Source organism: Streptomyces sp. NPDC005784 (assembly GCF_042871525.1).
Lineage (GTDB): Bacteria > Actinomycetota > Actinomycetes > Streptomycetales > Streptomycetaceae > Streptomyces.
On the sequence record NZ_JBIAIQ010000005.1, the window covers coordinates 172,030 to 228,502 of the forward strand.

A 56,473-nucleotide genomic window follows, 5' to 3' on the forward strand; every position below is an offset into this window, starting at 1 on the left:
GCCGTCCTCGTTGTGACCGAGACGCCAGTAGCCGGAGATGGACAGGTCGTCGCGCGAAATCCCGCGCTCGACCCGCAGCAGCCCCCGCAGCTCCTTCACGAAGCCCGCCTCGCCGTGCACGAACGCGTGCACCCGGCCCTCCGGGAACTCCAGCGCTCGTACGGCCTCCACCAGGGCCGCGCCGACGGGCCGGTCACCGCGGTGCAGCCAGACGACCTCCGCGTCGGAGTCGATCTTCTGCTCCTCCTCGGGTCCGGAGACCTCGACGAAGGCGCGCACGACGGCGGCGTCGGGCAGCGACTCCAGGGCGGCGGCGATCGCGGGCAGCGCGCTCTCGTCACCGGCGAGCAGATGCCAGTCGGCGCTCGTGTCGGGCGCGTAGGCGCCACCGGGACCATTGAACCGGACGACCTCGCCCGGTTGCACGCGAAGGGCCCACGGCCCGGCGAGCCCCTCGTCCCCGTGCACCACGAAGTCCAGTGTCAGCTCGCGCACTTCGGGGTCCCAGGCGCGCACGGTGTACGTCCGTGTCACCGGCCACTGCTCGCGCGGGAACTCCTCGCGGATGCGCTCCAGGTCGAAAGGCTCGGGATAGGTGACGCCCGCGGGGCCGAACAGCAGTTTCACATAGTGGTCGGTGCTCGTGCCCGCGGCGAAGTCCACCAGGGTGTCGCCTCCCAGCACCACCCGTTGCATGTGGGGGGTCAGCCGCTCGGTCCGCACGACCTTCGCGGAGTGGGGCTTCCGGGGCTTGCGTTCCGGGCGCTCTGCCATGACTGCCTCCTGATTCGCATGCTTAGGCTTACCTAAGTTAGCACCCCTTCCTTTGTGGCACCTAGGCCTGAAGTGATATCCGTCGCGTCAGGAGCGTTCGGCTATGCCTGCAGCGTCGTGAGCAAGCGGTGCAACGAGCCGCCCAGGCCCCAGCGTGCGGCCAGTTCGTCGAGCGCGGCGGGGTGGCGCGGCGCGTGCGGCAGCGCCGTGTCCACCTCGGGCAGCGGCACGTCCCCGGCCACCTTGACGACAGTCGGCGCCACGGCGAGGTACGGCCGGGACTCGTCGAGTCGCTTGCGCTGAGAGGGCGTCAGCCTGGCCTCGGGGTCGTCGACGGCGGCCATGATCCCGGCCAGGTCGCCGAACTCGGCGAGCAGTTTGGCGGCCGTCTTCTCCCCGATGCCGGGCACTCCGGGCAGCCCGTCGCTCGGGTCGCCGCGCAGCAGTGCCAGATCCGCGTACCCCGGACCGTCCACGCCGTACTTCTCGCGCAGCCATGCCTCGTCGGTGAGCTGGAGCGTTCCGACACCCTTGAGGGGATACAGCACGCGCACCCCCCGCTTGTCGTCGACGAGTTGATACAGGTCACGGTCTCCGGTGACGATGTCGACCGGGCCCGTGGCGCGTCCGGTGAACGTGCCGATCACGTCGTCGGCCTCGTACCGCTCGACCCCTACGCGAGCGATGCCCAGCGCGTCCAGGACGTCCTCGATGACGGGCACCTGCGGGGAGAGCGTGTCCGGCACCTCCTCCTCGTCCGGGCCGGTCTCGGTCTCCACCGCGACCCGGTGCGCCTTGTACGACGGGATCAGATCGACCCGCCACTGCGGGCGCCAGTCCGCGTCCATGCAGGCCACCAGATCGTCCGGGCGGTGGTCCTTGACCAGGCGGTCGATGAACTCCAGCAGCCCGCGCACGGCGTTCACCGGTGTGCCGTCCGGGGCCTTCACGGATTCCGGCACGCCGAAATAGGCGCGGAAGTACAGCGAGGCGGTGTCGAGAAGCATGAGTCGTCGCGTCTGCAGAGTCACGCTCCGCATCATGCCGTACGCCACTGACAGTGACCTGGACCACTCCCGTGTTTGCTCCGTGTAAGCGAGGGCAGGCGCCGCCTCTGAACGGACCCGGTTGTGCATTCAACCGTCACCAGCCGTCGGGAACGTCGAAAGTATTTGTTCAACCCGTTCCCCGCGTCAGAACGAGAGGCACACGTGTCATCCAGGCTTGAGGCCGACCATCTGTACAAGGTGTTCGGAAGACGATCGGAAGCGGCCGTGGAGCGGCTCCGTCAGGGGGCCGACCGTGAGGAACTGCGCGCCGACGGCACCACCGCCGCCGTGATCGACGCGTCCTTCACCGTGGAACCAGGGCAGACCTTCGTCGTCATGGGCCTGTCCGGATCCGGCAAGTCCACGCTGCTGCGCATGCTCAACGGACTGCTGGAGCCCACCGCGGGACACGTGCGCTTCGACGGACAGGACCTCACCGCGCTCAGCGCGCGCGAACTGCGCGAGGTCCGCTCCCGGAAGATCAGCATGGTCTTCCAGCACTTCGCGCTGTTCCCGCACCGCAGCGTGCTGGAGAACGCCGGCTACGGCCTGGAGGTCCAGGGCGTACCGGCCGCCGAACGCAGGGAACGGGCGGCCACGGCCCTGGAACTCGCCGGACTCGCCGGCTGGGAGAAGTCCTGGCCCGACGAACTGTCCGGCGGAATGCAGCAGCGTGTGGGGCTCGCCCGCGCGCTCGCCACCGACGCCGATCTGCTGCTCATGGACGAGTCGTTCAGCGCGCTCGACCCGCTGATCCGCCGCGACATGCAGGACCAGCTGATCGAGCTCCAGAAGAAGCTCAAGAAGACCATCGTCTTCATCACGCACGACCTCAACGAGGCGATGCGCCTCGGCGACCGGATCGCCGTCATGCGCGACGGCCGCATCGTCCAGATCGGCACCGCCGAGGACATCCTCGTCCGGCCCGCCGACGACTACGTCGCCTCCTTCACCCAGGACGTCGACCGCTCGCGGGTGCTGACCGCGGGCGCCGTCATGGACACGGACCTGCGCGGCGACGAGGCCGACTGCTCCTGCGAGACCGCCACTCCCGACACCCCGTTCGTGGACCTCTGCGCGATCAGCGCCCGGCTCTCCCACCCGGTCGCCGTGCTCGACGAGGACCGCGCACTCGTCGGAGTCGTCCCGCGACAGCGGCTCGTCGGCTTCCTCGGGGACGAGAGGGGCACGCCCGAGCGGTGTCCCAGCACGCGGAACGAGGAGGTGAAGGCCGGTGCCTAGGATCCCCTTCGGCGACTGGGTCAACAGCGCGGTCGACTGGCTGCTGAACCACATGGCGTGGCTCTTCGACTTCCTCAAGACCGTCTTCTCGGGCACCTACGACGGCATCGACGCCGTCCTCCAGGCGCCGCAACCGCTTCTCCTCGCCGGTATCTTCGCGGTCGTCGCCTTCTGGCTGCGCGGCACCTCCGCCGGTGTCCTCACCTTCGCCGGATTCGCCTTCATCGACTCCCTCGAACTGTGGGAGGACGCGATGGTGACCCTGTCCCTGGTCCTCGTCGCGACGCTCATCGCGCTCGTCGTCTCCGTGCCCGTGGGCATCTGGGCGGCCCGCTCCGACCGGGTCAGCGGCATCGTCCGGCCGGTCCTCGACTTCATGCAGACGCTGCCCGCGATGATCTACCTCATCCCGGCGATCCTGTTCTTCGGCACCGGTGCCCCCGCCGGCATCGTCGCCACCCTGATCTTCGCGCTGGCCCCCGGTGTCCGCATGACCGAGCTGGGCATCCGCCAGGTCGACAAGGAACTGGTCGAGGCCGCCGACGCGTTCGGCACCACCCCGCGCGACACCCTGCTGCGCATCCAGCTCCCGCTCGCACTGCCCACCGTCATGGCGGGCGTCAACCAGGTCATCATGCTGGGCCTGTCCATGGCGGCCATCGCGGGCATGGTCGGCACCGGCGGTCTCGGCGGCGATGTCAACGAGGCCATCGGCCAGTTGAACGTCGGCCTCGGCTCCGAAGCCGGCGTCGCCATCGTCATCCTCGCGATCTACCTCGACCGCATGACCGGCGCGCTGGGCACCCAGGTCTCCCCGCTCGGCCGCCGCGCCGCAGCCAAGGCGCGCGCCGCGCAGGGCCTGCGGATCTGGTCGTACCGCCCCCGTCCCGTAGTCGCCATGGCGGGCGTCGTCGTGCTCGCCCTGGTCGCGGGCGGCATGGGAATCCTCGGCGGTACCGGCTCGGCCTCCACCGCGCCCGACGGCGAGAACGTCGGCCAGGGCAAGAAGGTCACCATCGGCTACATCCCCTGGGACGAGGGCGTCGCCTCCACCTTCCTCTGGCAGGAGATCCTGGAGCGGCGCGGCTTCCAAGTGGAGACCAAGCAGTTCGACGCGGGCCCGCTGTACACCTCGCTGGCCCAGGGCGACGTCGACTTCGAGACCGACTCCTGGCTGCCGACCACGCACGCGCAGTACTGGAAGAAGTACGGCAAGCAGCTCGACGACCTGGGTTCCTGGTACGGCCCGACGTCCCTGGAACTGTCCGTGCCCGCCTACATGAAGGGCATCGACTCTCTCGACGACCTCAAGGGCAAGTCCGGCACCTTCGGGGGCAAGATCACCGGTATCGAGTCCAGCGCCGGAATGATGGGCCTGCTCAAGAGCAAGGTGCTCAAGGCGTACGGGCTTGACAAGGAGTACAAGGTCGTCGACAGCTCCACGCCCGCGATGCTGGCCGAGCTGAAGCGCGCGTACGCCAGGAAGGCGCCGATCGTCGCCACCCTGTGGTCGCCGCACTGGGCCTACAGCGAGTACGAGCTGAAGAAGCTCAAGGACCCGAAGGGCGCCTGGGGCAAGGGCGACGGCGTGCACACCCTCTCCCGCAAGGGTTTCGCCCAGGACAACCCGGTCGTCGGCCAGTGGCTGAAGAACTTCAGGATGACCGAGAAGCAGCTCACCGGTCTCGAAGCCCGGATCAACAAGGCCGGCAAGGGCAAGCAGCAGGACGCGGTGCGCGGCTGGCTGAAGAAGAATCCCGGAGTCGTCGACAAGCTCGCGCCGGTCAAGGGCTCCGCGTCCGCCGCCCCGGCCGAGGCGAAGCGCCCGCTGGACGTCGCCTGGTTCCCCTGGGACGAGGACGTCGCCGTCACCTACCTCTGGAAGAACGTCCTGGCCCGGCGCGGCTACACGCTGAACCTCAAGCAGATGGACGTCGGCCCGGTCTACACCGGACTGGCATCCGGCGACCTCGACCTCAACTTCGACGCGTGGCTGCCGTACGCCCAGTCCAACTACTGGGAGCAGCACAAGAACGACCTGAGGGATCTCGGCACGTGGTACGAACCGACCTCCCTGGAGATCGCCGTCCCCTCGTACGTGAAGGACGTCAAGTCCCTCGCCGACCTCAAGGGCAGGAGCAAGACCTTCGGCGGCAGGATCATCGGCATCGAGCCGGGCACCGGTGAGATGAACCTCCTCAAGAAGAAGGTGCTTCCGGGTTACGGCCTCGACAAGGAGTACAAGGTCGTCGACGGTTCGACGCCCGCGATGCTGGCCGAGCTGAAGCGCGCGTACGCCAAGAAGGAGCCGGTCGCGGTCGCCCTGTGGTCGCCGCACTGGGCGTACAGCGAGTACAAGCTCACCAAGCTCGCCGACGACAAGAAGCTGTTCGGCGAGGGCAACACGATCCGGACCATCGCCGGCAAGAAGTTCCCCGGCCAGTACCCGAAGCTCACCGAGTGGATCAGGAAGTTCAGGCTGAGCGAGGCCGAACTCGGCAGCCTGGAGAGCGAGATCAAGCGGCGCGGGCAGGGGCACGAGGAGGACGCCGTCGCCGGGTGGCTCAAGGAGCACCCGGACATGGTGGAGCGGATGACTCCGCAGTAGGAGGCGACCCGTTCACCTCGAGGCATGGTGATCGGTTCACTCCGACGTGTGGTCAGGAGTGATCGGTTCACTCCGAGTGTGGTGAGCGGTTCACTCCGAGGGGTGGTCCTCGTCGTACGGGTTCTCTTGACCCCGTGCGGCGCGGGCCACCCCTCGCGGCGTTCCCGGGGCCCGCGGATCCCTCCCCGTCCGGGCGGATGCCGGTCCGCACACGCGGGCGACGACGCGGCGTGGTCCCGTACTGGCGTACGGGAGAGATCCGGACAACCGTTACGCGGTGCGCGACCGCACCCTCTCGCCGCGTTTTCGGCCCAGGGCGTCGACCGCGCGTCCGAGGCGCCGGCCGCCCTCGCGCACCGCTCCGAGGCCCGCCGCACATCAGCTCCGTGCGCGGCGGTGGGGCCGAACCCGCCGGCCACCGTGGGCCGCGGTGCGACGCGGACCGCCAACTGGGCACTGGGAGAACGGAATTCGCGATCCGATCCCACGGCGGACGGGTCCGGACGGGTATCCCGCCCTGGTGATCGGCCCTTTCGCCTCGCGCGAGTAGGCCGCGGCGCCGGGCGCGCGACGGCTCGCGCGGTGGCGCGAACTGTAACCCTCACACTCCCTCGATGTGACAGCGATGTGACGGGTGCATGAAACGGTTTGCCGAACATGCGTAGGGTGCAAACAACTCATCAGAAGCGGCGGACCGGAAATCCGGACGGTTCGCGGACCGACGACGCGAGGGAGGGAGCCGGAGCGATGGGCGACCACAAAGAACAGCCCCTTCGGGTGGGCGCGGCCGTACGGCGACGGCGTCGGGCACTGCGGCTCACCCTTGCCGTCGTGGCCGAGCGCAGTGGCCTGTCGGTGCCCTTTCTCAGCCAGGTGGAGAACGAGCGGGCCCGGCCCAGCAGAAGTTCCCTGGAGCGAGTCGCCGACGCCCTCGGCACCACCGCCGTCGAACTGCTCGCCGCCGCCGACCCGGCGTGCAGTGTCGACGTCGTGCGCGCCGACGCCGGCGCCGAGTTCACTTCCGAGGCCCGCATGCGCCCTCTGGTGCGCGGTCACCACCAGCTGCACGCCACCGAGTTCACCGGTGATCACGAAGAGGGACGCGAACTCCAGCACCGCAACGACAAGTTGATGTACGTCGCCGACGGTGCCGTCGAGGTCGAGGCGGAGGGGCGTGCCCATCGACTGGGGCGCGGGGACACCCTCCATCTGACGGGCGGGGTGCGGCACCGCTGGCGCGCCACTGTGCCGGACACCCGGGTGGTCGTCGTCGAGGTCGCCGACCACATCGACGCGGTGGAGGACCGGCACAACCTCGGCAGGCGCTGAGCGGCGCGGCCGAGGGCGGTGCGGGAGAAGACGGGGCGAGTTGGAGCGAGGCGGGAGCAGACGGCGCGGGAGAGGATGGCGGGAGAACGGACGGCGCGGGAGAGGCGGACGGGTATGCGGGTGGTGTCCGGTATCCGGGTGGTGTCCCTCGTGCCCTCGCTCACGGAGGCCGTCGCCGTGTCCGTGCCCGCCGCCCTGGTCGGCGCGACCGACTGGTGCAGCCACCCCCCGGACCTCGACGTCGTACGGATCGGGGGCACCAAGAACCCCGACGTCGACGCCGTCGTACGGCTCGCGCCCGACCTCGTCGTCGCCAACGAGGAGGAGAACCGGGAGCCCGATCTGGCCGCCCTGCGCGAGGCGGGCATCGAGGTACTGGTCACCGAGGTGCGGGACGTGCCCGGGGCCCTTCGTGAACTGGACCGGGTGCTCGGCGCGTGCGGCGCGCGCAGTCGCCCGCGCTGGCTGGACGCGGCGGAGGCCGCGTGGACGGAACCGGCGGCTCCCGACCGCCGTACGACCGCGATCGTGCCGATCTGGCGGCGGCCCTGGATGGTGCTGGGCCGCGACACCTTCGCCGGAGACGTCCTCGCCAGGCTCGGCGTCGACAACGTGTACGCGCACCACGAGGACCGCTACCCGCGCATTCCGCTCGCCGAGCTGACCGCGGCGGCCCCGGATCTCGTGGTGCTGCCGGACGAGCCGTACCGCTTCACCGCCGACGACGGCCCCGAGGCCTTCCCGGGGCTGCCCCACGCCCTCGTCGACGGCCGCCTGCTGACCTGGTACGGACCGTCACTCGCCGAGGCACCCGCACGGCTCGGCGAGGCGCTGCGACCCGTCGGCTGCTGACCGGGCCGCCGGACCGTGGTCCCCGATCGGGAGTTCCGGTCCGGCAGCGGGGTTCGTCAGTCCTCGGGCCGCTCGGGCGCCAGCAGTTCCCGGAGTTCGTCCATCGCCTCCCGGAGCCGGTCGGCGAATGTCCCCATCTGCGCGGCGACCGCCAACGGCGTGCTCAGGTAGAGGTTGAACCGCTCGGGAAGCAGCACATAGGCGACACCGATGCACTGGCTGCTGGTCGAACCGAAGCCGAAGTACTGGATATTGACGGACGGCGCGGAGCTCGTGCTCAGGTAGTCGTCCCGCATGGTCGACCAGCCCGGCGTCCGGTACAGCGCGGGCTGCTCGGTCACCCCGAGCTCGGCCCCCCGCCGGCGCTGGATCAGCTCCAGCTCCCACAGGTGCTGCTCCGGCACCTGCCCGGCCTGGCACGCCTTCGCGCGCGCCACATGGGCCTCCGTCGCGGCCCGGAACGCGGCGCGCCGGGCGTCCGCGTCCGCTGCCGGGTCCTCCAGCGCCGCCACGAAAGCCACCATCTCGGTGGTGACGACGCGCATCGCCTCGGTCCGGCCGTGCCGGTACTGCCGGGTGGCGATCGACTCGTACGTGGCGCCCAGGAGCCCCTTGGCGCGCTGGTGGGCGAGCTGGTAGGCGGCCTGGACGAACGCGTCCGGCGAGACCCCCAGCACCTTGGCCGCGCTGCTGCCGAAGTCCGTGAACGACAACGTGCTGGTCGCGGTGTTCTCCCCGTACGCCGCGAACGCGTCGGCGGCGGAGCGCGCCTGCTCCCGCAGCGCGTCGTCCAGTTCGAACGTGATCGGCTCGAGCGCCGGCAGCCCCTGGGAGCGGGCTCCGGACTGCCGGGACTGCTCCTCGGCCGGGGTGTTGAGCAGGGCGTCGGTGAAGGTGAGGATCGTGGTCCCGTCCAACTCGCAGTGCTCGACGTTGATGCCCGCCCGCCCGTCGGCGAAGACGACGAAGGACACGGCCTTGTCGAACCAGCGGTTGCCGCGGTCGCCGTACAGCAACTGGTCACAGGCGTCCTGGACGTCCGCGGGGGCGAAGTCCTCCAGAGCGACGCAGAACAGTGCGGTCTCGACATCGTCAAGGGCGTCGGCGTTGCGGGGGTGGCAGGCGAGAAGGGACTCCCGGGCGGCCGCCCACTCCGCGCGGGCCATGGTCGTGAGGTGGCCCACCGAGGTGTCCGCGCCGGCCGGGTCGGCCTTCATCACGGCGCGCAGCCCCGCCTCGATGTCGTCCAGGCTGTGCGGGACACCGTCCGGACCCAGCACGTCCAGCCGGAACATGCCGCCCCGGAAGAACACCACGACGTGCCGGGCCTCGGACGGGCCCGGCCACTCCTCGGTGTAGGGGGCGCGGACGGTGTCCTGCGGGACGCCGGGGATACGCGTGCTGGAGAACAGGAACTTGTTCTGCACCATCGACTGAGGTGCTCCGCGCTGCACCACCGGTGGAACCAGCCCCTGATCGAGCTGCCGCTTGTAGTTGAGGGCCCCGGCGACGAGCCCGGCCGCCCGCTCCACCTGCGCCTGGTCGGAGTCCTTGAACAGGAAGAAGAAGTTGGCGTTGAGGGCGATCCGGTCCCGGCGGCCCAGGTATCGGTACGGCCAGAAGGTGTCGAGCCAGCTGTGCACGCCCTCCGTGGCGTCGTATTCCTCCAGCGCGGCATGCAGCACCCGGCCGGGGCCACCGGGCCGGAGGAAGGCGGCGACCTCCGCCTCGGTCGCCGACCGCTCGTCGGCGGTCAGCAGCGGCGTGCACCAGGCGAGAAACCTCTCGCAGCTCGCGTCCAGCGTGGGCAGCGGCACGCGCGGGAGGCCGTCCTCCTGGGCGAAGGTCGCGTTGCCTGACGCATCCTGACTGGTATTCAACTCTGTTCTCGATTCGGATCGTCGGTACCTGTGATGTCGTACGGCCGGGAAAGGTGGAGCTGTGCGTACAGCCAGCCTTCCGCCTCCAGGCCCCGTGGATCCACCCCCGCGGCCGACATGCTGTCGAGCACGAGCGCCTGCTCCTGCGGGGAGGCGAACCGCCGCTGTCTGAACACCTCGTCGACGCGGACGGTCCGGTAGCCCAGACTCGCCAAGGCGCGCTCGACGGGGTCGAACGGGAACATCCGCAGCACGAAGTGCGCCATCCAGGGCCGGCGGGTGCCCTGCGCCCGGACGACGCGCGTGAGCGTCCGCTCGGTGACGTAGCCGACGCAGCCCGTCGAGATCACCAGGTCCGTACCCGAGAGCCCGGCGCGCTGTCGCGGTGTGGGCTCGTGCTCCTCCAGGTCGGCGTGCACCGCGTCGTCGAGGAACCCGGCCTCAAGCGCGTAGGACAGAGCGCTGCCGGAGGTGTCGAGGCCGACGAAGCGGATCGCCTGCGGGGGTCGGCGTGACCGGGCCAGCTCCCGGTCGCGGGCCAGCAGAGCCTCGCGGCTCTCACCCGCACGCTCCTCGCCGCCGTAGCGCGCGTACAGTTCGTCCATGGTCGCGTCGTACTTCAGCAGGGCGGCGTTGATTCCGTACGAGCAGCCGATGTCCAGCACCTTCGGTACCGCTACGTGCTGGGACTCCCGGTACTCCGTGATGATCTTCGCGAAGTAGGGCTTGGCCTGCTGCGGAACGCCGTAGTCGAGCGGGCGCAGCGCCCTGAAATAGGTTCGCGGATCGGGCTGGTCGTAGATGTGGTCGAGTGAGACTTTTCCGGTCACGTCGAAACGCACAGGGCTTACTCCTACGTGGGATCGCACAGGGGGAAACGGCCTACGGCGACTACGCGTTCTCGCCGCCCGACAGGTCCTAGTCCAGGAGCCGGTCGCCGCGGACCGCCCGGCCCTCGGCCGCCAGGTGCTCGGGCAGCACCCGGCCGAAGAGCTGCCGGGTCCGTTCCACGCTCCCGATGACGCCGGGGCGCTCGCTGTAGGCGAATATCGCGGAGTGGCGCGCGACCTCGCCGCGCACCGGGCTCACTCGGTGCAGCGAATAGCGCCCTTTGAACAACTGCAGGTCACCCGGTTGCAGGGGCAGGCGCCGGGTCAACCGCTCGCCCCGGCCGTCCACCACGTCCCGGACGTCGTCGAAATTCTCGTCCTGCGCGGTCCGGATGTTCGGGCAGTACTCGAAGACGCCGCCGGCCTGCGCCTGCTGGGTGAGCATGCTCACGGTGAACTCGTTGGTGTCGAAGTGCCAGGGGTGCTCCATGCCCGGCGCGACGACGTTGAGAACCAGCCCGGAGAGCGGGTCCGCCAGCTCGTGCAGCTCCGGCAGTTCGAAGCAGCGGGCGATGAAGTGCCGGCACACCGTGTCGGAGTAGAGCCGGCTGATGAGGGAGTCCGCGGGGATGCGGTCCCGCGCGACGAAGGCGTTGCCCCGCTCGAAGGTCTTCCGGCCCGGATGGTCCTCCGGCAGCGCCGAGTCCACCGCGATGTTGTAGACGTTCACCGTCTCGACGTCGTGGTGCGCCCGGGGGGCGATGGCCGAGCACTCCTTCCGCAGCACATCGCGCAGCGACGGGCGGACGAAGTCCGGCAGCACGGTACAGCCGTCAGTCAACAGGTCGCGCCGGGCACGGGAAACCACGGCCTGTCCCTGGGCGCCCGCAAGATCCGACAGGGGATAGCGAGCCGTGTCGACCACCTGATCAAGCGTCAGGGCTTCCAAAGAGCGCATTCGATCCTCTCCACATGCGGGCCGCCCCTCTCGTCGGTTCCCTCGCAGGCCCGCGGTTCCATCTCTTACGCACACGGGACGAGCGACGCGCTCCGTGCGGTCGGCCGGACCTCACTCTCGGCATATCAGTAACTCGGCTGGTAGGAAGGGAACTTGAAGTTCCCACAGCGGTGCCGTGTTGTCTGTGACGCGTCACACTGCCTCACTGTGAGCAGGTCCTGGTCACAGACGTCTACGTTCCACCCGGACCGGCGTGGTACGGCGCGACGGCATCCGGTCGGAACTCGGACGAGTGCGTCGATGCCCCAACGTGGAAACCCTGCCCTTCGGATCCTCACGATCCGAAGGGCAGGGTGTCGTCCAAAGGCACGGCGAGTCAGCCGCAGGAGGCTACGTCCGCGAAGGCGCCGCGAGCAGCTTGCCGGTGATCAGGCCGTGCGCGGTGCGGACGGCGGCCACCGACCAGGCGGCCACCAGCAGGGCGTACAGGGCGACGGCGAGCGCGTCGAAGGCGGCCAGGCCGGTGTGCCGGGCCAGGCCCTCCGCACCGGTCACACAGGTCCCCACCGGGAAGGTGAACGCCCACCAGGTCATCGCGAAACCCATGCCCTGGCGGCGTGCCCGTACGACCATCGCGACGGCCAGCGCGAGCCACAGCAGCGCGAAACCCAGCACGGGGACGCCGTAGAGGACCGCGAGGAGCGCGAAGCCCTGGCCGTACGGGGCGGGCACCACACCGGGCGCGGCGTCCGCGAACTTGCCCACCGCGGTGGTCGACTGGCCCAGCGGGCCGAGCACGAGGAACAGCGTCGGGGTGAGCGCGAGCGGCAGCGGACCCGCGGTGACGAGCCGGGCGAAGATCGTCGGCAGCATCACGAGGGTGGCCAGCAGGCTCATCCCGAACATCGCGACACAGGCGAGGAGCAGCGTCTCCCGGGGCTGTCCGGCCGGCAGGTGGGGAACGAGGAGGGGGCCGACGGCGGCCGACACCATCGGGGCGACGATCGGCAGCAGCCACACGGGTGACGCCTGTCCGGGCTCGATCCGGTGCCGTACGACCATGAGGTACGGGACGGCCACGGCGGCGGCGAGCCCGATCAGCGTCCCGGCGACGAACAGGACGGTGTCCACGGCGACCGCCGCCTGTATCCCGATCCAGTCCCGGCCGACGAGCAGGGTGCCGCCGCCCACGGCGAGCAGGGCCATCGAGAGGCAGCCGTAGAAGGGGGCCATGGCCGGGTCGAGGAGGTGGGCGCGGGCCTGGTCGCGGTGGTACGTCCAGTGCAGCGCGCGGGCGGCGAGCAAGGACACCAGCAGGGTGAGCGCGAGGGCCCACACGACGGTGCAGGCGGTACGCAGGCCCGGCACGTTTCCGGGCAGTCCGGCTCCCGCCGTCGCCACGATCGCGGTGCCCATCACGGAGGCGTACCAGTTCGGGCCGAGATGCCGGACTGCGGCGATGCCGCGGTTCCCCAGGACACGGGGGGGCTTCGTGTCGGGGACGGTTCCCGCCTGATGGGCGGACAGGGGCTGGGCTGCGGTGACCATGGCACCACGGTCGCGCTCCCGTCGGCTCCCCACCAGGGAGCACGGGCCTATGAGGGCATAAGCTGGCTTTATGAGCAGCAGTGCTGAGGATCGCCATGAGTAGCGGTGCTGAGGACCGGCCCGGCGTCGGCATCGCGCACCGGGTGCCGGATCTCGGCGCGCTCGAACTGCTGCTGGCGGTGGCGCGCCTCGGCAGTCTCGGGCGCGCCGCACGCGAGGTGGGGATCACCCAGCCGGCGGCCAGCAGCCGTATCCGTTCCATGGAGCGGCTGCTCGGGGTCGCGCTGGTCGACCGTTCGCCGCGCGGATCCCGGCTCACCCGTGAGGGAGCGCTCGTCACGGACTGGGCGCGGCGGGTGGTGGACGCGGCCGAGGCGTTCGACGCGGGGGCGCAGGCGCTGCGGGACCGGCGCGACTCGCGGCTTCGGGTGGCCGCGAGCATGACCATCGCCGAGTATCTGCTGCCGGGCTGGCTCATCGCGCTGCGCGCGCAGCGCCCCGACACGGCCGTGTCGCTGCTCGCCGGGAACTCCGCAGGCGTCGCGGAGCGGCTCCTCTCCGGCGAGGCCGACCTCGGCTTCGTCGAGGGGCTCTCGGTGCCGTCCGGTCTCGACGCGACCGTCATCGCGCACGACCGGCTGATCGTGGTGACGGCGCCCGGACATCCCTGGGCGCGTCGCCGCGCGCCTCTCGCCGCGGCGGAACTGGCCGCCACGCCGCTCATCCTGCGGGAGGAGGGGTCCGGCACGCGTCAGGTCCTCGACACCGCGCTCGGCGGGCTCGCCCGCCCGCTGATCGAGCTGTCCTCGACGACGGCGGTCAAGGCCTCCGCCGTCAGCGGCGCCGGACCCGCCGTCCTGAGTGAACTCGCCCTCGGGGAGGAGCTTTCCGCGCACCGTCTGGTGAGCATCCCGCTCGCCGACGTCCGGCTCGCCCGCGCCCTGCGGGCCGTCTGGCCGACTGGCCATCGCCCCACGGGCCCGGCCCGCGACCTGCTCTCCCTGACGCGGGGGGCCGTCTGACCGCACGGGGGCGGGGCCGCCCGACCGCGCAGGGACACGGGGCCTGGCCGCGCAGGGGCACCGGGGCTGCCCGACCGCACAGGCGTTGTTCGCCCCCTCCGCCCCCAAGGTCTCGGCTTCGCTCGACCAGGGGGGACCCCCATCGTCCCCAGGGGTGCCGCCCCCGGACCCCCGCTCCTCAAACGCCGGAGGGGCTGAAATCTGGCTACGGTCCGCTCAGGACGCCGCCGCGACCAGGCCCCGCATCACCCGCAGGTCGTCGCCCATCTCCGGGTGCCACTGGACCCCCAACACCCAGGCGGGGCCGGGGAGTTCGATCGCCTCCACGGTGCCGTCCGCAGCGTGCGCGCAGACCGTGAGACCGTCACCGAGGCGGTCCACCGCCTGATGGTGGTACGTCGGCACCTCGCACGGCTCCGGTGCGAGAGCGGCGTACCGCGTCCCGGGTACGGGCGTCACCTCGTGGTGTCCGACGACGCCGGTGTCCTTCACATGGCCGTCGAGGTGCTGGACGAGCGTGCCGCCCAGCACCACGTTCAGGAGCTGGTGGCCCCGACAGATGCCCAGGAGCGGGGTACCGGAGTCCAACGCGGCCCGGATCAGGGCGAGTTCCCAGTCGTCGCGCTCGGGAGCGGGCGGGCCCGTACGCGGGGAGCGCTCGGCTCCGTAGCGGAGGGGGTCGACGTCGGGGCCGCCCGCGACGACCACCGCGTCGAGCCGGGCGACGGTCTCGGGCGCCAGGCCCGAATCGTCCGGCGGCAGCATGACGGCGAGTCCGCCCGCCCGCTGCACGAGCCGCGGATAGCCGGCCGGCAGCAGCGCGGCCTCCAGCTCCCACACGCCCCAGCGCGCCCCGACCTCCAGATACGTACTCACGCCGATCAGCGGCCTGCCCACGCGCTTCTCCCTCGGATCCGGGTCGCCACGGCGCCCATGGAACGTCAATGGAAAGGTCTCATACCTTTGGGTGATGAGGGGCGGAAACGCCACGCGCCCCTCACGCCCCGTCCGCTCACGCCAGGAACCCGCGCAGCAGCGCCGCCGTGCCCGCGCAGTGCTCCCGCATCATCTCCCGAGCCCCGTCCGCGTCCCCGTCGAGGACCGCCTCGACGAGGGCGGTGTGCTGGCGCTGCGAGTGCTCCAGATTGCGGACGAGGAGCGGGATGCAGTCGAGCAGGTCGTTGACGGAGGCGCGGACGGCCGCGTACCGCGCGGTGAGGGAAGGGGAGCCGCACAGCTCCGCGAGGGTGAGATGGAGCATGGTGTCCAGCCGTCGGTAGTCGGCCAGCGGGGCGTCGTTCGTCCGGTCGAGCGCCTCGCGCAGCCGTACGGCCTGCTCCGCGTCGAGCCCGTGCGTCGCGCACAGTCCGGCCGCGCCCACCTCCAGGACCTCGCGGAAACGCAGCACGTCCTCGATGTCGACGGCGGCGACCCGGCGGCGCAGCTCGTGCTCGCCCGGCGTGGCGGTGCGCGCCAGCACGAACGTGCCGCCGTACCGGCCGCGCCGCGACTCGACCAGACCCTGGTCCTGCAGCACCTTCAGGACCTCGCGCAGCGTCACCCGGCTGATGCCCAGCCGCTCCGCCAACTCCCGCTCCGCGGGCAGTCGTTCACCGCCCGGAACCAGGCCGAGCCGGACGATCTGGAGGATCTGCTCCAGCGCCTCCTCGAAACCGTTGCCCGCCCGCACCGGCCGCAGCACCGGCGTCAGCCGGTCGTCCGTCCCACGGTCGGGTTCCTCCGTCGTCATCCGGTCGCGCCCCCTTCCCAAGCAATGGTTCTCCGCAATACCTTATGGCTCTCGGCTGACCCAAGGAGGCTTTTCCGGTGGCAGACCGCACACCCCCGCTCACCGTCGAAGAACTGCGCCGTCTCGTCGAGGCCGGGGACATCGACACGGTCGTCCTGGCCTTCCCCGACATGCAGGGGCGGCTCCAGGGCAAGCGGTTCGCCGCGGCCTTCTTCCTCGACGAGGTCCTGGAACACGGCACGGAAGGCTGCAACTACCTCCTCGCCGTCGACACCGACATGAACACCGTCGACGGATACGCCATGTCCTCCTGGGACCGGGGCTACGGCGACTTCGCCATGCACCCCGACCTCGGCACCCTGCGGCGCATCCCGTGGAACGAGGGCACCGCCCTGCTCATCGCCGACCTCGCCTGGAACGACGGCTCCCCGGTGGTGGCCGCGCCCCGCCAGATCCTGCGCCGCCAGCTCGAACGCCTCGCCCAGCTCGGCTACACCGCCCAGGTCGGTACCGAGCTGGAGTTCATCGTCTTCAAGGACACCTACGAACAGGCCTGGGACACCGGCTACCGGGGACTCACCCCGGCCAACCAGTACAACATCGACTACTCGGTCCTCGGGACCGGACGCATCGAGCCCCTGCTGCGCCGCATCCGCAACGAGATGCAGGCCGCGGGCCTCACCGTCGAGTCCGCCAAGGGCGAGTGCAACCCCGGCCAGCACGAGATCGCCTTCAAGTACGACGAGGCCCTGGTCACCTGCGACCAGCACGCCGTCTACAAGACCGGCGCCAAGGAGATCGCCTCCCAGGAGGGCGTCTCGCTCACCTTCATGGCGAAGTACAACGAGCGCGAGGGCAACTCCTGCCACATCCACCTCTCGCTCGCCGACGCCGACGGCACCAACATGATGGCCGGCTCAGCCCAGGACCCGGGCGGCATGTCGGAGGTCATGCGCCACTTCCTCGCCGGACAACTGGCCGCCCTGCGCGACTTCTCGCTCCTGTACGCGCCCAACATCAACTCGTACAAGCGCTTCCAGCCCGGCTCCTTCGCGCCGACCGCCGTCGCCTGGGGGTACGACAACCGCACCTGCTCGCTCCGTGTCGTCGGCCACGGCCGCTCGATGCGCTTCGAGAACCGGCTGCCCGGCGGCGACGTCAACCCGCACCTGGCCGTCGCCGGACTCGTCGCCGCCGGCCTGTACGGCATCGAGCAGAAGCTGGAACTGCCCGAGGCGTGCGCCGGCAACGCCTACACCTCCGCGTACGCACACGTCCCCACCACCCTGCGCGAGGCCGCCGAGCTCTGGGAGAACAGCGCCGTCGCCAGAGCCGCCTTCGGTGACGAGGTGGTCGAGCACTACCGCAACATGGCGCGCGTCGAGCTGGAGGCATTCGACGCCGCGGTGACCGACTGGGAGCTGCGCCGCTCCTTCGAACGCATGTGAGGACCCCCTTGTCGCACCCATACACCTCGCACCCATACACCTCGCACCCGTACACGTCGCCCCCGTACGACCACGAACTCCAGGTACTGAACCCCGCCACCGAGGAGGTCGTCGCCACCGTCCCGGCCGCCACCGCCCAGGACGTGGGGGACGCCGTCGTACGGGCCGCGAAGGCGCAGGTCCGCTGGGCCGCGCTCGCGCCGGGCGACCGGGCCCGGCTGCTGCGCCGCTTCGCGGCCGTCGTCGACGCCCACATCGAGGAACTGGCCCGCCTGGAGGTCCGCGAGGCCGGCCACACCCTCGGCAACGCCCGCTGGGAGGCTGGCAACGTCCGCGATCTGCTCGACTACGCGGCCGGGGGAGTGGAACGGCTGACCGGCCGCCAGATCCCGGTCGCGGGCGGCCTCGACATCACCCTCCTCGAACCGCTCGGCGTCGTCGGGGTCATCGCCCCCTGGAACTTCCCCCTGCCCATCGCCGCCTGGGGCACCGCACCGGCCCTCGCCGCGGGCAACGCCGTCATCCTCAAACCTGCCGAGACGACTCCGCTGACGGCCCTGCGGCTGGCCGAACTCGCCCTGGAGGCGGGCCTGCCCGAACACCTCTTCCAGGTGCTGCCCGGCGCGGGTCCCGTCGCGGGCGCCGCACTCGTCGAACACCCCGGCGTCGCGAAGATCGTCTTCACCGGGTCGACGGCGGTGGGCAAACAGGTGCTGGCCAAGGGCTCCGCCCTTCTCAAGCGCGTCACCCTCGAACTCGGCGGCAAGAGCCCCAACATCGTCTTCGCCGACGCCGACATCGAGGCCGCCGCGGCAGCCGCACCCATGTCCTTCCTCGACAACTCCGGACAGGACTGCTGCGCCCGCACCCGCATCCTCGTCCAGCGTTCCGTCCACGACCGCTTCCTCGAACTCCTCGCCCCGGCGGTCGAGTCGGTCGTCGTCGGCGACCCGTCCGACGAGCGCACCCAGATGGGCCCGCTGATCTCAGGTGCCCAACTGGAGCGCGTACGGGCCTACGTCGACGCCGACGCGCCCGGTATCCGGGGCAAGGCGCCCGAGGGCCCCGGCTTCTGGTTCGCGCCCACCGTCCTCACCGGCGTCGAGCCCGACGCGCGCGTGGCCGTCGAGGAGGTCTTCGGCCCCGTCGCCGTCGTGCTGCCCTTCGAGGACGAGGCCGACGCGATCCGGCTCGCCAACGCCACCGACTACGGCCTGTCCGGCTCCATCTGGACCCGCGACGTCGGCCGCGCCCTGCGCGTCTCCCAGGCCGTCCGGGCCGGCAACCTGTCCGTCAACTCCCACTCCAGCGTCCGCTACTGGACGCCCTTCGGCGGCTTCAAGCAGTCGGGAATCGGCCGCGAACTCGGCCCGGACGCCCTCGCCGCCTTCACCGAGACCAAGAACGTCTTCATCAGCACGGAGGGTCCCGCACAGTGACTTCAGACACCCCTGAGACCAGCTGCCGCCGCCTGGTCGGCCGCACCGCCGTCATCACCGGCGCCGCCAGCGGCATCGGCCTCGCCACCGCGCGCCGGCTCGCCTCCGAGGGCGCCCACGTCGTCTGCGGCGACGTCGACGAGCAGCACGGCAAGGCCGTGGCCGAGGAGGTCGGCGGGATCTTCGTCAAGGTCGACGTGACCGACCCCGAGCAGGTCGAGACGCTCTTCAGGACGGCGCACGACACCTACGGCTCGGTCGACATCGCCTTCAACAACGCGGGCATCTCGCCGCCGGACGACGACTCCATCCTGGACACGGGCCTGGAGGCATGGAAGCGCGTCCAGGAGGTCAACCTCACCTCCGTCTACCTGTGTTGCAAGGCCGCCATCCCCTACATGCGCCGCCAGGGCAGGGGCTCGATCATCAACACGGCGTCCTTCGTGGCCCGGATGGGCGCGGCGACCTCCCAGATCTCGTACACGGCCTCCAAGGGTGGCGTGCTGGCCATGTCCCGCGAACTCGGCGTCCAGTTCGCCCGGGAGGGCATCCGGGTCAACGCCCTGTGCCCCGGTCCCGTGAACACCCCGCTGCTGCGGGAGCTGTTCGCCAAGGACCCCGAGCGGGCCGCGCGCCGGCTGGTGCACATCCCGGTCGGGCGGTTCGCCGAGGCGGACGAGATCGCAGCTGCCGTCGCGTTCCTCGCCAGCGACGACTCCTCCTTCGTGAACGCCACCGACTTCCTCGTGGACGGAGGCATTTCGGGCGCGTACGTCACGCCCCTGTAGGCCGGTCGCGGTTACGGTCCGGGGGCGGGACGGCCCGGTCGTACCCGACCTCGGGGACACCGTGTGCCGCCCGTCCCGGCACGTCCTAGAGTGCCGGGATGAGCATGACCCCTCCGCCCGGCTGGTACCGCGACCCGTCGTACCCGCTCGTCGAGCGCTGGTGGGACGGGACCGCGTGGACCGACCACCGGCGTCAGCCCGAGGCGCCCCAACAGCCCCTGATACCAACCCAGTCGCCCAGCGGCGGCGGCCCCGGCCGGGGCAAGGCCGTCGCGCTCGTGACGGCCGCCGCCGTCCTCGTCGCCGCGATCGTCACGGGCGCGGTGCTGCTGCGCGGCGAGGACAGCGGCGACGAGGCCGCGACACAGACCACGCCCGCCGTCGCGTCTCCCACGGAGACGGACGGCCCGTCACCGTCACCGACCGGTCCCTCGCCGTCGGCCGGGGACCCGTCCGTCGTCACGGACGAACTCGACGGCATCACCTTCCCGATCCTCGACGGCTGGGCACGACCGCAGTACGTCGTCGACCACGACATGGTGTTGACGACCCCGGGCACCTACGACTGTCCGGGCGACCCCGGTCTGTGCCGGCACGGCCGGGTCGTCTCGCGCACGGCCACGGCCACCGACGAGACGTCCCCGAAGGCCCTCGCCGAGGGCGACATCAAGGACGCCGCCGACGGCGCGTACGACCACGACGTCGTCGGCAGCCGCCCCTTCCGGGGCGTCACCTCCCACCGCCTGGTGAAGTCCGGCTCGGTCGCCGTCGCCGGGCGCGCCGGGTACTTCGTGCGCTGGAAGGTCAAGACCGGTGTGGGGCCCGGGGGTTACGTCGAATCGCTGGCCTTCCCGTCCAGCGTGGGCTCGCAGTCCTTGGTCATCATCCGTTTCGCCTTCGACGCCGGCGCCGACGGGCCGCCGCTGTCCGACATGGACCGGATCACCAAGGGGATCCGGTCGGTCGGCGACAAGGGTGCCGGAGGCGGTGTGGGCAGCAGCATCGGCCCGTCGAAGTAGACCGTGAACGGTGACCGGTGTCACGGCCGGGTGACCGGAGTCCCCCGGCCGCCCGGGTACGGGCAGGGCCGCCTTCACCCGGACCGGAGAGGGCGTGGCCCCGCCGGATCGGAGAAGGTCGGTCCGGCCCCGCCGGATCAGAGGAAGGTGTGGCCCTCTCCGCGATAGGTCGGGACGGTGGCCGTGACCGCGTCACCCTCGACCAGGTGCAGCGTGTCGAACCGCTCGCACAGCTCACCGGCCTTCGCGTGCCGGAACCACACCTTGTCGCCGATGAGCAGATCGTCCGCCGGGGAGCCCAGCAGCGGGGTCTGCACCTCGCCGGGACCCTCCTGGGGGTCGTACGACAGCCCCTCCGGCAGATACGGGACGGGCAGCCGGTCGGGGCCCGCGGCCCCGGACGCCGGGTATCCGCCGCCCAGCACGGTCACCACACCCACCCCCGGCCGACGCACGACGGGCTGGGCGAACAGTGCTGCCGGGCGTCCGCTGAAGGACGTGTAGTTGTCGAAGAGCCTCGGGACGTAGAGCCCCGACCCGGCCGCGATCTCGGTGACCGCGTCCTCGGCGGCCGTGTGCTGGACGCTGCCGGTGCCGCCGCCGTTGACGAATTCGAGGTCCGGTTCGATGGCCCGTACCGCCCGGACGACCTCCGCGCGCCGCTGGGCGAGCTCCTTGCGGGCGGTGGCCTGCATCAGCCGTACGGCGCGCGAGCGCAGCGGCCGTCCCGAGATCGCGTCGCCGACGCCCGCGATGTGGCCCTCGTACGCCATGATCCCCACGAGCTTGAACCCGGGCGCGCGTTTGACGGCACGGGCCATCTCCGCCACCTGGGCGGGGGAGTGCAGCGGCGAACGCAGCGCTCCGACCCGGACCCGGCCGCCGAACAGCTTGAGCGAGGTGTCCAGCTCCAGGCAGACCCGCACGACCTCGGTGCCGCCCTGGCGAGCCTCGTCGATGAGACGGAGCTGCGCCGGGTCGTCGACCATGACGGTCACCGCGGCGGCCAGCTTGGGGTCGGCGGTCAGCTCGGCGTAGCCCTTGCGGTCGGCCGACGGATAGGCGAGCAGGACGTCGTCGAAACCGGACCTGGTCAGCCACAGCGACTCGGCGAGGGTGAAGGACATGATCCCCGCGAAGCCGTCCCGGTCCAGGACGCGTTCCAGGAGGGTGCGGCAGCGGACGGACTTGCTGGCGACACGGATCGGCTTGCCGCCGGCCCGGCGGACGAGGTCGTCCGCGTTCGCGTCGAAGGCCTCCAGGTCCACGATCGCGACGGGGGCGTCGAGGTGAGCGGTGGCCCGGTCATAGCGGGCCCTGTCGGCGGCACGGGCAGTCATGAGCGAAGACTGCCAGACTCGATTACCGCAGGGTAGGGGGACGTTCCGGGCAGATGCCCCGGGGGCTCGTACTGGTTCCCGCCGGACGCGCGTCAACCCGTAGAGTGACGCGGACGCAGGGAGGAACGACCTTGCCCCGGCGGGCCCTGCCCGGGGTGACGGTCCACCGGTGCGGGTATGCGTGCCCGTGGCGAGCCTCTTGCGCACACGCGAAACGGTTCGCCGAGCTCCGGGGCGGCCGACAGCCCGGTACGAGGAAACGGGGGGTGCATGAGTACGGAAGCGCGGCGTGCCTCGAATCCGCAGCGCCCCACCGCCTCATCCGCCGAGGCCCCGCAGACCTCCCAGACCCCACCGGCTCCGACGAACCCACCGGCTCCGACGAACTCACCGGTTCCGTCGAACCCTCCGGCTCGGTCCGCTGCGGCCAATCCACCGGTTCCGTCGATTCCTCCGGCTGTGGCGGCCCGGTCCGCTCGGACGACTCCGGTCGGCGGACCGACTCCCCCGAAGCCGGCCCGGTCGCCCCAGCCGTCCATGTCGGGCGGGGAGGACTGGTCTGCGGAGGATCCCTCGCCAGCCACGCAAGGGTCCGCGTCCGGGCCCGGGTACGCCGGGTCCGACCGCGCTCCGGTGGTCCCGCCGCGCCCCGCGAGCCCGCCCCGTGGCGTGGCTCCTTCGGTGCCGCCCCAGCCCGTCGGGCCGCCGTCGACGCGGGAGTGGCCCGGTTCACCGGGCGGGCCGTCCGCGGGCGGAGGCGAATTCCGGTCCTCCGGCGACGGTTCCGCGCCGACTTCCGCCGCGACCTCCCCGCCGGCTTCCGCCTCCGTGCAGACCTCCGCGCCGGAACCCGTACGGGCCTCGCGGGTGCCGTCGCCGCCGCGTTCCTTCGACTTCTTCGACACCGCGACAGAGTCGGACGAAACCCCCGGCACGGCCAGCACCCCGAGGTGGGCTGCGCCTTCCGAACCGGGGCCGACCTCTCCCGGTGCGTCGACATCCGCGCCTTCCGGCACGCCGGGCTCTGCTCCGGCGGGTGGTCCGGGGTCTGGTTCGTACGGCAGGTCGACGTCAGCCTCGGCCGGTGCGCCGGGGTCCGCCTCGGCGGGCGGGCCGGCGTCCGGAGCGCCTGTCGCGCCTGGGGCAGTCGCGCCTGGCAGTCAGGGGTCTGCTTCGGCGGGTGGTCCGGGGTCTGGTTCGTACGGCAGGTCGACGTCAGCCTCGGCCGGTGCGCCGGGGTCCGCCTCGGCGGGTGCCCGGGGCTCCGTTTCGTCCGGCGGACCGCCGTCCGCAGCGCCTGTCGCGCCTGGTACGCCGAGGTTCGCATCGCCCGGTGCCCCGGGGGCTGCCTCGCCTGCCGAGCCGACGTCCGTCTCGCCCGGTAGGCCGTGGTCCGCCTCGTCCGCCGCGGCGGGGTCGGCCCCGACCGCTACGCCGGGGGCCGACGCGCCACGGTCCGCCTCGACCGGTACGTCACCGTCCGGCGCGGAGCGCCCCGCTACGACGCCCACCACTCCTCGCCCCGAGCCGGAAGCCGTCCCGCACGGGTCCGCGGCACCCCCTTCGGAGCGCCCGGCCCCGCCGTCGGCGGCCTCGGAGCGCTCCGCGTCGGACGCCGCTCCGCAGGGTCCCGCGTCCGCGTCCCGGCCGGGGGCCCGGCGCTTCCCCCACCTGCGCCCCGAGGCGCGGCCGGGGTCGTCGGCCCCGCCGCCCCCCGCGGCCTCCGCACGTTTCCCGGACGCGCCGCCCGCGTCCGCGGAGTCGGCGCGTCCCGATGGGGCGCACCCCGCCGGACTGTCGCGGCCCGGCGGAACCCAGCGCCCCGGGCCGCGCCCCGCCCGGCTGTCGCACCCCGCCGCGCCGCAGCGCCCGCCCGAGCCCCGGCGCGCCTTCGAAACCCCGCGTCCCTCCGAGTCCTCGCCGTCGTCTGAGCCGTCGCCGCCGTTTGACCCCTCGCGGTCCTCGGGCCCGTCGCGTGCCTTCGACGCCTCGCGCCCCTCCGAGTCCTCGCCGTCGTCTGAGCCGTCGCCGCCGTTTGACCCCTCGCGGTCCTCGGGCCCGACGCGGGCCTTCGACCCCTCGCGCCCCTCCGGCCCGTCGCGTGCCTTCGACCCCTCGCGCTCCTCCGGGCCCTCACGCCCGTCCGGGTTTCTGCGGCAGTCCGAGCCTGCACGGCCCTCCGACCCCGTGCGCCCGTCCCAGCCCCCACGTCTCACCGAGCCCCTGCGTCCGTCCGAGCCCGCGGCGGTCACGCCGACCGGAGTAGCCGGGCCGGCCCCCGTCTCCGGGGAGCGGTTCACGGAGGTGACCCGGGGGTCGCGGCCCGGACGGGTCGAGCAGCCCCCTGGGCCCTCCGCGACCATGCCCTCGTTCACCCCGCCCCCGCCGGCAACGCCCGCCGAGGGAGTTCCGGGCGTGCAGCGCCCCTTCGTGTCGTTCGCGGAGCCCGAGACGTACGGCGGCGACACCGCGCGGACGCGTCCGTTCCGTGGGCGGGCCCGGCCTCGTACCGTGGCCGCCGCGGCCTGTGTCGTTCTCGGACTCGGGCTCATCGGCGGTGCGGTGACCGGGAGTTGGCTCACCGGCGACAACGCGGACGGACCCGGTTCGCCCGGCGCCTTCACGGCGGCCGGAGAGCTCTGGCACAGCGTGCCGGTGGACCAGCTCTTCCCGCCGACCGTGCGCGGCGACGGAGCGGGCCCCGGCGGCTCCGACCGCACCTGGACGCGGATCGCCGTCGCCCCGGACACCGGCTGCAAGGACGCCTTCGACCCGCTGCTGCGTCAGGCCCTCGCCCCCGTCGGCTGCCTGCGGCTGCTGCGCGCCACCTACGTGGACGCGACGCGGAGCCATGTCACCACCGTCGGCCTGCTGTTCACCAAGGCGGACGCGGCGGGCATGACCTCCCTGAAGGCCCGCTTCCGTAAGGAGGGTCTGGACCGGCGCACCGACCTGCTGCCCCGCCCCTACGCGGCGAAGGGCACCGCCGCCGAGGGCTTCGGCAAGGCACAGCGCGCTTCCTGGACCGAGGCGGTCCTCACGGACGCCCCCGTCGTCGTGTACGCGGTATCCGGGTTCGCCGACGGGCGCACGGTGGCCAACCCGCAGCCCGCCGCGGACGCGATGAAGCCGGACTCGACCGCGGCCCCGGCCCAGGCGGGCCTCGGCCATGAGGCGCAGGGCCTCGCCGACCGGGTCGAGCGAGGCCTCCGCAAGACCGTCACCTCGGCCACGGAGAAGCCGTCATGACTCGCAAGGCCGGCCCCGCCAGCCGCATCCAGCAGACCGGCACGACCGGAGCGACCGGCACGACCGAAGCGACGACCGCGACGGCTTCCGCGTCCGCGGCCGCGGACGCGGAGAGCGTCCCGGTCCGTCGGAGCCCCGTGCCGGGACTGCTCCGCGCGGCCCCCGTCGCCGAAAGCGCCCGGCGCCTGCGCGCGGTCCTGGGGGCGCGCGGCCCCCGGCTCACCCGCAGGACCGGCGCCCTCGCGGCCGTCCTCGCCGCGTCCCTCGCCCTGGTGCCCTCGACCGTCGCGTACGCCGACGGCATACGTGCCCAGCAGTGGGGCCTCGACGCGATGCACACACAGCAGGCGTGGCGTACGACCAAGGGCAAGGGCATCACCGTCGCCGTCCTCGACACCGGCGTCGACTCCCGGCACCCGGACCTCACGGGCAATGTGCTCGCCGACAAGGACATGGTCGGTTTCGGCGCGAGCCGCGGTGACCGGGCCTGGGCCCGGCACGGCACCGCCATGGCGGGCATCATCGCCGGGCACGGCCACGGGCCGGGTGACGCCAGCGGCGTCATGGGCATCGCCCCGGAGGCGAAGATCCTGCCCGTCCGCGTCATCCTCGAGGACAAGGACCCGGCGCGCTCCAAGGCCCGCAACACCCGTGGCAACGCGCTCGCCGAGGGCATCCGCTGGGCCACCGACCACGGCGCCGACGTCATCAACCTCTCCCTCGGCGACGACTCCAAATCCGCCCACCCCGAGCCCGCCGAGGACGAAGCCGTCCAGTACGCGCTGAAGAAGGGTGCCGTCGTCGTCGCCTCGGCCGGCAACGGCGGGGAGAAGGGCGACCACATCTCGTACCCCGCCGCGTACCCCGGCGTGATCGCGGCGACCGCCGTCGACCGCTACGGAACCCACGCCTCCTTCTCCACCCGCCGCTGGTACGCCACCGTCAGCGCCCCGGGCGTCGATGTCGTCATCGCCGACCCGGACGACCGGTACTACGAGGGCTGGGGCACCAGCGCGGCTTCCGCGTTCGTCTCCGGCGCGGTCGCGCTCATCGAGGCCGCCCATCCGGGTCTTTCCCCGGCCCAGATCAAGCAGCTCCTCGAGGACACCGCCCGCAACGTTCCCTCAGGGGGCCGCGACGACTCCCGTGGCTTCGGCTTCATCGACCCCGCCGCCGCGATCGAGGCGGCCGGCCGGCTCAAGCCGCAGGGCCTCAAGGCGGCGGCGTACGGCCAGAAGTACTTCGGCGCGGGCCCCGACGCCCCCGACAACGGCGGCAGTTCGGCCGACTGGGCCGGTCCCCTCGCGGGCGCCCTGGGTCTGGCCCTGCTCGGGGGAGCGGTGTTCCTGTGGCGCGGCCGCAGAAACCCGCACCTGTTCGACAGGACTTAGCCGCGAACGAGGTTCGCGGCGCGCCCCGCACTCCCCGGTACGCAGAACCCGGTGAGCCCTCGGCCCTCAGTCCTTGATCCTCAGCCCTCGATCGTCAGCCCTCGATCGTCAGCCCTCGATCGTCAGCCTTCGGCCTTCGGCCTTCGGCCCTCAGTCCTCGGCCCTCAGCCCTCGGCCGTGTCCTGGAACGCGGACAGCGCGGCCTTCGACACCGCTTCCACCAGCGAAATACCTTTCGCCTGCGTGGAGTTCCCGTTCGACAGCGTCGCCACCAGGTAGTCGTGGCCGTCGACCGAGATCCGCCCGATGCTGTTGACGTCCCACAGGCCCGTGGTGCTGCGCGCCAACCACCCGTTCTTCAGGGCCCATTGGGAACCGTCGGCCGCAGCCGAGACTCCCCACTGCTGGTCGGTCTCGATCTCGCCCATGAGTCCCTGGAGGTAGGACCGGGAGGTTCCGCTCAGTTTCGAGTCGTCCCCGAACACCTGGCGCAGCAAGGTCAGTTGGTCGCCCGCCGTGGTCTGGGTCAGGCCCCACAGCTCGCCGTTGCCGCCCTGTGTGTCCGTCAGGCCGAAGCGCTTGTTCGCGGTGTCGAGTCCGTCGGCCCGGCCGATCGCGGCCCACAGCGCGGTCGCCGACGCGTTGTCGCTGTTCTCGATCATCTCGGTGGCGTACGTCTTCTCCTGCGCGGTGAGATGCCGGTCCGCGTCCTGCGCCTGGAGGAGCAGCGTGGCCAGGATGTTCACCTTGACGATGCTCGCGGTGTCGAAGGCGGCGTCACCGTAGGCCGCGCTCTCACCGGAGTCGAGGTCGAGGACGGCGACCGCTGTCTTCGCGCCGTCCGCCACCGGCACCGCCTTCAGCGCCTTCGTGAGCAGCGCGTCCCGGTCCACGGAGGGCTCCGCCACGGGTTCCACCGATGCCTCCTCGCTCACGGCCGGCGACGAAGAGGGCGATGCCGGCGCCGCCGACGATACGACGGCCGGGCCGTCGTGCGCCTGTGCCTTCATGTACACCGTCCCGGCCGCCGTGGCGCCGACGAGGACGGCCGAGGCCACGGCGATGTAGAGGAGAGGCTTGCGTCGGGAGGGCCGGGCGCGACGCCCGCGTGCTCTGTGACGGTCCATTCGGTGATGCTGGACGGCCCGGCTGTGTCCGCCGTTAGACGCGTGTTAGAGGTGTGTCAGGGAAGGCTGAGAAACACATGAGTTCCGTCAACTCCGGGTTTCAGGGGCCGCACAAGCGCAGCAGCATCCCCCCGATAGGGTCGGGGACCGTGGCGAACAAGAACATTCCCGACTCCGGCTTCTCCGACGACGACGGCTCCGCGGACCCCCGGCTGAGTGCGGCGCTCGCCGCCTGGTCCGCGGACCGCACCGCCGTGCCTCCCGTCCTGGAGGCACTCACGGGTGCCCGGCTGCTCGTGCCCGTCGTGGCAATTCTCGGCGAGGTCGAGGAGGACGAGAACGGGCTGCGCCGCGAGAAGACCAGTGACATGGCGGTGCCCACGCTCAAGGCAGGGAACCGCACGGCCCTGCCCGCGTTCACGTCCACGGACTCGCTGGCCCGCTGGGACCCCGAGGCCCGCCCCGTCGCCGTACGTCTGCATCAGGTCCTGGAGGCCGCGGCGCACGAGAAGGCCGACACGATCGTGCTGGACCTGGCCGGGCCCGTGTCCTACGAGCTGACGGGTTCCGCCCTGCTGGCGCTCGCCGAGGGACGTACGACCGCCGACCCGCTCGCCGATCCCGCCGTGGTCGAGGCGGTACGGGCCGCGGTCGCCGCCGAGCCCCTTGTGGTCCGCGCCCATCTCGGCCCCGGTCCGGCGGACGGCACCCTCGCCCTCGTGCTCGACCCGTCGGCCGCCCCCGCCGAGACCGCACGCGCGGTGGCACAGCGGCTGGCGGCCGACGAAACACTGAGGGCCCGCCTGGTGCGCGGCCTCGACCTGGCACTTCTGCCGGCCGAGGCGACGCCTCCGGGCGAGCCCCTGTACGTACGCGGGTAGTACGCGGGTGCGGACGCGGACAGGTCCGGGTCCGTACGACGTACGGATCGGGTCAGCCGTAGACGGGGCCCGTGTACTTCTCGCCGGGGCCCTGGCCCGGCTCGTCCGGGACGAGCGACGCCTCGCGGAAGGCGAGCTGGAGCGACTTCAGACCGTCGCGCAGCGGCGCCGCGTGGAAGGAGCTGATCTCGGTCGCGCTCGCGTCGAGCAGCCCGGCGAGCGCCGTGACCAGCTTGCGCGCCTCGTCCAGGTCCTTGTACGCGTCGCCCTCCTCGGTGAGACCGAGCTTCACGGCGGCGGCGCTCATCAGGTTCACGGCGACCGTCACGATGACCTCGACCGCGGGGACCTCGGCGATGTCGCGGGTCATGGTGTCGTAGTCGGGGTTCTGGGGAGGGGTGTCACTCATGCCTCACACGATAGGCCCCGGCGCGCGCGCCCCCGTCCGCGGGAGCCTTCCGCAGGGACGGCGGGAGCCGTCCGCAGCGTCAGCGGGCGCATTCCGCCGGAGCATCCGCCGGGTGAGCGGCGGCGAGGAGTCCGCCGGTTAGCGCGTACCCGGCGGAACTGCTAACCTTGCGTAACGACCGGCCGGACACGTAAGTGCTCGGCCCACAAGTGGAGGCTCCGAACTCCCACCCGACTGTCCTCCGGGACGGCGGGTCACCCGGTCAGGCGGCCCCCACCGTTCCGTACGGACGGTGGAGTCGCCCGAATGTGCGCCCCGCGGTTCACCGTGGCGGTGCTCCGGTTATCCATGGAGCCCCGCCTGTGTCCCGTCCGGGGCATTTTTCATGCCCCGCGGTGGTTGGTCCAACTGTCATCAGAGACATACGCGGCTGTCCGCCAGACCGCCGTGTGGTGCTACCGAGGAGGATCCATCAGCACCGAGCCCCGCATCAACGACCGGATTCGCGTTCCCGAAGTGCGACTTGTCGGTCCCAGCGGCGAGCAGGTCGGGATTGTTCCGCTTGCCAAGGCCCTTGAGCTTGCTCAGGAGTACGACCTCGACCTGGTCGAGGTGGCGGCGAGTGCTCGCCCGCCCGTCTGCAAGCTCATGGACTACGGGAAGTTCAAGTACGAGTCGGCCATGAAGGCCCGTGAGGCGCGCAAGAACCAGGCGCACACGGTCATCAAGGAAATGAAGCTCCGGCCGAAGATCGACCCGCACGACTACGACACCAAAAAGGGTCACGTCGTCCGGTTCCTCAAGCAGGGCGACAAGGTCAAGATCACGATCATGTTCCGTGGTCGCGAGCAGTCCAGGCCGGAGCTCGGCTACCGACTGCTGCAGCGTCTCGCCACGGACGTCGAGGACCTCGGGTTCATCGAGTCGAACCCGAAGCAGGACGGCCGAAACATGATCATGGTTCTCGGTCCGCACAAGAAGAAGACCGAGGCGATGGCCGAAGCCCGTGAGGCTCAGGCGGCTCGCAAGGCGGAAGCGAAGGCCAACCCGGGTCGCTCGCAGAATGCCGCCGATGACGACATCGCCGACGGTGAGATCGCCGACGGTGAGGTCACCGAAGACGAGGTTGCCGAAGACGAGGCCGCCGAGGGTGAGTCCACCGAGGCCGAGTCCGTCGAGGCCCCGGCCGAGGCATCAGCCGAGGCCTGATCCCAGGGCTGCTGCCCCGGGATGTCAATCGATACATATGACGTTCCACCGTGCCCGGTCCCGCGACCGGGCACCGGAACGCCACTGACGAGGAGAGAACGGCGCTATGCCGAAGAACAAGTCGCACAGCGGTGCCAGCAAGCGCTTCAAGATCACCGGCTCCGGCAAGGTGCTCCGTGAGCGCGCCGGCAAGCGCCACCTGCTCGAGCACAAGTCGTCTCGTCTGACGCGTCGTCTCACCGGCAACGCCGAGATGGCCCCGGGCGACGCCAAGAAGATCAAGAAGCTTCTCGGCAAGTGACGTACTGGCGCCCAGCGCCGCACGTCTGAACCGGGACCCAATCGATTTCGGGTCGTGTGAGTCCAACCACGGCCCCGCTACAAGGAGTTAAAAAGTGGCACGCGTCAAGCGGGCAGTCAACGCCCACAAGAAGCGCCGGGCAATCCTCGAGGCGGCCAAGGGCTACCGCGGTCAGCGTTCGCGCCTGTACCGCAAGGCCAAGGAGCAGGTCACCCACTCCCTGGTCTACAACTACAACGACCGCAAGAAGCGCAAGGGCGACTTCCGTCAGCTGTGGATCCAGCGCATCAACGCTGCGGCCCGCCAGAACGGCATGACGTACAACCGCCTCATCCAGGGTCTGAAGGCCGCCAACATCGAGGTGGACCGCAAGATCCTCGCGGAGCTGGCCGTCAACGACGCCAACGCGTTCACCTCGCTCGTCGAGGTCGCGAAGAAGGCGCTCCCGTCGGACGTCAACGCGCCGAAGGCCGCGTGACGCTGCGCTGGCTTTAGCCGACGTGACTGAAGGACCCGCAGGTTTCAGCCTGCGGGTCCTTTGCTGCTGAAGCCCGCTGAGGCTGCCCCGTTCGGGTGCCGACCGTCGGGGGCTGATCGCTCCCCCGAGTTCTCGGCTCCGCTCGAACAGGGGGGACCCCCATCGCGGCGGAGCCGCAGATCGACACGGGCCCGCGCCCCCAGGGGGTTGCAGTCGTCCCCAGACATCGAAGGTGAACCAGAACATGCCCCCCGCCAGCCCCGAGCTGATCTCGCCCCGTTCCCCCCGTGTCTCCGCCGCGCGGCGGCTGGCCCGGCGGAACTTCCGCGGGAAGGAGCGGCTGTTCCTCGCGGAGGGACCGCAGGCCGTGCGGGAGGCGGCGGCGTACGGCGGCGACACACTCGTCGAGCTGTTCGCCACCGTGGAGGCCGCCGAGCGGTACGCCGACCTCGTCGCGGAGGCCCGCACCGCCGGAGCCCGGGTCCACCTGGCCGACGAGCAGGTCATCGCGGACATCTCCACCACCGTGACCCCGCAGGGAATCGTCGGCGTCTGCCGGTTCGTCGACACGCCCTTCGAGGAGATCCTCAAGGCCGGACCCAAGCTCGTCGCCGTGCTCGCGCACGTCCGCGACCCCGGGAACGCCGGGACCGTGCTGCGCTGCGCGGACGCCGCGGGCGCCGACGCCGTCGTCCTCACCGACGCCTCCGTCGACCTCTACAACCCCAAGGCGGTACGGGCCTCCGTCGGATCCCTGTTCCATCTGCCCGTCGCCGTCGGCGTGCCCGTCGAGCAGGCCGTGGCCGGACTCAAGGACGCGGGCGTGCGCATCCTCGCAGCCGACGGCGCGGGCGAGGACGATCTCGACGACGAACTCGACAAGGGGACCATGGGCGGCCCCACCGCCTGGGTGTTCGGCAACGAGGCCTGGGGGCTCCCGGAAGAGACCCGCGCGCTCGCCGATGCCGTCGTGCGCGTTCCGATCCACGGAAAGGCCGAGAGCCTGAACCTGGCCACGGCCGCGGCCGTATGTCTCTACGCGTCAGCCCGTGCACAGCGCGCCTCCACAGGGTGCCGTTCCGTCACCGGCAGCTAGTAGGGTGACGGGCTCGGGGGCCCTCTGCGCCAGACGAGAGGTGGGGTACGGGGATGAGTGTCGGCACGGGCGGTGCCCAGGGCGCGCTGCGAGCACGAGACGTGCGCGGCACATCCGCGTCCCATCACGATGACACCACCGGAGCCGGTCCGGGTCTCGGTGTGGACCCCGACGATCTGCCCGACGGAATCGTCGTCGCCGACGAACACGGCCGGGTCATCTGCTTCAACGCCGCCGCAGCCCGTATCACCGCGGTTCCCGCCGCAGAGGCCCTCGGCCGACGGCTCGAAGCGGCGCTCCCCCTGGAGGACCTGGAAGGCCGCCGCTGGTGGCAGCTGACCGACCCGTACGGCGGTCTCGCCATCCGCAACAGCCAGCCCGAGCGGAACCTGCTGCTGCCCGGTGGCCGTGAGGTCCTCGTCTCCGCGCGCTATGTGCGGACCCGGCCCACCGGACCGGTCCGCCGGGTCGTCGTCTGCCTGCGCGACACCGAGGCCCGCCGCCGCACCGAGCGCAGCCACGCCGAGCTGATCGCCACGGTCGCCCACGAGCTGCGCTCGCCGCTCACCTCCGTCAAGGGCTTCACCGCGACCCTGCTCGCCAAATGGGAACGCTTCACCGACGACCAGAAGAAGCTGATGCTGGAGACCGTCGACGCCGACGCGAACCGCGTCACCCGGCTCATCGCCGAGCTCCTCGACATCTCACGCATCGACTCCGGACGCCTCGAAGTGCGCCGCCAGCCCGTCGACATAGGCGCCGCCGTCGGCCGGCACATCCAGGCGTACGTCGCCTCGGGCCAACCCGCCGACCGTTTCCTGCTGCGCATCGAGCAACCCCTGCCCGCCCTCTGGGCCGACCCCGACAAGGTCGACCAGGTGCTCAGCAACCTGATCGAAAATGCGGTGCGCCACGGCGAGGGAACCGTCACCATTGACGTGGCACCCTCGGCCTCCCCGCGTGAGCGGGACGACGAGGGCACGGCGAGCGCCGTCACGTCGGTCACCGTGAGCGACGAGGGCACCGGAATCCCGGAGGAGTCCATGAACCGCGTCTTCACCCGCTTCTGGCGGGGCAGCAAGCGCGGCGGCACCGGCCTCGGGCTCTACATCGTCAAGGGCATCGTCGAAGCCCACGGCGGCACCATCACGGTCGGCCGCGCCCCCGGCGGGGGAGCGGAGTTCCGATTTACGTTGCCCGTGGGCACCCCGGCGTATCTCCTGTAACGCCGCAGCGGCCCCCACGGGCTCATCCGCACGGGAGCACCGCGAGGACGCCCAGTCCTGGGCAGGCCCCCACCCCCGTTAGACTCGGCCTTTGGCACCTTTGCGTCCACTCATCTGCGGACGATGCGTCTCCGAGTCGATGACGGGGACCCTCAGCCAGCCAACCGGAAGCACGGGAAGAGATGTCGGCACCTAATAAGTCGTACGACCCTGTAGAGGTCGAGGCCTTGAAACCGGAAGAGATCGAGCGCATGCGGGACGAGGCGCTCGCCGCCTTCGCGGCCGCCGGTGACCTCGACGCGCTCCAGGAGGCCAAGGTCGCCCACACCGGCGGCACCTCTCCGCTGGCCCTCGCCAACCGCGAGATCGGCGCACTGCCCCCGCAGGCCAAGGCAGCGGCCGGCAAGCTCGTCGGCCAGGCCCGCGGCGCCGTGAACAAGGCCCTCGCCGCCCGCCAGACCGAGCTGGAGGCCGACCGTGACGCCCGCGTACTGGTCGAGGAGGCGGTGGACGTCACACTGCCCTACGACCGCGTACCGGCCGGCGCCCGGCACCCGCTGACCACCATGATGGAGCGGGTCGCGGACGTCTTCGTGTCCATGGGATACGAGGTCGCCGAGGGCCCCGAGGTCGAGGCGGAGTGGTTCAACTTCGACGCCCTGAACTTCACGCCCGACCACCCGGCCCGGCAGATGCAGGACACCTTCTTCGTCCAGGGCCCCCAGGGCACGGAAGGCGACGAGTCCGGTGTCGTGCTGCGCACCCACACCTCGCCGGTGCAGGCCCGCGCCCTGCTCGACCGGGAGCCGCCCGTCTACGTCGTGTGCCCCGGCCGCGTCTACCGCACGGACGAGCTCGACGCCACGCACACCCCGGTCTTCCACCAGATCGAGCTGCTGGCCGTGGACGAGGGCCTGACCATGGCCGACCTCAAGGGCACCCTGGACCACATGGTCCAGTCGCTCTTCGGCTCGGACATGAAGACCCGGCTGCGCCCGAACTACTTCCCCTTCACCGAGCCGTCCGCCGAGATGGACATGCTCTGCTACGTCTGCAAGGGCGAGTCCGTCGGCAACCCCGACCGCCCCTGCCGGACCTGCTCCTCCGAGGGCTGGATCGAGCTCGGCGGCTGCGGCATGGTCAACCCGCGGGTGCTCGTCGCCTGCGGCGTCGACCCGGAGAAGTACAGCGGATTCGCCTTCGGGTTCGGCATCGAGCGGATGCTGATGTTCCGTCACAACGTTGAAGACATGCGAGACATGGTCGAGGGTGACGTCCGGTTCACCCGGCCGTTCGGGATGGAGATCTGATGCGGGTCCCGCTTTCTTGGCTGCGGGAGTACGTCGACCTGCCGGCGACGGAGACCGGGCGCGACGTCCAGGCCAAGCTCATTTCGGCAGGCCTCGAGGTCGAGACCGTCGAGCCGCTCGGCGCCGACCTCAAGGGCCCCCTGGTCGTCGGCCAGGTGCTCACCATCGAGGAACTGACGGAGTTCAAGAAGCCCATCCGCTTCTGCACCGTCGACGTCGGCACCGCCAACGGGACCGGTGAGCCCCAGGAGATCGTCTGCGGCGCCCGCAACTTCGCCGTCGGCGACAAGGTCGTCGTGGTGCTGCCCGGCGCCGTCCTGCCCGGCGACTTCGCGATCGCCGCGCGCAAGACGTACGGCAAGACCTCGCACGGCATGATCTGCTCCGGCGACGAGCTGGGCATGGGCGACGACGGCTCCGGCGGCATCATCGTGCTGCCGCCGGAGGTCGAGGTCGGCACCGACGCGATCGAGCTGCTCCAGCTCGTCGACGAGGTCCTCGACATCGCCGTCACGCCCGACCGCGGCTACGCCCTGTCGATGCGCGGTGTGGCCCGCGAGGCCGCCATCGCGTACGGCCTGCCGCTGCGCGACCCCGCGCTGCTCGACGTACCGGCCCCGAACGCGTTCGGCTACCCGGTGCGGATCTCCGACCCGATGGGCTGCGACCGCTTCACCGCGCGCACGGTGACCGGCCTCGACCCCGACGCCAAGTCCCCGATCTGGCTGCGCCGCCGGCTGCAGAAGGCCGGCATGCGCCCGGTCTCGCTCGCCGTCGACATCACCAACTACGTGATGCTGGAGCTCGGCCAGCCCCTGCACGCCTACGACCGCAGCCGGGTCGAGGGCACGATCGGCGTGCGCCGGGCCGAGCAGGGCGAGAAGCTCACCACCCTCGACGGCGTCAAGCGCACGCTGGACGCCGGAGACCTGGTGATCACCGACGACCGCGGCCCCATCGGCCTCGCGGGCGTCATGGGCGGCGCCCACACCGAGATCGACGACACCGAGGGCACCACCACCGAGGTCGTCATCGAGGCCGCGCACTTCGACCCGATCACCATCGCGCGCACGGCCCGCCGTCACAAGCTGGCCTCCGAGGCGTCCAAGCGCTTCGAGCGCGGCGCCGACCCCGAGGCCACCTCGGCCGCGGCCCAGCGGACCGTCGACCTCCTCGTGCTCCTCGCGGGCGGCACCGCCGACGCCGGGGTCACCGAGGTGATCGCGCCGTCCGCGCCGCACACCATCACCATCCCGGCGAACCACCCGGACAAGGTGGCCGGTGTCGACTACGGCCGCGAGACCGTCGTCCGCCGCCTCCAGCAGGTCGGCTGCGACGTCTACGGGCAGGACGAGCTGCTCGTCACCGTGCCGTCCTGGCGGCCCGACCTGACGGACCCGAACGATCTGGCGGAAGAGGTCATCCGTCTCGAGGGCTACGAGAACCTGCCCTCCACGCTGCCCAAGCCCCCGGCGGGCCTCGGCCTCACGGACCGGCAGCGCCTGCACCGCCGGATCGGCCGCGCGCTGGCCGGCGCGGGATACGTCGAGGCGCTGAACTACCCGTTCATCGGCGAGCACGTCTTCGACCAGTTCGGCCTCGCCGACGACGACCCGAAGCGCAAGGTCGTCAAGCTGGTCAACCCGCTCTCCGACGAGGAGCCCGCGCTCCGTACGACGCTGCTGCCGGGCCTGCTGCACGCCCTGCGCCGCAACGACGGACGCGGCAGCCACGACCTGGCGCTCTTCGAGACCGGCCTGGTCTTCCACCCGCAGGAGGAACTGCGCGTCGCCGGGCGGCTGCCCGTCGACCGCCGTCCCACCGACGAGGAGGTCGCGTCCCTGACGGCCGCGCTTCCCGCCCAGCCCCGGCACGCCGCCGTCGTCCTCGCGGGCGCCCGCGAGCAGGCCGGCTGGTGGGGCAAGGGCCGCCCGGCCGACTGGGCCGACGCGATCGAGGCCGCGCGCACCCTGGCCCGCGAGTCGGGGACCGAACTCCTCGTCCGCTCCGGCCAGTACGGGCCGTGGCATCCGGGCCGCTGCGCCGAGCTCGCGGTCGTCGTGGACGGCGCGGAGCGGGTCATCGGGTACGCCGGTGAGCTGCACCCCGGTGTTCTGAAGACGCTGGGCCTGCCCGCGCGCACCTGCGCGATGGAGCTGGACCTGGATGTGCTGGAGCGGGCGAGCTCGGGTCACCCCAAGGGCCCGAAGATCTCGACCTTCCCGGTCGCCACGCAGGATGTCGCGCTGGTCGTCGACAAGACCGTCCCGCACACGGACGTCGAGGCGGCGCTGCACGAGGGCGCGGGTGAACTCCTGGAGTCCATCCGGCTGTTCGACGAGTACGAGAGCGAGCAGCTCGGCGAGGACAAGAAGTCCCTCGCCTACGCGCTGCGGTTCCGCGCCGCCGACCGCACGCTGACCGTCGACGAGGCCTCCGCGGCCCGCGACGCGGCGGTGGCACTGGCGGCCGAGCGCACGGGAGCGGTGTTGCGCGGAGCCTAGAAGCTCCACCGGTTGTGCCGGGGAACTGTGCGCCGTTCGGTGGCCGCGGATCGTTCGTGGCCGGGCGCGCGGTTCCCCGCCCCCTTTTCCAGGGGGATCCCCGGCCCCTGCCCGGGGGCTTCCCCCGGCCCCTGCCTGCATAAATGCGGGAGTCCGAACACACCTCACTCATTCGGGTGACAAGTCCGGGCGATCCGGCCCGGCCGGGCCGGGCGGTCGACAGAATCGGACCGGTCTCTCCGAGGCCGGTTGCGCTGTCAGTGCCTATTGGGGGGCCAATCGGCATGATCCGTATCAAGGCTGGGGCTCCCCGCAGGGCGACGCTCCACACGCATTCGCGGAACCCGGCCGGGGCGGTCCCCGGGCCGCGACGCCGGGGTGAGCGGCTGAGGGCCGGCTTCGACCGGGCGGTGCGCGGTCGCAGACCCCGCATCGGGTTCACCCGTGAGGAGTGCGGACCCGGCACACACGGCCGCCTCGGCCACCGGGTCCGCCGCACCGCCGACCGGCTGCCGCTGCGCAGGGCGGTGAACCTGGGGTTGCCCGCGGTCTGGGGCGCGCTGGCGATCTCGTACAAGATGGCCTGTCCGCTCGCACAGCAGAACGGGCTCGGTGCCCGCGTCGTCACCAGCGCCGTCTTCTTCGCGGTCGGCGCCGGTCTGATACTTCACGTCAGAAGAGCGCTGCTGCGCGAACTCCGGCAGGTCCGCAAGGTCGCGGGGGCCGCGCAGAACGTCCTGCTGCGCCCCCTGCCACCGCGCATCGACGGGCTGAACATCGCCGCGGTCCAGCTCTCCGCGGACCACGGCGCGATCATCGGCGGCGATCTGTACGAGGCGATCGCCACCGAACACGGAGTGCGGGTCGTGATGGGGGACGTCCGCGGGCACGGACTCGGCGCCATCGGGACCGTAGCCGCGGTCCTCGGCAGCTTCCGCGAGGCCGCGCACGACGAACCCGAACTCGGCGGCGTCCTCAGAAGACTCGAGCGGGCACTGGCCCGGCATCTGCGCGAGGGGGACCGGGCCGAACATCTCTCGGCCGGGCTCGACCCCGACAGCCCGGCCGCCGAGGAGTTCGTGACCGTTCTGCTGCTGGAGATCCGCAGCGACGGCGAGGTGCACGCCCTCAACTGCGGCCATCCCTGGCCGTATCTGCTCGGCAGGGGCCGTGTCCGGCCCCTCGTCCGTGCCGAACCGCTGCCCCCGCTCGGGCCGTTCCCGCTCCCGGCCGGTCTCCCGGCCGAGGCCTGCGGCCGACTCCGGCCCGGCGAGGGCCTCTTCCTGCACACCGACGGTGTCGAGGACGCGCGGGACACCCGGGGGCGGTTCTTTCCGCTGCTCCCGGCGCTCGCGGCGGCCGTCCGCGACGGGCCCGTCGTACCGCAGGCCGTGCTGCGCGCGGTCTTCACCGGCTTGCTGCGCCACACCGGCGGCAGGCCCGACGACGACGTGGCCCTTCTGGTGCTGCACAACGACCGTCGGCCCGTCGCCCTGAAACAGGATCGCGTCTCCCATCACGTGCCTCGCTAGGAATGGTCCCGGGAGTGGCGGCACGCGGCTCCGCGTTCCCGGGGTCGACCGGCCACGGGACCCGCACCCGGACGACCGGAGTCCCGCGGTCGCCCCGGCCGGGCCGGCTCTGCCGTCCGCCCGGCCATGGAGTGTCGGGCAGACAGCCGGGCGGACGGCGCGGAGCGGGCCGCCGCACTGTACGAGGGGGAGCCGGCGGCCCGGCCGGCCTCTTGCGAGGCATTTCAGTCAACCGGTACGAAACTCTCCGCGACAGCGCGCGTACAGCGCGGATACGGGCATTCCCATCACACCCCGTGTGAAAGGGGACGCACTACTCTCTCTGGTGCGGTCGGGCACGATCGGCGCCGCCGGCAACGAGCCACTCGGGGGGCCTCCCATGCAGCCCAACACTCTGCTCGACGCGATTCTCGACGAGGCAGGCATCTCGCACGCGGGACTCGCCGCTCACGTCAACCAGGCGGGGCGGGCGCGCGGTCTCGCGCTGCGCTACGAACACACCGCCGTGGCGCGGTGGTTGAAGGGCCAGCGACCGCGCGGCCAGGTGCCCGACCTGATCTGCGAGGTGCTCGCGGCGCGACTGCACCGGCCCGTCACGCTCGACGACATCGGCCTCGGGGTCCCCGGCGAACCCTCCACCCCGCACGCCGGCACGCTCTCCGGCTTCGTCGAACGCGCCACCGCCCTGTGGCGCTCCGACGAACAGCAGCGCCCGCACATACTCGGCGCCCCGGCAGTCACCGGAACACCCGCGGTGATGCCCGTGTGGGAGTGGGAGAACCCGCCCGAGGACGTGGATGTCTCCCGCGGCGGCCGCCATCACGTCAGCATGGCCGACATCGAGATGCTGCGAGCGGCACGGGCCCACTACGAGCAGATGTACCGCAAGGCCGGGGGCATAGCGACCCGAACCCGGATCGTCGGCTTCCTCAACTCCGAGACCGCGCCCCTGCTGCGCGGCGGCTACACCGACGCCACCGGCCGCCAACTCCACCGTGCCACCGGCGGGTTGGTGGCCATCGCGGGCATCTGCGCCTACGACTCCGACGCGCACGGACTCGCCCAGCGCTACTTCCACCAGGCCCTGCGGCTGGCGAAGGCCAGTGGGGACAGGGGACTTGGCGCCTACGTCATAGCTCTGCTCGTCAACCAGTCGCTGTTCATGCGTGAGTACCGGCAGGCGGTCGCCTTCGCCGAGGCCGCGCTGCGCGCCGCGGGACGCCACATCACCCCGGCGCTCGCCTCCGACCTCTACGCGATGCAGGCGAAGGCGTACGCACACCTCGGCGACGGCAGCAGCGCGCTGTCCTGCATACGGCGTGCCGAGCAGGCCGCCGATCGCATCCGGCGCGGTTACGAGCCCGACGAGACCGGCTATGTCCAGCCGGGACTGGTCAACGTGCAGGTGGCGGAGGCGCTGCTCAGCCTCGGCGACCTGGTGGCCGCCGCGGAGCACGCCGTGGCCGCCGTCGACACTCCGGCGCACGACCGGGGGCGCGTGCACCGGTTGGCCATGCTCAGCCAGATCGAACTGCGCCAGGGCAATGCCGACAAGGCGGTGGCGACGGCCGTCCAAATGGCGGAGCAGGCACGGGGGATGGAGTCCCAGCGGCTGCGCGACAGACTCCGCGCGGTACGCGAGCACCTGGTGCGCAGCGGTTGCGCGGGCACGACCGAGGCCGCTGAACTCATCGACGGCGCACTGCGCGTACCGCTGTAGGGAGCACCCCGGACAGCCGTTTCACCGGCCGCACCGGACAGCCCCTTCACGAGCCGCACCGGAACGCCGGCCACCGCTCCGCCGGACCCTGTTCACCGCCACCGCGCTGCGCCCCGACCCCTGTGAGCCCTGCTGTCAGGACGCTGCTGCTGCGATATTGCCATCTACTCGGCGGAAGGTGGCAGAACCGTGCAGTGGACGAAACAGAACGAACAAACTGTGTATGAAAACCGCTGGTTCAGCGTCAATCTCGCAGATGTGGAGCTGCCGGACGGGCGGCATCTCGATCACTTCCTGATCCGGCTGCGGCCCGTCGCCGTGGCCACGGTGGTGAACGAGGCCAACGAGGTGCTGCTCCTGTGGCGGCACCGCTTCATCACCGACAGCTGGGGATGGGAGCTCGCGGCGGGCGTCGTGGAGGACGGCGAGGACATCGCCGCCGCGGCGGCCCGCGAACTGGAGGAGGAGACCGGGTGGCGACCGGGGCCCCTGCGGCATCTGATGAGTGTCGAGCCCTCCAACGGGCTCACCGACGCCCGGCATCACATCTACTGGGCCGACGAGGGTGAGTACATCGGACACCCCGTGGACGACTTCGAGTCCGACCGCCGGGAATGGGTTCCCCTGAAACTCGTCCCCGACATGGTCGCCCGTGGTGAGGTCCCGGCCGCCAACATGGCGGCCGCGCTGCTGCTCCTGCACCATCTCAGGCTGGGGCAGGACGCGTTACCCTGAACGGTCCCCCCTCGCAGCTCCCTGGGCCTTAGCGCCCCAGAGCCTGCCAGACCGCGACGGCCAGTGCGCCCACGGCCGCGACGACGGCGACGGTGGGCAGTGGCCAGCGGGTGTGTTCGAGCGCGACGATCCGTGTGCTGAGGTCATCGAGATCCTTGGCCGTCTGGTCGTCGCGCTGAGTGAGCAGTGCCAGTCCTCCCTCGATGCGGGTGAACCCCACTTCGAGAGACCGACGTAACTCCGCGAGTTCCTTCGGCGCCACGGGATGCTGAGGGTCGGCGGTCACGAGTCCGCTCCTTTCCGTAGTCGGCACATCCCTTGTCCGTGCACGGAAAGTCAACTCGCCTGGTGGGTGCGTGGGGAGCGTGTGCGCGCGGCATATGCGGGCCCGGCGCGCACACGGCGTGTGAACGGCGCGGGCCCGGCACCGTAAAAGGTGCCGGGCCCGCGCCCGCCCGAATTCCGCGGAACGGAGTCAGCGTTCCGCTATCACTGGCCGTAGGTGTAGAACCCCGAGCCCGACTTCCGGCCGAGGCGTCCCGCGTCCACCATGCGCTGGAGCAGCGGGGGAGCGGCGTACAGCGGCTCCTTGTACTCCTCGTACATCGAGTACGCGACCGAGGCCACCGTGTCGAGGCCGATCAGGTCGGACAGCTTGAGCGGGCCCATCGGGTGGGCGCAGCCCATCTCCATGCCGTTGTCGATGTCCTCGCGGCTCGCGATACCCGACTCGAACATCCGGATCGCGGACAGGAGATAGGGGATCAGCAGCGCGTTGACGACGAAGCCCGAACGGTCCTGAGCGCGGATCGCGTGCTTGCCGAGCGCCTTCTCGGCGAACAGCTGGGCGCGCCCGATGGTGCCCTCGGAGGTGGTCAGCGCCGGGATCAGCTCCACGAGCTGCTGCACCGGGGCCGGGTTGAAGAAGTGGATGCCGATGACCTGGTCGGGACGCGAGGTCGCGACGGCCAGCTTCACCAGCGGGATCGAGGAGGTGTTGGAGGCGAGGATCGCGTCCGGCCTGGTCACCACCTGGTCGAGCACCTGGAAGATCTCGGTCTTCACCTGCTCGTTCTCGACGACGGCCTCGATCACCAGGTCGCGGTCGGCGAACTCGCCGAGGTCCGTGGTGAAGCTCAGCCGGTCCTGAGTGGCCTTGAGCTCGTCCTCGGAGATCTTTCCGCGTTCGGCCGCCTTGGAGAGCGAAGTGAAGAGCCGGGTTCGGCCGATCTCCAGGGCTTCGCCGGTGGTCTCGGCGACCTTGACGTCCAGTCCGGCGCGGGCGCACACCTCGGCAATGCCCGCTCCCATCTGGCCGCAGCCCACCACTCCGACGCGTTCGATGTCGGTCACATCGTCCCCTTCGCTGATCCGTACGGCCCGGCAGGTCATCCGTTGTTCGGTCCCTGCTCCGAACGTGCACGTTACCCCCAAGTATCGATGATCGATCGTCGGGGTGGTGCATGCTGGGTGGCGGTACGGTCCGTGGCCGATCGGATTCACAGCGTAGGGGTGCGGATATGGGGCGACTGCCACGCCGGGCGTTCGCGGCGGCCGCGCTCGCGACGCTGTCGGGGTTCGGTACGGCGGGGGACGCGGCGGCCGCCCGGGGCCCGGCCTCGGCGCGCCGGTCGGCGGCCCCGCGCGCCGTGCGGGGCATGTGGCTCGCGACCACCTCGCACCGCGACTGGCCCTCCCGCACCGGTCTGAGCCCCGCGCGCCAGCGTGCCGAACTGCTCGACCGTCTCGACACGGCGGTGCGCCTGCGCCTCAACACCGTGATCTTCCAGGTCCGTCCCACCGCCGACGCGCTGTGGCCCTCGCCGTACGAGCCGTGGTCCCAGTACCTGACCGGCGTCCAGGGCAAGGACCCCGGCTGGGACCCGCTGGGCACCGCGGTGCGGGAGGCGCACGCGCGTGGCCTGGAACTGCACGCCTGGTTCAACCCGTACCGCGTCTCGGGGCAGCCGGACCCCGGCAGGCTCGCCCCCTCGCACCCCGCCCGTGTCCACCCGGACTGGATCGTGCGGTACGGCGGGAAGCTCTACTACAACCCCGGGCTGCCCCCGGTCCGGACGTTCGTCCGGACCGCGATGCTCGACGCGGTGCGCCGGTACCCGGTCGACGGTGTGCACTGGGACGACTACTTCTATCCGTACCCGGTGGCCGGCGAGGACTTCGACGACGGCGCGGCGTACGCCGAACACGGCGCGGGCTTCCCGGACAGAGCGGCCTGGCGGCGCGACAACATCGACCGGCTGGTGCTGGAGATGGCGGCGGGCATCAAGAAGGTCCGGCCCGGGGTCCGCTTCGGGATCAGCCCCTTCGGGGTCTGGCGCAACGCGTCGACCGACCCGCTCGGCTCGCAGACCCGGGCCGGTATCGAGACGTACGACGATCTGTACGCCGACACCAGGAAGTGGGTCAGGGAGCGCTCGATCGACTACATCTGCCCCCAGCTCTACTGGCACATCGGCTTCGCCGCCGCCGACTACGCGAAGCTGCTGCCCTGGTGGGCGGGGGTCGCCCGGGGAACGGGCGTGCGGCTGTACGCGGGTGAGGCGCTCTACAAGGCGGGCGACCCGGCGCAGCCCGCGGCCTGGCAGGACCCGGCCGAACTCTCCCGCCATCTCACGCTGGCCGCGAAGCATCCGGAGGTGAAGGGCCACATCTTCTTCGCCGCCAAGGAGGCCGGCGCCGACCGCATCGGAGCGATGGCACGGGTCGTCGCCGACCACTACCGGCAGCCGGCGAAGCCCCCGGGCTGAGGGTCCACCGGCCTCCGGCGTCCGTCGTGCTCGTCCTACCGCGGCATGTCCCGGTGGCGGATCTCGGAGTCCGGGCCCGGCGAGCACACGGCTTCGTGACCGTCCTCGAACCGCACGCGGTAGGGGGGAGAGCCTTCGGCTCCCATGACCTCGGTGATTTCCGCGACCTTGTCGTGCTGGCCGACGGTCCTGCCGTGCTGCACCAGCTGGTCGCCTTTGGTTGCGTGCATCTGAACGGTCTCCTCGTCCTGTACGGGAGTAACGGTTCGTGGCCTCAAGTCTACGGCCGGGGGCGCGGGTTGGCCCGGCCTGTGCGTGCGGGTCAGCTGCGCGCCCGCTGGGTGAGGGCGATGCAGACGAGGACGGCGGCCGCCGTCAGGGGTGCCGCCGGGGTGAGCCGCTCGCCCAGGAGCAGTACCGACCACACCAGTGTGAGCAGCGGCTGGGCCAGCTGCAACTGGCTGGCCTTCGGAATCCCGATCGACGCCATCCCCCGGTACCAGACGACCAGACCGAGGAACTGCGAACCGGCCGCGACCCACAGCAGCCCGGTCACGCTGTGCGCCGTCAGCCGCACCGGCTCGTACGACAGTGCCACCAGCGCGCCCGGGACGCTGAGCGGCAGACACAGGACCAGGGCCCAGCCGATGACCTGCCAGCCCGGCATCAGGCGGGCGAGCCGGCCGCCCTCGGTGTAGCCCGCCGCGCAGATCAGCAGCGCCCCGAACAGATAGGCGTCCGCACCGGTCAGGGCGCCACCGCTCTGCTGCACGGTGAACGCGATCACGGCGGCCGCACCCGCGCAGGCCGCCAGCCAGAACATCCGCGACGGCCGTGCGCCGGTGCGCAGCGACGAGAACAGCGCCGTCGTGAGCGGCAGCAGTCCGACGACCACGGCGGCGTGGGCGGTGGTCGAGGTCCGCAGGGCGAGAGTCGTCAGCAGCGGGAAGCCGAGGACGACACCGGCGGCGACGACGGCGAGGCCCGCCAGGTGCCGTCGGTCGGGCAGGGGGATCCGCAGCGCGAGAAGGCAGCCGCCCGCGACGACCGCCGCGAGGACGCAGCGCACGGCCACCAGCGACCAGGGGCCGAAGCCCTCCAGGCCCCAGGCGGTCGCGGGAAAGGTGAGGGAGAAAGCGGTGACGCCGAGGGCCGCCTGCAGGGTGCCCGAGCGGCGGTCCTTCGGCGCGGGGCTCCGGGGCGGGAGGACGGCCGCCGGCTCGGTGCTGACCGCTATCCCGGTCCGCTCGATAGCGCTACTCTCAGTTCTCATGCAAGAGCGTAGCAGTGTGGGCGATCTGGCGAATCAGCTGCGGCAGGAATTGAACCGCTACTCTCCAGGTGGAAAGCTGCCATCGAGCAGGGCACTCGTCGAGCGATTCCGTGTGAGCCCGGTGACCGTGTCCCGGGCGCTGGCGCAGCTGGCCGCCGAGGGGCTCGTGGTCACCCGGCCCGGTGCGGGCGCCTTCCGGGCGCGGCCCCGGTCCGTCATCACGTCCACCGGGGACACGTCCTGGCAGGAAGTCGCGCTCAGCGCGGACGCCGCGGCCGAGGTCGTCCCCCGCACGGTGGACGCGTCCGGCGTTCTCGCCTCGCTCGCCGCGCCACCGCCCGGTGTCGTCGAGTTCAACGGCGGCTATCTGCACCCCTCGCTCCAGCCGGAACGGGCGATGGGCGCGGCCCTCTCCCGGGCGGGCCGCCGACCCGGCGCGTGGTCCCGGCCGCCCATGGAGGGTCTGCCCGAACTGCGCGAGTGGTTCGCGCGGGGGATCGGCGGGGCGATCGGCGCCGCCGAGGTGCTCGTCGCGGCGGGCGGCCAGTCCGCCCTGACGACCGCCCTGCGCGCGCTCGCGCCGCCCGGCGCCCCGGTCCTGGTCGAGTCACCCACGTATCCGGGCATGCTGGCCATCGCCCGCGCCGCCGGTCTTCGCCCCGTTCCGGTCCCGGTGGATCCCGACGGGGTGAAGCCCGAGCTCCTCGCCGACGCCTTCAGAGCGACCGGTGCCCGGGTCTTCGTGTGTCAGCCGCTGTTCCAGAATCCGACCGGTGCCGTACTCGCGCCCGAGCGGCGGGGCGAGGTGCTGCGCATCGCGCGGGACGCCGGAGCCTTCGTCGTCGAGGACGATTTCGTACGCCGCCTGGTGCACGAGGACGCGGGCCCGCTGCCGCGTCCGCTGGCGGCCGAGGACCCCGACGGAGTCGTGGTGCACGTCGGTTCCCTGACCAAGGCGACCTCGCCGAGCTTCCGGGTGAGCGCACTGGCCGCGCGCGGTCCGGTGCTCGAACGACTGCGCGCCATCCAGGTCGTCGACACCTTCTTCGTACCCCGCCCGCTCCAAGAGGCCGCGCTCGAACTCGTCGGCTCGCCGGCCTGGCCGCGTCATCTGCGCACGGTTTCCGCCGAGTTGAAGGCCCGGCGCGACACCATGACCGCCGCACTGCGGCTACGGTTCCCCGAACTGGCCCTGCCGCACATCCCGTTCGGCGGCTACCACCTGTGGGCCCGGCTGCCCGACGGCACCGACGAGTCCGCGCTCGTCGCCGCCGCCCTGCGCGCGGGCGTGGCCGTGACCCCCGGCCGCCCCTACTACAGCGCCGAACCCCCGGCCGCCCAGATCCGGTTGAGCTTCGCGGCGGTGGCGGGGACGGAGGAGATCACGGAGGGCGTACGGAGACTGACGGCGGCGTACGACGAGGTGCGGGCCTGAGCCGGGAGCGCCCGAACTCCGCGCCGGACGGAGTCGAGCGCTGTGCCGGACGGAGTCGAGCCGGGACCCCGGGCGGAGCTCCGACCTCGCGTCTCTCCGGCCGCGCGGCATTCGCGAGCCGCGCTCGTGGTTCCTCGCCCGGTCGGCAGGGGCCGCGTCGGCACGAAGATCGAATCCGGGGTGTCCGGACTGTCGGCGCGCACAGGCCGGAAGCTGATGTTCCGGTGAAACATTTGGATACTCTGCGTAACCCCCTTGACCTGCGGAGTCCCGCGCTCCACGATCTGCGCATGCATCTTCGGGTCACGTTCGTCGCCGCCGCGCGCAGCTCGTCGCTGCTCGCCGAGCGCTTCGAGGACGACCGGCCGCTGGACCAGGCGGGCTGGGAAGAAGTGCAGCGCGCCGCCGCCGGGCTGCTGCCGCTGGCCGCGGCCGAGCTTCGCTACTGCGCGCCGACGCCGCGCAGCCGTGCCACCGGTGACGTCCTCGGCTACGCCCCCCTGGTCCAGCTCGCACTGCGCGACTGCGACATGGGCCGGTGGCGGGGCTTCACCCTGGGTGAGGCCATGGCCCGCGAGCCCGAGGCAGTCGACTCCTGGCTGGCCGACCCGCGCTCCACGCCCCATGGCGGCGAGAGCCTGCTGTCCTTCATCGCCCGCGTCGGCGCCTGGCTCGACACCCGGCCGGGGGACGACGGCGGCAGCATCGTCGCGGTGGCCGAGCCGTCGGTCGTCCGGGCCGCGGTGGTCTACGCGCTGAAGGCGCCACCGTCGACGTACTGGAACATCGACGTCCGCCCCTTGTCGGCGATCAGCGTGACGGGCCGGTCGGGCCGCTGGAATCTGCGCTTCGACGGGGCGATCACTCAGGCCAGGCGTGCGTAGCCGGTGGTGAGCACCAGGTCCTTCGCCGGCCCCCGCACCCGCCAGACCGACCGCCAGTGATGGTCGTCGCGGACGGTGAACTCGCCCCGGTAGAGGTCCGCCGCGCACGGATGGTCGGCGACACACCGCCCGCTCGTCAGATCCAGGTCGTGGAACGGGCGGCCGTCGGAGAACTGTACGAGAGCGGTCCCGGGGTCCCGTCCCGGCAGGAACCGAAGGGTCCGCTCGGCGGGCCGCGCCACGCCCTGCCACACGAAGGTGCCCGACTCCTGGTGCAGCAGTCCCGCGTCCTCCAGCGGCTCCGCTTCTTCCAGCGGCCCGAAAATCGTCGTGCCGGTGAAGCGCCCCTCCGCGTCGCTCGCGAGGTCCCGCACGGTGCGCTCCACCCGCCAGCTTCCGGTCAGGTACGTCAGTACGTCCCGCACCGGCCAGAACTCACCCATGCTGTCCAGTCCTCCGCCCTGCCCGGAGCCGCGCGACCCATTGACGCGCTCCGGCCTCTTCCTGTCCTGCCGTTCGAAGTGTCGATGAAATCTGACATCTCGAACGGTGTGCCATCAAGTCATGCTGGGGATCAGGCGGCGGCAGGGCCGGTCGTGGGCCGCTGAGCGACCGGCAGCAGCCCACGTTCGCCGAACACCTTCTTCGCGACCAGGGTCGCGTTCATCGCCTTCGGAATGCCGCAGTAGACGGCGGAGTGCAGCAGCGCCTCGACGATCTGCTCCGGGGACAGCCCGACGTTCAGGGCCGCGCTGACGTGCACCTCCAGCTGGGTCTCGCAGCCGCCGAGCGCGGTGAGCATGCCGAGGGTCACCAACTGGCGGTCGCGCGGGGCGAGTCCGGGCCGGTCGTAGATGTCCCCGAAGCCCCAGGCGACGATCTGGTGGCCCAGCTCGGGGTTGATGTCACCGAGCGCGGCGAGCACCCGCCGACCCGCCTCGCCGTCCACCCGGTCAAGGACCTTCAGACCGTGCTCGAAACGCTCCTCGCGGGTGGTGGACTCGGTGTTCTTCACGGCGTCGCTCATGTCGGGTCGTCCGATCCCGGCCGCTCCAGCAGCCGTTCGTAGTGGTCGATCTTGTCGTCGAGGGCGGACGCGTTCCGGCGCAGCGCGCGGATCCGGTTCTTCAGGTCGGTGCTGTGTTCACGGAGCATCGCCAGCCGGTCGGGGACCGTCGCGTCGCCCCGGGAACGCAGCTCCGCGAACCGCTGCATGTCCGCGATCGACATGCCGGTCTCCCGCAGCCGGATCAGGAACTCCAGCCAGGCCAGGTCCGCCGCCAGGTAACGCCGCTGGTTCCCGGTGGTCCGGCCGACCCGCTCGATCAGGCCGGCCTTCTCGTAGTAGCGCAACGTGTCGTGCGAGAGGCCGGTGCGGTCGACGACCTGGGCGATCGTGAGGGTCGGTTCCGCGGTGTGCGGGAGGGGCTGTCCGCTGGTCATGGAGAAACCGTAGAACCTGGAGCGCGCTCCAGGTCAAGCGGTGCCGGGGAGTGCGTCAGCGCCGACGCGGGTCACCACGTCGACGAGGCCGGAGCCGAATCGGCAACCGGAGCCCGAGCGGCAACCGGAGCCTGAGCCGGCGTCGGATCGTGAACCACCGGACGGGGAACTGGAACCGGATCAGGAGCTGCGGCGGGGCTTGCCGCGCTTCGCGCCGCCCTTGGGGCCGCCGGTACCGCTGCTGCGGGGGTTCCTGGCCGTGGCCTTGCCACCGCCCTTGCCGCCCGCCTTGCCGGGCGTGGGCTTGCGTCGCGCGCCGCCGGCCGAGTCCGATTTCCGGGAAGTGGACTTGGCCGCGCCCCGGTCCTTCTGCTGTGCCGCGGCCGGGGGCTGGGAACGTCCTCGCGTGCTGTTCACCGTGCGGCCGCGCACGATGCCGATGAGATCCTCCACCAGATCGGTGGTCCGCTCCTCGGGCCAGGCCAGCGCGACACGTGACTCGGGGGCGTCCGTGACCGTCCGGTACGTGAGGTCCTTGCGGTGGTGGAGGCGGGCGAGCGACTGCGGAACCACCACGACGCCGATGCCCGCCGCGACGAGCTCGACGGCATCCTCCGTACCGGCGGGCCGCTCCAGCGCGGGCTTGCCCGGCAGTCGCTCCCAGTCCAGCGGGTCGTCGAGGGGGTGCAGCACGATGTCGTCGGCGAGATCCTCACCGGAGACCTGCTCGACCGCCGCCACGATGTGATCCTTCGGGACCACGACGACCGTCGTCTCGGTGTAGAGGGGGATCGCGCTGAGATCGGCCCGGTCGACGGGCAGCCGGACGAAGCCCGCGTCGGCGTCGCCGCGCCGCAGGACGTCGTACACCTCGGCGGCGGACACCGGGACGAGGGCCAGGGGTACGCCGGGCATCCGTTCGTTCCAGATCCGCACCCACTTCGAGGGCGTCACCCCTGGAACGTAGGCGAGCCTGAACGAGGGGGATGCTTCGGAGCCGGTCACCACGTCAGATTACCCGGCGTGGCCATGGGCGCCGCACCGGCGATGCTCGGCATGGCCACGGGTGCCGCACCCGCGATGGTCGGCGGGGGCCCGGGCGGTCGATACCCTTGACCCATGAGTTCGCACCAGACCGCCCAGACGATGAAGCCCGCCACCGCGGCGAAGAAACTGGGTGTGTACCTCGAGGCCACCCCCGCCGAGTTCCAGGAGGGTGTCGTCTCCCGTGCCGAGCTGAACGCGCTGCAGACCGACCCGCCCGAGTGGCTCCAGGAGCTGCGCCGCACCGGTCCGCACCCGCGGCCGGTCGTCGCGGCCAAGCTCGGAGTCTCCATCGCGGGTCTCGCCCGCGGCGGCGTCAGCGAGGCCCTCACCACCGAGCAGATCGAGGTGCTGAAGACCGAGGAGCCCACCTGGCTGCGCCGTGAGCGCGCCACCCAGGCCGAGGCCCGCAAGGAAGCGGTACGCATCAAGGAGAAGAACGCGGAGCGGGCCGCCAAGCGTTCCTGACCCGGGGCGCCCGGCCGGGGATCTCAGCCGTCGATCCCCGGGGTGCCGCGGCCGTCGGATCCGCTCGGGCCGGGCGGGGAGCCCTGGCCGCCCGCGTGGCCGAACGCCTTGACGAGCAGGTAGATCACCGCGCCCGGCGGGATCAGGAAGATGACGACGGGAAACTGGAACGTGCCCGTCGTCCGGTGGGCGACGTACCACCCGTAGCAGACGAGGAAGATCCCGCCCAGGACGGACCATGCCCGGTCCTTGACCGCTGTCCCGGGCACGAAGGCCGCTCCGAGCAGGATGATTCCCGACAGCACGGCGAAGATCTCGTATGCGCTCCAGTGAGCGGACGACGATGACAAGGTCGGTCCTCCAACGGTTTTGGGGAGAGGGCCCTTCAGCCGTCCGTACGGCGTCCGTCGGGCGTTGATGGTCCGGGCTAGCTGTGCGGGAGCCGGGTCACGCTGGTGAGGGCCACGGGGGCCGGGAGTGCTCCCGAGCCGAGGGTGGCGGCGAGCTGCTCGGCCGACTCCCGGGTGAAGCTTCCGGAGATGTCCGCGGTGCCGCCGCCGAGTCGCCGGCTCACGGACGGGGCGGAGATCACGGCGCCGTCCAGGACGATGGCGAACTGGTTCTGCGGCGCGGTGTTGATGGACAGGTCTCCCGTGAGGGCGGAGAACTGCCGGGCGCCGACCGAGTCGAAGTCCAGCCGCACGGTCCAGTTCCCGATCTGCTGGTCGCGCAGCGCCTTGGCCGACGCGACATGGGAGCCGTCGACGGCCGTCGGACCCAGCAGGTACTTGGCGCGCGGGGAGGATGCGCTGCCGTCGGCTCCGCAGGCGACGACGGGGTCCTGGGCAGGGGCGTCCCGCTCTGTCTCGGGCCGCTTCCGCCGCGTGCAGTCCAGTGCCGCGAAGCGCTGCTGGAGCGCTGCGTCCTGAGCACCCCCCTCGGCCGGGGCCGGCACGGCACTGGCACTCGCCGACCCGGCGGCACGAGGGCGCAGGCCTTCGGTGACGGCGCGCCCCTGCGCGGGGTCGGAACTGGCGCTGGGAGACGGCTGCGGTGCCTGCGGCGCGCCGGGCGTCTCCTCCGCCAGAACGGGACGGAAACCGAGGCGGCCGGACACACCCAGTTCCATCAGACGCTTCTCGTCGACGCTGGGACCCGTGATGGTGATGGCGCGATCGTGCGTCTCGACGCGCACGTCCGTGAGCCCCAGTGACCTGGCACGCGCCCGCATACGGTCGGTGGTCCGGCGCAGGTCCGCGGCCCTCGACGACGACGCCCCGGTGAACGTCACCACGGACTGCCGGGAGTCCGCCGCGACGGAGGGCGCGGTACTGCTGCTACGGACGGACCCCGGGGCGCCCGACGAGCGGTCCAGGGAGCCGGACCCGGCTCCGGAGCAGCCGGTGAGTGTCGTCGCGGCGACACAGAGGAGGAGAGCCGTGTGCGGGGCCCGGGGGAGACGCATGCGGGGATGCTTCCAAGCCGGTGATGCCCTGCGAGGCCGATGCCAGGGTTTGATCGGAACTCATCAGGCGGGCTCGTGCTTTCCCTTCAGATCCGATCAGGTGGTGTCCGAGTGGAGGGGGCCGCGCTCGTGGTCCGGAGGGGATTGTCGTACGGGGTGGACCGCAGGATTCGGTCCAACTCCGGGCGTAACGGGTGGCTGGCGCCCGGAAGCCCGCTGACGTGACGTCGAAGCGCAGGCACGGTGCGAGGATGCCGAGGTGGTGAACATCGGGGAGTGGGACCGCCTGCGCGGCGGCCTGCGGTTCGGCCAGACGTTCCAGGGGACGGTGACGCGGGTCCCGAAACCCGGGGCGGTCGGGATCTTCGTCGACATGGGCCTCGCGGTCGGCGGCTTCGTCGACGTGCTGTTCTTGCCGACGGCAGTGGAGCACTGGCCGGCCGAGGGGACGGTTGCCGAGTTCGAGCTCTGGTGGGCCGATGAGCGCCCGCAGGTACGGCTCGAACCGGCGGACCCCATGCTCCTGCGCGATGACTTCGACCAATGGCAGGCGAAGTGGCGCCCGGATTGGGCGGCCGAGCGAGGGCAGCCGCTCCCCGGGGACACGTCATAGGTTCAGGCATGGGTGTGGTGTCGATGACGTCGGCCTGGCCGTGCAGCCACGCGCGGGCCTCCCCGGCGGATCCGGGGACGGTGTCGGATCCGGGCGGGGCCGTTCGTAGTACGGGTGAGAGGTCGCCCGCGAGGGGCGTCCCGAAGCGCAGGAGGCGATCCGAGATGCAGTACCTGGTTTCCGTGATCCATGACAAGGCGGACCTCGCCACCCCGGACGAGATGGCCGCGATCGACGTGTTCAACGACCGGCTCGTGGCCGAGGGGTACTGGGTCTTCGCCGGCGGCCTCGGGGCGCCCGCCACGGCCACCGTGATCGACAACCGCGGTGGTGAGGCGCTGTTCACCGACGGGCCCTTCCTGGAGTCGAAGGAGTACCTCGTCGGCTTCTGGGTTTTGGAGGCTCCCGACCTCGACGTGGTGCTCAAGCTGGCGGCTGAGGGGTCCAAGGCCTGCCATCGGAAGGTCGAGGTGCGGCCGTTCCTGTGAGCGTGATCGACGTCCGGGAGGCGCTCACCCGGGCCCACCACGAGGAGTGGGCGCGGGTGGTCGCCGCCCTGGCCAGGCGTTTCGGTGATCTCGACATCGCCGAGGAGGCGGCGGCCGAGGCGTTCGCGACCGCCGTCGAGCGGTGGCCGGCCGACGGTGTACCGCCCAATCCCGGCGCCTGGCTGACCACGACCGCCCACCGCAAGGCCATCGACCGGGTCCGGCGCGAGAACAAGCGCGGCGACAAGCAGACGGAGGCTCAGATGTCGTACGACGCCCCGCCCGAGCCTCTCGGGCCGATCGATGACGAGCGGCTCCGGCTGATCTTCACCTGCTGTCACCCGGCGCTCGCGATGGAGGCCCGGGTGGCGTTGACGCTGCGCATGGTCGGCGGTCTGACCATGGCCGAGATCGCCCGTGCCTTCCTGGTGCGGGAGAGCGCCATGGGGCAGCGGATCACCCGCGCGAAGGCCAAGATCAAGGCGGCTCGCATCCCCTATCGGGTGCCGTCCGCGGAGGATCTCCCGGGACGCGTCTCCGGCGTACTGGCCGTCCTCTTCCTCGTCTTCAACGAGGGCTATCTGGCGACCGGCCCCGGCACCGATCCCGTACGTCACGACCTGACCGCCGAGGCGATCCGGCTCACGCGCCTGATCCGTGCCCTCATGCCGCAGGACGGGGAGGTGGCCGGACTGCTGGCACTGATGCTTCTCACCGAGGCCCGCCGCACCGCCCGGGTCTCGTCGAGCGGCGCACTGGTCGCCCTCGACGAGCAGGACCGTGGGGCCTGGGACGCGGCGCTGATCGCCCAGGGGCATCGGCTGGTACGCGAGCGCCTGGCCGCCGGTGCGGCTCCGGGTCGCTACCAGATCCTCGCGGCGATCAACGCCGTGCACACCTCCGCCCGCGATGTACGCGACACCGACTGGTCGCAGGTCGTTGCTCTCTACGACCAGCTCGTCCGCCTCGACCCCTCGCCGGTTGTCGCCCTCAACCGAGCCATCGCGATCGCCGAGCTCGACGGCCCGGAGGTGGCGCTGGCGGCCGTCGACCGTCTCGAGGACGAGTTGGCCGAGTATCACGCGTACCACGCGACCCGCGCCGACCTGCTGCGTCGGCTGGGCCGCGGTCACAAGTCGCGCGCGGCCTACGACAAAGCCGTCGAGCTGGCGGGCAACACCGCCGAGACCGCCCGGCTGACGCGCCGCCGCGACCGACTGGGGTAGAGCCCCAGGACCGTCAGAGTGGGTCGATGCGGGGCTTGAGCAGGCAGAACTCGTTGCCTTCCGGATCGGCGAGGACGTGCCAGGAAGCCTCCGCGGGCTGACCGATGTCGACGGGTTTCGCCCCGGCGGCCAGCAGGCGTTCGAGCTCGGCGTCCTGATCGCGGTCGGTGGCGTTGACGTCGATGTGCAGCCGGGCATGCCCGTTGTTCGGCTCGTCGTCGCGGATGAGGAAGAGCGTCGGCTGCGGGCCGCCGAATCCTTCGCGTGGACCGATCTCGACGTAGCCCTCCTCCTCCGCGCGATCGAGCACTACGAAGTCCAGGACCTCGCACCAGAACCGCGCCAGCGCCTCGGGGTCGTGGCACTTGAGCACGAGCTCACTGATACGGCATGCCATTGACGAAACCTACTCTCGGCGTCGGAACTGCCGGGGTCGCCACACACGGATCTCATGGGCCCCGGCAGTGAGAACAGGCTCGCGACCGTACAGGGCGAGGCCTGCGGGGTCGAATGGATTTCAGGCACTCGCCCGGCCAAGTCGCGGGCCGGGGGCCGCAGATCGCGCAGCACGGCGACGGGGTGGCTGTCACGCGGGCCGACTCCGCCGGCCGGATGGGCCAACTCGACTGCACAGAGGCCAGATTGGCCGCCCAGTCACAACGACGTGCCGGAGTGCTCCAGTTGTGAGTTGTGAGCTGTGAGCTGTGAGCTGCGGGTTGCGTGGCCAAGTAGCGCGCTCATGAGGTGGTAGGCAGACGGTTCCTCGCGGCGGCGCCCTGACTTCGGGCTCTCGTTCGTCGGCGACCATGTGGACGACGCCTCGGCGCAGACCTGCCGACTACCCTCACCTGGGCCGGCCCCAGCTGCTCGCCGATCGGCAGGAGCCGGCTGGCGATGGGGCGTTCGCTTCGGGGCTGCGGGCCCTGCTGTGGTCGGGCCGGCCATCCATGACGAGACGGGGGCACAGCGGAATATGGACGGTACAGAACTCGTAGCGGCGGTCCGGCGAGGGGACGCGGAGTCCGTGACCGGGTTGCTGGAGGCGGGAGCGGCCCCGGACACGGTCACGGACGACGGCCTGCCGGTGCTGTGCCTGGCGGTCGCCGCCTATGACGCCGGCGTCGCGCAGGCGCTTGTGGAGGGCGGCGCGGATCCGGACCGGAGGCTGCCGGACGGAACGACTCCGCTGGTACGGGCAGTCGACGGCGGCTCTCCGACAGTGGCGGAAGCCGTACTGGGCCGGGAACCCCGGCTGCGCCTCCCGGAGGTCGAAAGGGAGCAACTGCTGGCCCTGGCCCGGCACTTGTACGAGCGGGGCGCCGAGGACGAACTCCAGGGCAGGGTGGGCGGGTCCGGCCCCGTACGCCAGGCCCGGGTGATGGACGACGAGTACTACCACGTGACGCAGCTGACGCTCGGCGGCCTCACGGTCCGCGCCGGGCACGGCGCGATCCTCACAGACCTGGAATGGGCCTTCCGCATCCTGACGCCCGTGGACGAGTTGGTGGCCAGGGCCGTGGCGCAGTGCGACCCGGACCATGTCGACTGGTCGTCCGCCCGGTGGGTCCTCAGCGAACGCCGCAGCGAGGAGACGTGGTCGGCCGTCGCGGCGTACCGCCACGACCCGGACCCGGAGCGCCGTCGCTTCGCCCTCGACGTCCTCTACTGGTACCTCCTGTCGCCTTCGAGCGGGCAGAACTCCCATGAGACGGAGACGGCGGAACTGCTCGTCGCCTGGGTCACCGATGGCGAGGACGACCCCGACGTCCTCGCCGACGTGCTCCGCGTCCTGAGCGAGACGGAGCACCGGAGACGGGAGGCCGTGGGACTGCGGCACGCCGGTCACCGGGACCCACGCGTCCGCGTCCGGGTCCCCGATCTCCTGCGCAGCTGGGACATCCCTCGCCCTCCCCTCGGCGCGGCGGCCCGGACCGCCCTGCTGGGTCTCGCCGGGGACGAGGACCGGGGGGTGCGTGCCGAGGCCGGCAGGGTGCTGACCGCGGCTCACGACGGCAGCTCCGAGTTCACGGACGTCATTGTCGGGCTGCTCCGGGATCCGGCGGCCGAGGTGCGGGCCTGTATCGCGGAGGCCGTCGCGGACGGCGCGATCCGTACGGCGGCGGTCGCCGACGCCCTCGTGGCCCTGCTCGACGAGGACGACTTCGGGACGCGGCTCAACGCCGCCTATGGCCTCCTTCGGCGGGACGACCCGCGCACCGGGGAGGCGATCGAACGGGTAGGCCCGCCCCCGGGCACCGGCTTCGAGCACGACCACCGTCTCTCCGCGTTCTGGAGATGGAAGTGGGACAGCGAGGACCGTTC

Annotated in this window: 52 protein-coding genes (2 of these 52 running past the window's edge); 30 read left to right on the forward strand and 22 right to left on the reverse strand. The window is 71.6% G+C overall.

Annotated features, from left to right (window positions below; translation table 11 throughout):
* Together ACFYR3_RS11115 and ACFYR3_RS11120 are read right to left on the reverse strand one after the other, a co-directional pair.
* On the reverse strand, positions 1-774 hold the 5' portion of the coding sequence (locus ACFYR3_RS11115; RefSeq protein WP_355839787.1) for a siderophore-interacting protein. The gene continues 63 nt to the left of window position 1, outside the view; only the first 774 of its 837 coding nucleotides appear in the window; its start codon is at positions 772-774; its stop codon lies beyond the left edge, outside the window.
* 101 nt (positions 775-875) lie between these two features.
* A complete protein-coding gene (locus ACFYR3_RS11120; protein WP_355840006.1) occupies positions 876-1,814 on the reverse strand; it encodes a 5'-3' exonuclease in 939 nt (312 codons plus the stop codon).
* Between the two features lie 171 nt (positions 1,815-1,985).
* On the opposite strand from ACFYR3_RS11120, the gene ACFYR3_RS11125 reads away from it, so the two are divergent.
* From ACFYR3_RS11125 to ACFYR3_RS11140, 4 genes are all read left to right on the forward strand, one after another.
* Positions 1,986-3,065, forward strand: coding sequence for a betaine/proline/choline family ABC transporter ATP-binding protein (locus ACFYR3_RS11125; protein ID WP_355839785.1), 1,080 nt, complete (start codon positions 1,986-1,988; stop codon positions 3,063-3,065).
* Entirely contained in the window at positions 3,058-5,673 is a 2,616-nt protein-coding gene (locus tag ACFYR3_RS11130) for an ABC transporter permease/substrate binding protein (RefSeq protein ID WP_389282513.1), read from the forward strand. The genes ACFYR3_RS11125 and ACFYR3_RS11130 overlap by 8 nt, the downstream gene beginning before the upstream one ends.
* A gap of 747 nt (positions 5,674-6,420) precedes the next feature.
* Positions 6,421-7,002 (forward strand): XRE family transcriptional regulator, encoded by a 582-nt coding sequence (locus ACFYR3_RS11135; protein ID WP_355839781.1) that lies wholly within the window; start codon positions 6,421-6,423, stop codon positions 7,000-7,002.
* 114 nt (positions 7,003-7,116) lie between these two features.
* A complete protein-coding gene (locus ACFYR3_RS11140) occupies positions 7,117-7,854 on the forward strand; it encodes a helical backbone metal receptor (protein WP_355839779.1) in 738 nt (245 codons plus the stop codon).
* A 56-nt stretch (positions 7,855-7,910) separates the two neighbouring features.
* On the opposite strand, the gene ACFYR3_RS11145 is transcribed toward ACFYR3_RS11140, so the two are convergent.
* The 4 genes from ACFYR3_RS11145 to ACFYR3_RS11160 all read right to left on the reverse strand — a co-directional run bounded on the left by ACFYR3_RS11145 (position 7,911) and on the right by ACFYR3_RS11160 (position 13,070).
* A complete protein-coding gene (locus tag ACFYR3_RS11145; protein ID WP_389282516.1) occupies positions 7,911-9,734 on the reverse strand; it encodes a choline/carnitine O-acyltransferase in 1,824 nt (607 codons plus the stop codon).
* A complete protein-coding gene (locus tag ACFYR3_RS11150) occupies positions 9,731-10,576 on the reverse strand; it encodes a class I SAM-dependent methyltransferase (protein ID WP_355839775.1) in 846 nt (281 codons plus the stop codon). Before ACFYR3_RS11150 ends, ACFYR3_RS11145 begins: the two co-directional genes overlap by 4 nt.
* A gap of 76 nt (positions 10,577-10,652) precedes the next feature.
* Positions 10,653-11,522, reverse strand: coding sequence for an arpA protein (locus tag ACFYR3_RS11155; protein ID WP_389282518.1), 870 nt, complete (start codon positions 11,520-11,522; stop codon positions 10,653-10,655).
* Positions 11,523-11,912: 390 nt separating this feature from the next.
* Positions 11,913-13,070 carry a TDT family transporter gene (locus ACFYR3_RS11160; protein ID WP_389282520.1) on the reverse strand — a complete coding sequence of 386 codons (1,158 nt, stop codon included), beginning with the start codon at positions 13,068-13,070 and terminating at the stop codon, positions 11,913-11,915.
* 95 nt (positions 13,071-13,165) lie between these two features.
* Here ACFYR3_RS11160 and ACFYR3_RS11165 point away from each other — a divergent pair, with 95 nt between their 5' ends.
* Positions 13,166-14,092 carry a LysR family transcriptional regulator gene (locus ACFYR3_RS11165; RefSeq protein ID WP_355839770.1) on the forward strand — a complete coding sequence of 309 codons (927 nt, stop codon included), beginning with the start codon at positions 13,166-13,168 and terminating at the stop codon, positions 14,090-14,092.
* Positions 14,093-14,308: 216 nt separating this feature from the next.
* Here ACFYR3_RS11165 and ACFYR3_RS11170 read toward each other — a convergent pair whose 3' ends face one another.
* A complete protein-coding gene (locus ACFYR3_RS11170) occupies positions 14,309-14,989 on the reverse strand; it encodes a gamma-glutamyl-gamma-aminobutyrate hydrolase family protein (RefSeq protein ID WP_389282522.1) in 681 nt (226 codons plus the stop codon).
* Positions 14,990-15,104: 115 nt separating this feature from the next.
* Positions 15,105-15,842, reverse strand: coding sequence for a FadR/GntR family transcriptional regulator (locus ACFYR3_RS11175; protein ID WP_389282524.1), 738 nt, complete (start codon positions 15,840-15,842; stop codon positions 15,105-15,107).
* 77 nt (positions 15,843-15,919) lie between these two features.
* Here ACFYR3_RS11175 and ACFYR3_RS11180 point away from each other — a divergent pair, with 77 nt between their 5' ends.
* From ACFYR3_RS11180 to ACFYR3_RS11195, 4 genes are all read left to right on the forward strand, one after another.
* Positions 15,920-17,290, forward strand: a complete 1,371-nt coding sequence (locus ACFYR3_RS11180) for a glutamine synthetase family protein (protein WP_355839765.1) — start codon at positions 15,920-15,922, stop codon at positions 17,288-17,290.
* 86 nt (positions 17,291-17,376) lie between these two features.
* Positions 17,377-18,729, forward strand: coding sequence for an aldehyde dehydrogenase family protein (locus ACFYR3_RS11185; RefSeq protein ID WP_389282707.1), 1,353 nt, complete (start codon positions 17,377-17,379; stop codon positions 18,727-18,729).
* Complete coding sequence (locus ACFYR3_RS11190) at positions 18,726-19,517, forward strand: 3-oxoacyl-ACP reductase (protein WP_355839761.1); 792 nt, start codon at positions 18,726-18,728, stop codon at positions 19,515-19,517. Before ACFYR3_RS11185 ends, ACFYR3_RS11190 begins: the two co-directional genes overlap by 4 nt.
* A 98-nt stretch (positions 19,518-19,615) precedes the next feature.
* The gene (locus tag ACFYR3_RS11195; protein WP_389282526.1) at positions 19,616-20,536 is read left to right on the forward strand and encodes a DUF2510 domain-containing protein; all 921 of its coding nucleotides are present in this window, start codon (positions 19,616-19,618) and stop codon (positions 20,534-20,536) included.
* A 137-nt stretch (positions 20,537-20,673) separates the two neighbouring features.
* Here ACFYR3_RS11195 and ACFYR3_RS11200 read toward each other — a convergent pair whose 3' ends face one another.
* On the reverse strand, positions 20,674-21,876 hold the full coding sequence (locus ACFYR3_RS11200; protein ID WP_389282528.1) for an amino acid deaminase/aldolase: 1,203 nt from the start codon (positions 21,874-21,876) through the stop codon (positions 20,674-20,676).
* 2,415 nt (positions 21,877-24,291) lie between these two features.
* Between ACFYR3_RS11200 and ACFYR3_RS11205 the strand changes: the two genes are divergently transcribed.
* Both ACFYR3_RS11205 and mycP read left to right on the forward strand, forming a co-directional pair.
* Positions 24,292-25,125 carry a hypothetical protein gene (locus ACFYR3_RS11205; protein ID WP_355839755.1) on the forward strand — a complete coding sequence of 278 codons (834 nt, stop codon included), beginning with the start codon at positions 24,292-24,294 and terminating at the stop codon, positions 25,123-25,125.
* A complete protein-coding gene (gene mycP, locus ACFYR3_RS11210; protein WP_356781532.1) occupies positions 25,122-26,516 on the forward strand; it encodes a type VII secretion-associated serine protease mycosin in 1,395 nt (464 codons plus the stop codon). The genes ACFYR3_RS11205 and mycP overlap by 4 nt, the downstream gene beginning before the upstream one ends.
* A gap of 164 nt (positions 26,517-26,680) precedes the next feature.
* Here the strand turns inward: mycP and ACFYR3_RS11215 are convergent, their stop codons facing one another.
* Complete coding sequence (locus ACFYR3_RS11215; protein WP_389282531.1) at positions 26,681-27,643, reverse strand: serine hydrolase; 963 nt, start codon at positions 27,641-27,643, stop codon at positions 26,681-26,683.
* Between the two features lie 149 nt (positions 27,644-27,792).
* Between ACFYR3_RS11215 and ACFYR3_RS11220 the strand changes: the two genes are divergently transcribed.
* Entirely contained in the window at positions 27,793-28,524 is a 732-nt protein-coding gene (locus tag ACFYR3_RS11220) for an SseB family protein (RefSeq protein WP_355839749.1), read from the forward strand.
* 52 nt (positions 28,525-28,576) lie between these two features.
* Here the strand turns inward: ACFYR3_RS11220 and ACFYR3_RS11225 are convergent, their stop codons facing one another.
* Complete coding sequence (locus ACFYR3_RS11225; RefSeq protein WP_261702877.1) at positions 28,577-28,933, reverse strand: DUF1844 domain-containing protein; 357 nt, start codon at positions 28,931-28,933, stop codon at positions 28,577-28,579.
* Positions 28,934-29,380: 447 nt separating this feature from the next.
* Here ACFYR3_RS11225 and infC point away from each other — a divergent pair, with 447 nt between their 5' ends.
* From infC to ACFYR3_RS11275, 10 genes are all read left to right on the forward strand, one after another.
* Positions 29,381-30,142, forward strand: a complete 762-nt coding sequence (gene infC, locus ACFYR3_RS11230) for a translation initiation factor IF-3 (protein WP_355839747.1) — start codon at positions 29,381-29,383, stop codon at positions 30,140-30,142.
* Between the two features lie 106 nt (positions 30,143-30,248).
* A complete protein-coding gene (rpmI, locus tag ACFYR3_RS11235; protein ID WP_003947156.1) occupies positions 30,249-30,443 on the forward strand; it encodes a 50S ribosomal protein L35 in 195 nt (64 codons plus the stop codon).
* Positions 30,444-30,537: 94 nt separating this feature from the next.
* Positions 30,538-30,921, forward strand: coding sequence for a 50S ribosomal protein L20 (gene rplT, locus ACFYR3_RS11240; RefSeq protein WP_261702876.1), 384 nt, complete (start codon positions 30,538-30,540; stop codon positions 30,919-30,921).
* 244 nt (positions 30,922-31,165) lie between these two features.
* Positions 31,166-32,017: an RNA methyltransferase gene (locus tag ACFYR3_RS11245; protein ID WP_355839745.1), complete on the forward strand. Its 852-nt coding sequence runs from the start codon at positions 31,166-31,168 to the stop codon at positions 32,015-32,017.
* Between the two features lie 53 nt (positions 32,018-32,070).
* The gene (locus ACFYR3_RS11250; protein WP_355839743.1) at positions 32,071-33,243 is read left to right on the forward strand and encodes an ATP-binding protein; all 1,173 of its coding nucleotides are present in this window, start codon (positions 32,071-32,073) and stop codon (positions 33,241-33,243) included.
* 182 nt (positions 33,244-33,425) lie between these two features.
* Complete coding sequence (pheS, locus tag ACFYR3_RS11255; protein WP_355839741.1) at positions 33,426-34,553, forward strand: phenylalanine--tRNA ligase subunit alpha; 1,128 nt, start codon at positions 33,426-33,428, stop codon at positions 34,551-34,553.
* Positions 34,553-37,057, forward strand: coding sequence for a phenylalanine--tRNA ligase subunit beta (gene pheT, locus ACFYR3_RS11260; RefSeq protein ID WP_355839739.1), 2,505 nt, complete (start codon positions 34,553-34,555; stop codon positions 37,055-37,057). The genes pheS and pheT overlap by 1 nt, the downstream gene beginning before the upstream one ends.
* A 578-nt stretch (positions 37,058-37,635) precedes the next feature.
* Complete coding sequence (locus ACFYR3_RS11265; RefSeq protein ID WP_389282709.1) at positions 37,636-38,589, forward strand: PP2C family protein-serine/threonine phosphatase; 954 nt, start codon at positions 37,636-37,638, stop codon at positions 38,587-38,589.
* Between the two features lie 379 nt (positions 38,590-38,968).
* Positions 38,969-40,309: a transcriptional regulator gene (locus ACFYR3_RS11270; RefSeq protein ID WP_355839737.1), complete on the forward strand. Its 1,341-nt coding sequence runs from the start codon at positions 38,969-38,971 to the stop codon at positions 40,307-40,309.
* 189 nt (positions 40,310-40,498) lie between these two features.
* Positions 40,499-41,044, forward strand: coding sequence for an NUDIX domain-containing protein (locus tag ACFYR3_RS11275; RefSeq protein WP_355839735.1), 546 nt, complete (start codon positions 40,499-40,501; stop codon positions 41,042-41,044).
* 28 nt (positions 41,045-41,072) lie between these two features.
* Here the strand turns inward: ACFYR3_RS11275 and ACFYR3_RS11280 are convergent, their stop codons facing one another.
* On the reverse strand, positions 41,073-41,330 hold the full coding sequence (locus ACFYR3_RS11280; RefSeq protein WP_355839733.1) for a hypothetical protein: 258 nt from the start codon (positions 41,328-41,330) through the stop codon (positions 41,073-41,075).
* 203 nt (positions 41,331-41,533) lie between these two features.
* Complete coding sequence (locus ACFYR3_RS11285; protein WP_355839731.1) at positions 41,534-42,436, reverse strand: 3-hydroxybutyryl-CoA dehydrogenase; 903 nt, start codon at positions 42,434-42,436, stop codon at positions 41,534-41,536.
* Between the two features lie 128 nt (positions 42,437-42,564).
* On the opposite strand from ACFYR3_RS11285, the gene ACFYR3_RS11290 reads away from it, so the two are divergent.
* A complete protein-coding gene (locus ACFYR3_RS11290) occupies positions 42,565-43,812 on the forward strand; it encodes a glycoside hydrolase family 10 protein (protein ID WP_389282536.1) in 1,248 nt (415 codons plus the stop codon).
* A gap of 35 nt (positions 43,813-43,847) precedes the next feature.
* Here ACFYR3_RS11290 and ACFYR3_RS11295 read toward each other — a convergent pair whose 3' ends face one another.
* Entirely contained in the window at positions 43,848-44,042 is a 195-nt protein-coding gene (locus ACFYR3_RS11295; RefSeq protein WP_355839727.1) for a DUF1918 domain-containing protein, read from the reverse strand.
* A gap of 92 nt (positions 44,043-44,134) precedes the next feature.
* On the reverse strand, positions 44,135-45,085 hold the full coding sequence (locus tag ACFYR3_RS11300; RefSeq protein ID WP_355839725.1) for a DMT family transporter: 951 nt from the start codon (positions 45,083-45,085) through the stop codon (positions 44,135-44,137).
* Between ACFYR3_RS11300 and ACFYR3_RS11305 the strand changes: the two genes are divergently transcribed.
* Positions 45,084-46,520, forward strand: a complete 1,437-nt coding sequence (locus tag ACFYR3_RS11305) for a PLP-dependent aminotransferase family protein (RefSeq protein WP_389282538.1) — start codon at positions 45,084-45,086, stop codon at positions 46,518-46,520. The two genes, ACFYR3_RS11300 and ACFYR3_RS11305, sit on opposite strands and share 2 nt — an antisense overlap.
* A gap of 290 nt (positions 46,521-46,810) precedes the next feature.
* Positions 46,811-47,404: a histidine phosphatase family protein gene (locus ACFYR3_RS11310; protein WP_355839721.1), complete on the forward strand. Its 594-nt coding sequence runs from the start codon at positions 46,811-46,813 to the stop codon at positions 47,402-47,404.
* Here the strand turns inward: ACFYR3_RS11310 and ACFYR3_RS11315 are convergent.
* From ACFYR3_RS11315 to ACFYR3_RS11330, 4 genes are all read right to left on the reverse strand, one after another.
* Positions 47,386-47,847: a DUF6314 family protein gene (locus tag ACFYR3_RS11315; protein WP_389282540.1), complete on the reverse strand. Its 462-nt coding sequence runs from the start codon at positions 47,845-47,847 to the stop codon at positions 47,386-47,388. The two genes, ACFYR3_RS11310 and ACFYR3_RS11315, sit on opposite strands and share 19 nt — an antisense overlap.
* Positions 47,848-47,978: 131 nt before the next feature.
* Entirely contained in the window at positions 47,979-48,431 is a 453-nt protein-coding gene (locus ACFYR3_RS11320; protein WP_355839717.1) for a carboxymuconolactone decarboxylase family protein, read from the reverse strand.
* A complete protein-coding gene (locus ACFYR3_RS11325; RefSeq protein ID WP_355839715.1) occupies positions 48,428-48,847 on the reverse strand; it encodes a MerR family transcriptional regulator in 420 nt (139 codons plus the stop codon). The genes ACFYR3_RS11320 and ACFYR3_RS11325 overlap by 4 nt, the downstream gene beginning before the upstream one ends.
* 180 nt (positions 48,848-49,027) lie before the next feature.
* Entirely contained in the window at positions 49,028-49,852 is an 825-nt protein-coding gene (locus ACFYR3_RS11330; RefSeq protein WP_355839713.1) for a LysR family transcriptional regulator substrate-binding protein, read from the reverse strand.
* 114 nt (positions 49,853-49,966) lie between these two features.
* Here ACFYR3_RS11330 and ACFYR3_RS11335 point away from each other — a divergent pair, with 114 nt between their 5' ends.
* Positions 49,967-50,359, forward strand: a complete 393-nt coding sequence (locus ACFYR3_RS11335; protein WP_355839711.1) for a DUF5997 family protein — start codon at positions 49,967-49,969, stop codon at positions 50,357-50,359.
* A 23-nt stretch (positions 50,360-50,382) separates the two neighbouring features.
* On the opposite strand, the gene ACFYR3_RS11340 is transcribed toward ACFYR3_RS11335, so the two are convergent.
* A complete protein-coding gene (locus ACFYR3_RS11340; RefSeq protein WP_355839710.1) occupies positions 50,383-50,709 on the reverse strand; it encodes a hypothetical protein in 327 nt (108 codons plus the stop codon).
* Between the two features lie 77 nt (positions 50,710-50,786).
* Positions 50,787-51,824, reverse strand: coding sequence for a hypothetical protein (locus ACFYR3_RS11345; protein WP_389282544.1), 1,038 nt, complete (start codon positions 51,822-51,824; stop codon positions 50,787-50,789).
* A gap of 259 nt (positions 51,825-52,083) precedes the next feature.
* On the opposite strand from ACFYR3_RS11345, the gene ACFYR3_RS11350 reads away from it, so the two are divergent.
* The 3 genes from ACFYR3_RS11350 to ACFYR3_RS11360 all read left to right on the forward strand — a co-directional run bounded on the left by ACFYR3_RS11350 (position 52,084) and on the right by ACFYR3_RS11360 (position 54,151).
* Complete coding sequence (locus ACFYR3_RS11350; RefSeq protein ID WP_355839706.1) at positions 52,084-52,437, forward strand: hypothetical protein; 354 nt, start codon at positions 52,084-52,086, stop codon at positions 52,435-52,437.
* Between the two features lie 164 nt (positions 52,438-52,601).
* On the forward strand, positions 52,602-52,925 hold the full coding sequence (locus ACFYR3_RS11355; protein ID WP_355839704.1) for a YciI family protein: 324 nt from the start codon (positions 52,602-52,604) through the stop codon (positions 52,923-52,925).
* The gene (locus ACFYR3_RS11360) at positions 52,922-54,151 is read left to right on the forward strand and encodes an RNA polymerase sigma factor (RefSeq protein ID WP_389282546.1); all 1,230 of its coding nucleotides are present in this window, start codon (positions 52,922-52,924) and stop codon (positions 54,149-54,151) included. Before ACFYR3_RS11355 ends, ACFYR3_RS11360 begins: the two co-directional genes overlap by 4 nt.
* 13 nt (positions 54,152-54,164) lie before the next feature.
* On the opposite strand, the gene ACFYR3_RS11365 is transcribed toward ACFYR3_RS11360, so the two are convergent.
* Positions 54,165-54,548 (reverse strand): VOC family protein, encoded by a 384-nt coding sequence (locus tag ACFYR3_RS11365; protein ID WP_355839700.1) that lies wholly within the window; start codon positions 54,546-54,548, stop codon positions 54,165-54,167.
* Between the two features lie 576 nt (positions 54,549-55,124).
* Between ACFYR3_RS11365 and ACFYR3_RS11370 the strand changes: the two genes are divergently transcribed.
* Positions 55,125-56,473, forward strand: the 5' portion of a protein-coding gene (locus ACFYR3_RS11370) for a HEAT repeat domain-containing protein (protein WP_389282548.1). It continues 16 nt past the right edge of the window; 1,349 of the gene's 1,365 nt are visible here — the first part of the coding sequence; the start codon lies at positions 55,125-55,127; its stop codon lies beyond the right edge, outside the window.

What these genes read in the sequence shown, in the direction of transcription:
- ACFYR3_RS11120 (WP_355840006.1), bottom strand. Translation starts at nt 1,814, where the DNA reads ATGCGGAGCGTGACTCTGCAGACGCGACGACTCATGCTTCTCGACACC.
- ACFYR3_RS11135 (WP_355839781.1), top strand. Translation starts at nt 6,421, where the DNA reads ATGGGCGACCACAAAGAACAGCCCCTTCGGGTGGGCGCGGCCGTACGG.
- ACFYR3_RS11140 (WP_355839779.1), top strand. Translation starts at nt 7,117, where the DNA reads ATGCGGGTGGTGTCCGGTATCCGGGTGGTGTCCCTCGTGCCCTCGCTC.
- ACFYR3_RS11155 (WP_389282518.1), bottom strand. Translation starts at nt 11,522, where the DNA reads ATGCGCTCTTTGGAAGCCCTGACGCTTGATCAGGTGGTCGACACGGCT.
- ACFYR3_RS11160 (WP_389282520.1), bottom strand. Translation starts at nt 13,070, where the DNA reads ATGGTCACCGCAGCCCAGCCCCTGTCCGCCCATCAGGCGGGAACCGTC.
- ACFYR3_RS11165 (WP_355839770.1), top strand. Translation starts at nt 13,166, where the DNA reads ATGAGTAGCGGTGCTGAGGACCGGCCCGGCGTCGGCATCGCGCACCGG.
- ACFYR3_RS11175 (WP_389282524.1), bottom strand. Translation starts at nt 15,842, where the DNA reads ATGACGACGGAGGAACCCGACCGTGGGACGGACGACCGGCTGACGCCG.
- ACFYR3_RS11195 (WP_389282526.1), top strand. Translation starts at nt 19,616, where the DNA reads ATGAGCATGACCCCTCCGCCCGGCTGGTACCGCGACCCGTCGTACCCG.
- ACFYR3_RS11200 (WP_389282528.1), bottom strand. Translation starts at nt 21,876, where the DNA reads ATGACTGCCCGTGCCGCCGACAGGGCCCGCTATGACCGGGCCACCGCT.
- mycP (WP_356781532.1), top strand. Translation starts at nt 25,122, where the DNA reads ATGACTCGCAAGGCCGGCCCCGCCAGCCGCATCCAGCAGACCGGCACG.
- ACFYR3_RS11215 (WP_389282531.1), bottom strand. Translation starts at nt 27,643, where the DNA reads ATGGACCGTCACAGAGCACGCGGGCGTCGCGCCCGGCCCTCCCGACGC.
- ACFYR3_RS11225 (WP_261702877.1), bottom strand. Translation starts at nt 28,933, where the DNA reads ATGAGTGACACCCCTCCCCAGAACCCCGACTACGACACCATGACCCGC.
- rpmI (WP_003947156.1), top strand. Translation starts at nt 30,249, where the DNA reads ATGCCGAAGAACAAGTCGCACAGCGGTGCCAGCAAGCGCTTCAAGATC.
- ACFYR3_RS11245 (WP_355839745.1), top strand. Translation starts at nt 31,166, where the DNA reads ATGCCCCCCGCCAGCCCCGAGCTGATCTCGCCCCGTTCCCCCCGTGTC.
- ACFYR3_RS11250 (WP_355839743.1), top strand. Translation starts at nt 32,071, where the DNA reads ATGAGTGTCGGCACGGGCGGTGCCCAGGGCGCGCTGCGAGCACGAGAC.
- pheS (WP_355839741.1), top strand. Translation starts at nt 33,426, where the DNA reads ATGTCGGCACCTAATAAGTCGTACGACCCTGTAGAGGTCGAGGCCTTG.
- pheT (WP_355839739.1), top strand. Translation starts at nt 34,553, where the DNA reads ATGCGGGTCCCGCTTTCTTGGCTGCGGGAGTACGTCGACCTGCCGGCG.
- ACFYR3_RS11265 (WP_389282709.1), top strand. Translation starts at nt 37,636, where the DNA reads ATGGCCTGTCCGCTCGCACAGCAGAACGGGCTCGGTGCCCGCGTCGTC.
- ACFYR3_RS11270 (WP_355839737.1), top strand. Translation starts at nt 38,969, where the DNA reads ATGCAGCCCAACACTCTGCTCGACGCGATTCTCGACGAGGCAGGCATC.
- ACFYR3_RS11285 (WP_355839731.1), bottom strand. Translation starts at nt 42,436, where the DNA reads ATGACCTGCCGGGCCGTACGGATCAGCGAAGGGGACGATGTGACCGAC.
- ACFYR3_RS11290 (WP_389282536.1), top strand. Translation starts at nt 42,565, where the DNA reads ATGGGGCGACTGCCACGCCGGGCGTTCGCGGCGGCCGCGCTCGCGACG.
- ACFYR3_RS11295 (WP_355839727.1), bottom strand. Translation starts at nt 44,042, where the DNA reads ATGCACGCAACCAAAGGCGACCAGCTGGTGCAGCACGGCAGGACCGTC.
- ACFYR3_RS11305 (WP_389282538.1), top strand. Translation starts at nt 45,084, where the DNA reads ATGCAAGAGCGTAGCAGTGTGGGCGATCTGGCGAATCAGCTGCGGCAG.
- ACFYR3_RS11300 (WP_355839725.1), bottom strand. Translation starts at nt 45,085, where the DNA reads ATGAGAACTGAGAGTAGCGCTATCGAGCGGACCGGGATAGCGGTCAGC.
- ACFYR3_RS11310 (WP_355839721.1), top strand. Translation starts at nt 46,811, where the DNA reads ATGCATCTTCGGGTCACGTTCGTCGCCGCCGCGCGCAGCTCGTCGCTG.
- ACFYR3_RS11315 (WP_389282540.1), bottom strand. Translation starts at nt 47,847, where the DNA reads ATGGGTGAGTTCTGGCCGGTGCGGGACGTACTGACGTACCTGACCGGA.
- ACFYR3_RS11320 (WP_355839717.1), bottom strand. Translation starts at nt 48,431, where the DNA reads ATGAGCGACGCCGTGAAGAACACCGAGTCCACCACCCGCGAGGAGCGT.
- ACFYR3_RS11325 (WP_355839715.1), bottom strand. Translation starts at nt 48,847, where the DNA reads ATGACCAGCGGACAGCCCCTCCCGCACACCGCGGAACCGACCCTCACG.
- ACFYR3_RS11335 (WP_355839711.1), top strand. Translation starts at nt 49,967, where the DNA reads ATGAGTTCGCACCAGACCGCCCAGACGATGAAGCCCGCCACCGCGGCG.
- ACFYR3_RS11345 (WP_389282544.1), bottom strand. Translation starts at nt 51,824, where the DNA reads ATGCGTCTCCCCCGGGCCCCGCACACGGCTCTCCTCCTCTGTGTCGCC.
- ACFYR3_RS11355 (WP_355839704.1), top strand. Translation starts at nt 52,602, where the DNA reads ATGCAGTACCTGGTTTCCGTGATCCATGACAAGGCGGACCTCGCCACC.
- ACFYR3_RS11365 (WP_355839700.1), bottom strand. Translation starts at nt 54,548, where the DNA reads ATGGCATGCCGTATCAGTGAGCTCGTGCTCAAGTGCCACGACCCCGAG.